Source organism: Sorangiineae bacterium MSr11954, assembly GCA_037157815.1.
GTDB classification, from domain to species: Bacteria; Myxococcota_A; Polyangia; order Polyangiales; family Polyangiaceae; genus Pendulispora; species Pendulispora albinea.
In genome coordinates, this window is the sequence record CP089984.1 from 7,714,043 (window position 1) to 7,771,713 (window position 57,671).

Annotated in this window: 46 protein-coding genes (2 of these 46 running past the window's edge); 20 read left to right on the forward strand and 26 right to left on the reverse strand. The window is 67.2% G+C overall.

Going from position 1 to position 57,671, the window contains the following annotated elements; translation table 11 throughout:
* The 12 genes from LZC94_29785 to LZC94_29840 all read right to left on the reverse strand — a co-directional run.
* A protein-coding gene (locus LZC94_29785; protein WXB12033.1) for a hypothetical protein crosses the window boundary here: on the reverse strand, positions 1-88 show its beginning. 1,232 nt of this gene lie to the left of the window's left edge; the window shows 88 of its 1,320 coding nt (coding positions 1-88); it begins with the start codon at positions 86-88; the stop codon falls past the left edge of the window.
* A gap of 17 nt (positions 89-105) precedes the next feature.
* Positions 106-2,130: a TonB-dependent receptor gene (locus tag LZC94_29790; protein WXB12034.1), complete on the reverse strand. Its 2,025-nt coding sequence runs from the start codon at positions 2,128-2,130 to the stop codon at positions 106-108.
* A gap of 314 nt (positions 2,131-2,444) precedes the next feature.
* Complete coding sequence (locus LZC94_29795) at positions 2,445-2,612, reverse strand: hypothetical protein (protein ID WXB12035.1); 168 nt, start codon at positions 2,610-2,612, stop codon at positions 2,445-2,447.
* A complete protein-coding gene (locus LZC94_29800) occupies positions 2,609-3,715 on the reverse strand; it encodes a PepSY domain-containing protein (GenBank protein ID WXB12036.1) in 1,107 nt (368 codons plus the stop codon). The genes LZC94_29795 and LZC94_29800 overlap by 4 nt, the downstream gene beginning before the upstream one ends.
* A gap of 104 nt (positions 3,716-3,819) precedes the next feature.
* Positions 3,820-4,653, reverse strand: coding sequence for a hypothetical protein (locus tag LZC94_29805; protein WXB12037.1), 834 nt, complete (start codon positions 4,651-4,653; stop codon positions 3,820-3,822).
* Positions 4,650-5,411, reverse strand: coding sequence for a 2,3-dihydro-2,3-dihydroxybenzoate dehydrogenase (locus LZC94_29810; GenBank protein ID WXB12038.1), 762 nt, complete (start codon positions 5,409-5,411; stop codon positions 4,650-4,652). Before LZC94_29810 ends, LZC94_29805 begins: the two co-directional genes overlap by 4 nt.
* Positions 5,408-9,358 carry an amino acid adenylation domain-containing protein gene (locus LZC94_29815; GenBank protein ID WXB12039.1) on the reverse strand — a complete coding sequence of 1,317 codons (3,951 nt, stop codon included), beginning with the start codon at positions 9,356-9,358 and terminating at the stop codon, positions 5,408-5,410. The genes LZC94_29810 and LZC94_29815 overlap by 4 nt, the downstream gene beginning before the upstream one ends.
* Positions 9,355-9,603 (reverse strand): phosphopantetheine-binding protein, encoded by a 249-nt coding sequence (locus tag LZC94_29820; protein WXB12040.1) that lies wholly within the window; start codon positions 9,601-9,603, stop codon positions 9,355-9,357. The genes LZC94_29815 and LZC94_29820 overlap by 4 nt, the downstream gene beginning before the upstream one ends.
* Positions 9,600-10,265 (reverse strand): isochorismatase family protein, encoded by a 666-nt coding sequence (locus LZC94_29825; protein WXB12041.1) that lies wholly within the window; start codon positions 10,263-10,265, stop codon positions 9,600-9,602. Before LZC94_29825 ends, LZC94_29820 begins: the two co-directional genes overlap by 4 nt.
* Positions 10,262-11,911, reverse strand: a complete 1,650-nt coding sequence (locus tag LZC94_29830) for an AMP-binding protein (GenBank protein WXB12042.1) — start codon at positions 11,909-11,911, stop codon at positions 10,262-10,264. The genes LZC94_29825 and LZC94_29830 overlap by 4 nt, the downstream gene beginning before the upstream one ends.
* On the reverse strand, positions 11,908-13,125 hold the full coding sequence (locus LZC94_29835) for an isochorismate synthase (GenBank protein ID WXB12043.1): 1,218 nt from the start codon (positions 13,123-13,125) through the stop codon (positions 11,908-11,910). The genes LZC94_29830 and LZC94_29835 overlap by 4 nt, the downstream gene beginning before the upstream one ends.
* A 48-nt stretch (positions 13,126-13,173) precedes the next feature.
* Positions 13,174-14,268 (reverse strand): YncE family protein, encoded by a 1,095-nt coding sequence (locus LZC94_29840; protein ID WXB12044.1) that lies wholly within the window; start codon positions 14,266-14,268, stop codon positions 13,174-13,176.
* 563 nt (positions 14,269-14,831) lie between these two features.
* Here LZC94_29840 and LZC94_29845 point away from each other — a divergent pair.
* On the forward strand, positions 14,832-15,398 hold the full coding sequence (locus LZC94_29845) for a GNAT family N-acetyltransferase (protein WXB12045.1): 567 nt from the start codon (positions 14,832-14,834) through the stop codon (positions 15,396-15,398).
* Here LZC94_29845 and LZC94_29850 read toward each other — a convergent pair.
* Entirely contained in the window at positions 15,328-15,687 is a 360-nt protein-coding gene (locus LZC94_29850; GenBank protein ID WXB12046.1) for a hypothetical protein, read from the reverse strand. The two genes, LZC94_29845 and LZC94_29850, sit on opposite strands and share 71 nt — an antisense overlap.
* A gap of 137 nt (positions 15,688-15,824) precedes the next feature.
* Positions 15,825-16,136 carry a hypothetical protein gene (locus tag LZC94_29855; protein WXB12047.1) on the reverse strand — a complete coding sequence of 104 codons (312 nt, stop codon included), beginning with the start codon at positions 16,134-16,136 and terminating at the stop codon, positions 15,825-15,827.
* 83 nt (positions 16,137-16,219) lie between these two features.
* Here LZC94_29855 and LZC94_29860 point away from each other — a divergent pair, with 83 nt between their 5' ends.
* Positions 16,220-16,978, forward strand: a complete 759-nt coding sequence (locus LZC94_29860) for a glutathione S-transferase N-terminal domain-containing protein (GenBank protein ID WXB12048.1) — start codon at positions 16,220-16,222, stop codon at positions 16,976-16,978.
* 24 nt (positions 16,979-17,002) lie between these two features.
* On the opposite strand, the gene LZC94_29865 is transcribed toward LZC94_29860, so the two are convergent.
* Together LZC94_29865 and LZC94_29870 are read right to left on the reverse strand one after the other, a co-directional pair.
* Positions 17,003-18,226, reverse strand: a complete 1,224-nt coding sequence (locus LZC94_29865; GenBank protein WXB12049.1) for an acetate/propionate family kinase — start codon at positions 18,224-18,226, stop codon at positions 17,003-17,005.
* Positions 18,223-20,586 (reverse strand): phosphoketolase family protein, encoded by a 2,364-nt coding sequence (locus LZC94_29870; protein WXB12050.1) that lies wholly within the window; start codon positions 20,584-20,586, stop codon positions 18,223-18,225. The genes LZC94_29865 and LZC94_29870 overlap by 4 nt, the downstream gene beginning before the upstream one ends.
* A 209-nt stretch (positions 20,587-20,795) precedes the next feature.
* On the opposite strand from LZC94_29870, the gene LZC94_29875 reads away from it, so the two are divergent.
* Positions 20,796-20,960 (forward strand): DUF1328 domain-containing protein, encoded by a 165-nt coding sequence (locus tag LZC94_29875; protein WXB12051.1) that lies wholly within the window; start codon positions 20,796-20,798, stop codon positions 20,958-20,960.
* Between the two features lie 167 nt (positions 20,961-21,127).
* Here the strand turns inward: LZC94_29875 and LZC94_29880 are convergent, their stop codons facing one another.
* Together LZC94_29880 and LZC94_29885 are read right to left on the reverse strand one after the other, a co-directional pair.
* Positions 21,128-21,472 (reverse strand): hypothetical protein, encoded by a 345-nt coding sequence (locus tag LZC94_29880; protein WXB12052.1) that lies wholly within the window; start codon positions 21,470-21,472, stop codon positions 21,128-21,130.
* Positions 21,473-21,525: 53 nt separating this feature from the next.
* Complete coding sequence (locus LZC94_29885) at positions 21,526-21,714, reverse strand: hypothetical protein (GenBank protein WXB12053.1); 189 nt, start codon at positions 21,712-21,714, stop codon at positions 21,526-21,528.
* A 253-nt stretch (positions 21,715-21,967) separates the two neighbouring features.
* Here LZC94_29885 and glgX point away from each other — a divergent pair, with 253 nt between their 5' ends.
* The 6 genes from glgX to LZC94_29915 all read left to right on the forward strand — a co-directional run bounded on the left by glgX (position 21,968) and on the right by LZC94_29915 (position 32,452).
* Positions 21,968-26,929: a glycogen debranching protein GlgX gene (gene glgX, locus LZC94_29890; protein WXB12054.1), complete on the forward strand. Its 4,962-nt coding sequence runs from the start codon at positions 21,968-21,970 to the stop codon at positions 26,927-26,929.
* Positions 26,926-28,755, forward strand: coding sequence for a malto-oligosyltrehalose trehalohydrolase (gene treZ, locus LZC94_29895; protein ID WXB12055.1), 1,830 nt, complete (start codon positions 26,926-26,928; stop codon positions 28,753-28,755). Before glgX ends, treZ begins: the two co-directional genes overlap by 4 nt.
* A 77-nt stretch (positions 28,756-28,832) precedes the next feature.
* The gene (locus LZC94_29900; protein WXB12056.1) at positions 28,833-29,642 is read left to right on the forward strand and encodes a DUF72 domain-containing protein; all 810 of its coding nucleotides are present in this window, start codon (positions 28,833-28,835) and stop codon (positions 29,640-29,642) included.
* Positions 29,643-29,746: 104 nt separating this feature from the next.
* The gene (locus LZC94_29905; GenBank protein ID WXB12057.1) at positions 29,747-31,192 is read left to right on the forward strand and encodes an MmgE/PrpD family protein; all 1,446 of its coding nucleotides are present in this window, start codon (positions 29,747-29,749) and stop codon (positions 31,190-31,192) included.
* Positions 31,158-31,652: a hemerythrin domain-containing protein gene (locus tag LZC94_29910; protein WXB12058.1), complete on the forward strand. Its 495-nt coding sequence runs from the start codon at positions 31,158-31,160 to the stop codon at positions 31,650-31,652. The genes LZC94_29905 and LZC94_29910 overlap by 35 nt, the downstream gene beginning before the upstream one ends.
* A 38-nt stretch (positions 31,653-31,690) precedes the next feature.
* Complete coding sequence (locus tag LZC94_29915) at positions 31,691-32,452, forward strand: DUF4142 domain-containing protein (protein WXB12059.1); 762 nt, start codon at positions 31,691-31,693, stop codon at positions 32,450-32,452.
* Positions 32,453-32,476: 24 nt separating this feature from the next.
* On the opposite strand, the gene LZC94_29920 is transcribed toward LZC94_29915, so the two are convergent.
* On the reverse strand, positions 32,477-32,677 hold the full coding sequence (locus LZC94_29920) for a hypothetical protein (GenBank protein ID WXB12060.1): 201 nt from the start codon (positions 32,675-32,677) through the stop codon (positions 32,477-32,479).
* Between LZC94_29920 and LZC94_29925 the strand changes: the two genes are divergently transcribed.
* Together LZC94_29925 and LZC94_29930 are read left to right on the forward strand one after the other, a co-directional pair.
* Complete coding sequence (locus LZC94_29925; protein WXB12061.1) at positions 32,667-34,190, forward strand: FAD-dependent oxidoreductase; 1,524 nt, start codon at positions 32,667-32,669, stop codon at positions 34,188-34,190. The two genes, LZC94_29920 and LZC94_29925, sit on opposite strands and share 11 nt — an antisense overlap.
* A gap of 87 nt (positions 34,191-34,277) precedes the next feature.
* Entirely contained in the window at positions 34,278-35,483 is a 1,206-nt protein-coding gene (locus tag LZC94_29930; protein ID WXB12062.1) for a glutathione-dependent formaldehyde dehydrogenase, read from the forward strand.
* Here LZC94_29930 and LZC94_29935 read toward each other — a convergent pair.
* Positions 35,420-36,181 carry a UdgX family uracil-DNA binding protein gene (locus tag LZC94_29935; GenBank protein ID WXB12063.1) on the reverse strand — a complete coding sequence of 254 codons (762 nt, stop codon included), beginning with the start codon at positions 36,179-36,181 and terminating at the stop codon, positions 35,420-35,422. The two genes, LZC94_29930 and LZC94_29935, sit on opposite strands and share 64 nt — an antisense overlap.
* A gap of 351 nt (positions 36,182-36,532) precedes the next feature.
* On the opposite strand from LZC94_29935, the gene LZC94_29940 reads away from it, so the two are divergent.
* Together LZC94_29940 and LZC94_29945 are read left to right on the forward strand one after the other, a co-directional pair.
* Entirely contained in the window at positions 36,533-38,182 is a 1,650-nt protein-coding gene (locus LZC94_29940; protein ID WXB12064.1) for a hybrid sensor histidine kinase/response regulator, read from the forward strand.
* 12 nt (positions 38,183-38,194) lie between these two features.
* Entirely contained in the window at positions 38,195-42,448 is a 4,254-nt protein-coding gene (locus LZC94_29945) for a HAMP domain-containing protein (GenBank protein WXB12065.1), read from the forward strand.
* A gap of 129 nt (positions 42,449-42,577) precedes the next feature.
* On the opposite strand, the gene LZC94_29950 is transcribed toward LZC94_29945, so the two are convergent.
* The 3 genes from LZC94_29950 to LZC94_29960 are packed head-to-tail and all read right to left on the reverse strand — an operon-like array spanning position 42,578 to position 48,338.
* Positions 42,578-44,911 carry an ATP-binding protein gene (locus tag LZC94_29950; GenBank protein ID WXB12066.1) on the reverse strand — a complete coding sequence of 778 codons (2,334 nt, stop codon included), beginning with the start codon at positions 44,909-44,911 and terminating at the stop codon, positions 42,578-42,580.
* Positions 44,912-44,942: 31 nt separating this feature from the next.
* The gene (locus tag LZC94_29955) at positions 44,943-46,109 is read right to left on the reverse strand and encodes an FIST C-terminal domain-containing protein (protein ID WXB12067.1); all 1,167 of its coding nucleotides are present in this window, start codon (positions 46,107-46,109) and stop codon (positions 44,943-44,945) included.
* A complete protein-coding gene (locus tag LZC94_29960) occupies positions 46,110-48,338 on the reverse strand; it encodes an ATP-binding protein (GenBank protein ID WXB12068.1) in 2,229 nt (742 codons plus the stop codon). It abuts the gene before it with no gap.
* Positions 48,339-48,787: 449 nt separating this feature from the next.
* On the opposite strand from LZC94_29960, the gene LZC94_29965 reads away from it, so the two are divergent.
* The 4 genes from LZC94_29965 (at position 48,788) to LZC94_29980 (ending at position 51,980) form a co-directional block, all read left to right on the forward strand.
* Positions 48,788-49,090 carry a hypothetical protein gene (locus tag LZC94_29965; GenBank protein WXB12069.1) on the forward strand — a complete coding sequence of 101 codons (303 nt, stop codon included), beginning with the start codon at positions 48,788-48,790 and terminating at the stop codon, positions 49,088-49,090.
* Between the two features lie 112 nt (positions 49,091-49,202).
* Complete coding sequence (locus tag LZC94_29970) at positions 49,203-50,075, forward strand: HAMP domain-containing histidine kinase (protein ID WXB20268.1); 873 nt, start codon at positions 49,203-49,205, stop codon at positions 50,073-50,075.
* A 7-nt stretch (positions 50,076-50,082) separates the two neighbouring features.
* Entirely contained in the window at positions 50,083-51,597 is a 1,515-nt protein-coding gene (locus tag LZC94_29975) for a recombinase RecA (GenBank protein ID WXB12070.1), read from the forward strand.
* Positions 51,594-51,980, forward strand: a complete 387-nt coding sequence (locus tag LZC94_29980; protein ID WXB12071.1) for a response regulator — start codon at positions 51,594-51,596, stop codon at positions 51,978-51,980. The genes LZC94_29975 and LZC94_29980 overlap by 4 nt, the downstream gene beginning before the upstream one ends.
* Before the next feature lie 43 nt (positions 51,981-52,023).
* Here LZC94_29980 and LZC94_29985 read toward each other — a convergent pair whose 3' ends face one another.
* The gene (locus LZC94_29985; protein WXB12072.1) at positions 52,024-53,196 is read right to left on the reverse strand and encodes a glutathione-dependent formaldehyde dehydrogenase; all 1,173 of its coding nucleotides are present in this window, start codon (positions 53,194-53,196) and stop codon (positions 52,024-52,026) included.
* Positions 53,197-53,461: 265 nt separating this feature from the next.
* Between LZC94_29985 and LZC94_29990 the strand changes: the two genes are divergently transcribed.
* The 3 genes from LZC94_29990 to LZC94_30000 all read left to right on the forward strand — a co-directional run bounded on the left by LZC94_29990 (position 53,462) and on the right by LZC94_30000 (position 56,982).
* Positions 53,462-55,000: a serine/threonine protein kinase gene (locus LZC94_29990; GenBank protein WXB12073.1), complete on the forward strand. Its 1,539-nt coding sequence runs from the start codon at positions 53,462-53,464 to the stop codon at positions 54,998-55,000.
* Positions 55,001-55,004: 4 nt separating this feature from the next.
* On the forward strand, positions 55,005-56,021 hold the full coding sequence (locus tag LZC94_29995) for a hypothetical protein (protein WXB12074.1): 1,017 nt from the start codon (positions 55,005-55,007) through the stop codon (positions 56,019-56,021).
* A 97-nt stretch (positions 56,022-56,118) separates the two neighbouring features.
* On the forward strand, positions 56,119-56,982 hold the full coding sequence (locus LZC94_30000; protein ID WXB12075.1) for an isocitrate lyase/phosphoenolpyruvate mutase family protein: 864 nt from the start codon (positions 56,119-56,121) through the stop codon (positions 56,980-56,982).
* On the opposite strand, the gene LZC94_30005 is transcribed toward LZC94_30000, so the two are convergent.
* Entirely contained in the window at positions 56,972-57,322 is a 351-nt protein-coding gene (locus tag LZC94_30005) for a hypothetical protein (protein ID WXB12076.1), read from the reverse strand. The genes LZC94_30000 and LZC94_30005 overlap by 11 nt on opposite strands.
* Before the next feature lie 67 nt (positions 57,323-57,389).
* Positions 57,390-57,671, reverse strand: the end of a protein-coding gene (locus LZC94_30010; GenBank protein ID WXB12077.1) for a glutathione S-transferase family protein. The gene runs 417 nt beyond the window's last position; 282 of the gene's 699 nt are visible here — the last part of the coding sequence; its start codon lies off the right edge, out of view — the gene reads right to left on this strand; it ends in the stop codon at positions 57,390-57,392.

Consider the following 57,671-nt stretch of genomic DNA (forward strand, 5'->3'; position numbering starts at 1 on the left):
CGCAGGCCACGGCAAACGCGGACAACGAGACAGCGGCGGCGGCGAGGCCGGCCGTGAAGAGCGACACCTTGTTGAACGACACGCGCATGATGGCTTCCTTTCGAGCTAGTAATCCAAGGTCCACTTGGTGAAGAACGCCCGTCCCGGGCGCTGCACGCCGTAGAAGTCGAACAGCTTGGCGTCGGTGAGGTTCTGCACCTCGAAGGTCATCCCCAGTCCGAAGTCCAGGGTTCGAAGCGCGTAGGTGAGCGCGGCGCCCTGGGCGACTTGGGTGTCGATCTCGCGCTTATCGGCCTTCGCCGCGCGGCTCTCCCAGTCCCGGTAGAACGAGTGCACGTAGCGCAGGTTCCACGAGAGCTCGACCACGTCCGAGGCGACGAAGAAGCGCCGGCCGCGCAGACGCACGGACGCGCTGGAGAGCAAATAGGGAATGCTCGGGATGCGATCGCCCTTCTCCGCCGCGAGCGGGCCATCGGACGAGCGGTTGCGCAGATCCTGATAGGTCAAATGGCCATCGATGGTGAGCCAATCGCCCCCAGGCACCGTCCAGCCGAGGGCCGACTCGACGCCGAGCGCCCGCGCCTTCGCGACGTTCTCGTTGTGCAGATATTCCGTTTGCACGATCTGCGCGATCAGATCGTCCGTCCAGCGCGCGAAGCCATTCGCGGACGCGCGGACCGTCCCCGCCGGGGTCTTCCAATCCTCGACGAAGACGCCGAGGTTCGCGTTGTGGCTCGTCTCGGGACGGAGGCCGAGGCTCTCGGCGACGAGTATTCCGTCGCCAAAGAGCTCGTCGGTGCTCGGCTGGCGCATGGCGTGCTCGTAGGAGGCCTTCATCGAGAGCTGGCGCGTCAAGCTCACGCGCACGCTGTCGCCGCCTCCACCGCGGAAGATGTCGCGGGACATGTCGCTCCACTGGCCGGTGGAGAGGAGCTGGTGGCTCTCGCTCGCGAGGCCGTAGCCTTTGACGAACGCGCTGTTCTTCACGCGGCCATCGAAGAAGCTCGATTCGAGCTCCATGCCGACCACGCCCGTGACGAGCCGCCGCGGCTGCGCGAGGGGATCGTAGCCCGAGCCGCGGAGCCAATCGTTGCCCGCTCGATCCGCGAACGTGGGCGCGAGCGCGAAGCGGAGCAGGTGATCGTCCGAGAGGTGATGCGCGAGCTCGGAGCGGAGAAAGAAGGTGCTCGTCCCGATGTCGCGGTCGATGGGGATGTTGGAGCTCTCCCCGCGCGCGACCGGAGGATCGGGCGGTGTGCAGTGGCCGTACCAGTCGTACGTGCAGTTCGAGCGATCGCGGAAGCGCGTCGTCACGCGAGTAAAACCCGCGATCGCCTCGAGGTGCGTCCTCGGTCCGAGGCCCACCGCGTACTTGACGTTCGCGCCCATGCTGCGCCTCTGCGACGTGACCTCCCCGTAAGGGTGATCCATGGTGGCGCCGTTCTGCACGTCGTTGTCGAAGGCCGAGACGAAGCCTTGCAGCACCAGGCGATCGGCCCACGGCTTGTCGACGATGCCGACGCTCGCATGGGTGCCCACGCCGCGGTAGCCATCGTGAAAGCGCGGCACGGTCACCGGGCGTTCGCGGCCCTTGTCGTCATAGGCCGTGACGTCGACGTCGTAATCGTTGTTCGTCACGTCGAAGAAGGTCGCGCTGCGGGCGAAGACGCCGCTGGGGGCGTGGAAGTAGCGCGCGCTCAAGGTCGCGCGATGGGTCCCGAAGGAGCCCACCTGGTACGAGGCCGCCAGCCGATTCTTGCGGACGTCCTGATCGGTCACCAGGTGCACCGCGCCGCCGAGCGCGTCGGCGCCGAAGCGCACGGGCACCACGCCTTGATAGACCTCGATGCGGTCGACCAAGTTGACGGGCACGTTGGCGAGGCCCGCCGAGTAGCCCATGAGCTCGAGGGGCACGCCGTCGAGGAAGAAGCGCAGTCGCTCGCCGCCCAATCCCCCGAGCGCAAAGCTGGTGCGCGAACCGAGCCCGCCGACGCGCTGGACCGTCACCGGGGTCTCGCGCGCGAGGACCTCGCCGAGATCGATCGTTTGGCGCTTCGCCTGCTCCGTGTCGACCACCGTCACGGCGTACGCCGACCGTCGCAGCGCGTTCGCCCGGGAGGATCCGCGCACGCGCACCTCGTCGGTTCCTTTCGCGGGGGGCGGTGCTTCGGGCGCGGCTGTCGGTTCCGGCGCGGGCGGAGGTTCCGGCGCGGGCGTCGGCGCGGGCGGAGGTTCCGGCGCGGGCGTCGGCGCGGGCGGAGGTTCCGGCGCGGGCGTCGGCGCAGCCGTCGGTTCCGGCGCGGGCGTCGGCGCGGGCGGAGGTTCCGGCGCGGGCGTCGGCGCAGCCGTCGGTTCCGGCGCGGGGGTTTGCGCTTGCGCGGACCATGCCACGAGGCACAAGCTGCCCGCCAGCAGCCGCACGCTTCTCGCCAACCGCGGAGGGTTCATGCTCGTCGCCAAGCTCGAACGACGGCGACGAGCGGCACGCCCAGCGCCACCAGCGCGACGGCATCGCCGAGGCCTTCCGACACGAGGGCGCCGACGAGGCCCCCCACCGAGACCACGGTCAGGACCATGGGAATGGCGTACGTGCGAACCATGGGGGAGCTCACGCGCGCGCCCTCCGCCGGAAGCGGCCGAGGAAGAAGGTCCAGACGCCGGTCACCGAGAGCGCGAGCGAGAGGAGCGTGAACGCCGTCCAGAGGAGCTTGAGCGGCAGGCCCCCGTAGTCGCCGAAGTGCAGCGGCTCGCTGACGAAGAAGGCCTTCAGGTAGAGCGGAAGATCCCTCTCCTTCGCGTTCGCGGGATCCTGCGCATCGACCACCGTCAAGGCGAACATGTGCTTCTCGATGCCTTCCCCGCCCTCGAGGAAGACCGTGAAGTGACGCGGGGTCGAGAGCTCCGCGCCCGGGAAAATCACGCGGGTCCACCTTCGCCCGGGGGCCGTAGCCTCGGCGCTGGCGATGGCCCGATCGATGGTCGAGAGATCGGTGACCGCGGGCTGCCCCGCGTACTGGGCGGCGAACGAGCTCACCTCGGTCCGCGAGTAGTGCTGGAGAAGCAAGCTCCCAAAGCAGAGGAGCACCCCCGTCGCGGCGATGACGACGTTCCACCCGAAGGTCGCGACCCCGAGCAGCTTGTGGATGTCCGCCAGGTAGGTCCGCGGGCTTTTGTCCCGCCGAAGGAGCCCGAAGACGAAGCGCTTCATGGTGGGCCCGTACACGACGAACCCCGTCACCAGCGAGGTGAGGATGGCGCCGCCCACGATGCCGAGCCCGATCCGGCCCGGCGTTCGCAAGAGCAGCTCCGCGTGGAGCCGAACGATGAACCGCGTGACCGTGTTGAGGATGTCGAGCTTCGGAAGAATTCGGCCCCCGCCATGGCGGTCGACCGCGACCACCTTCGCGGACCGAAACCGCTCGCTGCCGGCGGCGAAGGCGAGGAGCGCCACCCCGGGGAGCTCCTCGGGCTGCACGGCGAAGATGGGCGTGAGCTTGGGGTTGGCCTCATGGGCCATCGTGAGCGCCCGATCCATCGAGATCATCTCGCCCGACGCGTCGGCGAGATCTTTGGGGATCACCCCGAGCGCCTCGTCGATCTCGGCGTGGTAGATCAGGACCAGCCCCGTCAGCGCGAAGAAGACGTAGTTCACGCTGACGATGACGCTGCACCATCTGTGGATTGAGAGGAGCTTGCGGCTAAGCGAAGGACTCATGCTGCAAATGTCGGCTTTTACCGCATTTGATTATCATTTTCAACAGATGTCGCACATCGGACGCCGCATCCTCGGCATGTGCGGCGCTCTTCGAGGCGAAGACGTCAAGGCAAGGAGGCGAGCCTTAGCATACGAGGGATGGCGACCGAAACGATCGACGCATGATCCTCCTCGGGTAAGAGCAACCATCGCACGCCATCCTCGCCCAGGGCCGCCTGCAGCCGCATGCTCAGCTCGCGCGCGTTGGCGACCATCGCGCGCGCCTTGCGGCGTGCGATCACCTCGGCGCGGTCCGACGACGTGGCCTGCCAAGGCGGCAGCTCGTCTTCCCACTCGCCGAGCGCGATGAGGACGCGCCGATCCCCCAGGGCCACGCGGAACGCGGCGTCCAGCAGCCCGTTTCGGTCCCACCAGATCGACGGGCTGATCGCCGCGTAGCTCCGAAAGGCCCGAGGGCGGTGGGTCAGCACCCACAAGGCGAAATACCCGGCCAACGAGTGACCGAAGAGGGTCTGCCGGCCCTCGTCGAGCGGGAGCCTCTCTGCCACGAGCGGCTTGACGCCCTCCTGGAGGAACGCGAGAAAGGCGTGCGCGCCGCCCGCCTCCTTGGAGGCCATGCCGTGCCGGGCCGTCGTAAAGTCATATTGCCGCCGGGCCAACGCAGCATCGCCATCGGGCCAGGAAATGCCGACCACGACGGCAGGAGAGACCCCCGTCGCGTTGGGCCTCCGGCTCATACGCCGCAAGGCCTCGACGCACGTACCAAAGCAATCCGAGGCATCGAGCAGGTAGACCGAAGGCCAGCCGGCGGGCGGCGCCGGGCCTTCGGGGATGGCCACGTCGATGCAATAGGCGCTGCGCGCGATGCGACCGTCGCCGCCGGAGACGCGGCGCTCGAGGAGCAGACGTTCGGTGCGCGCCAAGGTGAACGGGGTCATCCGCGTAAGGTCGCGCCTCCATCGACATAGAGATCGGCCATGGTGATATGGCCCGCGCGGTCCGAGAGCAGAAAGAGCACCGCGTCCGCCACGTCGTCGGGGGTCGCCAGCTTGCCGAGCGGGATGCCGCTCTTGAACCTCTCCGGCTGGCCCGCGATCACCCGCGCCGCGCCGTGCTCGTCGGCCCACATGCCGGTCTGCATCGGGGTGAGGGTCGAGCCGGGGGCCACGATGTTGCAGCGGATGCCGAGCGGCGCGAGCTCGAGCCCGAGGCAACGGGTGAACATGGTCGCCGCCGCCTTCGACGCGGCGTAGGCGGCCATCGCGTGCCGCGGGATGCCGGCCGCGTTCGAGCCCACGGTGACCAGGCTCCCCCGCCGCCGCCGCACCATGTGGCGGGCGAGCGCGCGGCTGACGTGAAAGACCCCGTCGGTGTTGACGGCAAACACGCGCCGCCACGTGGTGTCGGTGGTCTCCACCACGGTGTCGGTGGACAGAATGCCGGCGACGTTCACGCCGCAATCGATGGCGCCCCACTCCTGCTCCACGCGATCGATCAGCGCGTCGACCGCCGCGCTGTCGGTCACATCGAGGGCGGCCGGCCAGACGTCCTTTCCCTCGAGCCGAGGTGCGCCGAGATCGGTGGCGACGACCGACGCGCCCTCCTCCCGCAGCAGCCGCACGACCGCCTCGCCGATGCCTCCCGCGGCGCCAGTGACGAGGGCGATGCGGCCTCGTAGACCGCTCGCGCGACTCATGCGACCTCCGAGGCCATGCGCGCCGAGAGGGCGGGCGCGATCAGCGCCGTCGCCTCCCGCCCGGTGAGTTGCGGATGGAGAAAGGGCACGGCGATGCGATCCAGCACGCCGACGTACGGGGTCCAGAGCTCGGGGGTCAAATGGGGCCGCGCCTTGTGGTCGTTGTCCGCCCGCACGTGCGTCAGCACGCTCTCGTAGCGGCGGTGATGATGCGCGCGCACCAGCTTGTTGGTGCCCATCACGGCGCGGATCACGCCGTCGAGCGCGCGCGGGGGGAGGTTGCCGAGCGTGCTCTCCCCGGCGCGCAGAAACCCGACGATCTGGTCGGGGGTCTGCAGATGGGGATACGTCTCCGGATCGTAGCCGGCGATGGCCAGCAGCGAGCGCAGGGCCGCGCTCTCCGTGGGCTCGGGTTCGGCGCGCCAGCACTCGGCCGGGTAGGAGTCGAGCATGGCCACCAGACCGACCTCGTAGCCCGCCTTCCTCAGCTCGATGGCCACCGCTTGGGCGATGATGCCGCCGACGGACCAGCCCGCGATATGGTACGCGCCGCCCGGCGCGGTCTCCACCATGCGCTGGGCATAGTCGGCCGCGAGCGCGTCGATGCTATCGGGCACGGCGACGTCGGGGTCGAGCGCCGGCGACTGCAAACCGTACACCGTGCGGCGCGGCGAGAGCGCGGTGGCGAGGGCGCGGTAGCCCCAGCAAATGCCGCCCGCGGGGTGCACGACGAACAGCGGCGGCAAGGCGGGATCACCCCGGGTCAGCATCAAGACGGGCGCGAGCCCTTCATCGCGCGCGCGCGTCTGCGCCGTCTTCCCCGCCCCACCCGTCTCGCCCGCCGCCGTCTCCGCCATCGCGCGCGCACCGGCATCGATCCGCGCCGCGAGGCCGGCGACGTCCGGCTGCTTGAACAGCTCCGAGAGGCCCGGATCGTAGCCCAGCTTCTCGCGAACGAGTCGCAAGAGCCGCACGGCCGACAGCGAGTCGCCGCCCAGCGCGAAGAAGTCGTCGCGCGCCATGACCGCCTCTTGCCTTCCCAGCACCTCCGCATAGAGGGCGGCCAAGGTGCGCTCGGTGGCCGTGGAGGGCGCCGCGCCCCCCGAGCTCTCGAACGCGGGCGGGGGCAGCGCGCGGCGATCGAGTTTGCCGTTTGCCGTCACCGGCAGCGACGGGATCTCGACGATGGCCGCGGGCACCATGTAGTCGGGGAGCCTCGCCACCAGCGCCGCGCGCAAGGTCGCAGGCGCATAGCCATCGCCCGGTACGACATACGCGATCAGACGGCCGTCGCGCTCCACGACGGCGGCGGCGCGGGTCAGGTTCGAGCCCGCCACCGCCGCCTCGATCTCGCCGAGCTCGATGCGCAGTCCCCTTATTTTGACCTGCCGATCCGCGCGGCCCATGTACACGATGGCGCCATTTTCCCGCCGCCGCGCGAGATCGCCGGTCATGTAGAGCCGCTCGCCCGGGTGGAACGGGTCGTCGATGAAGCGCTCGGCGGTGAGGTCCGGCCGCCGGAGATAGCCGCGCGCGAGCTGGACGCCGCCGAGGTAAAGATGGCCGACCATGCCCGCGGGCACCGGCCTTCGCCGCTCGTCGAGCACCACCAGGCGCGTGTTCCAGACCGGGTAGCCGATGGGCACCGGCCGCGAGGCGTCCTCGGGCCCCGCCGGCCAATAGCTGACATCCACGGCGGCCTCGGTCGGACCGTAAAGGTTGTGCAGCTCCGCCTGCATCACACGATGAAAGCGGTCGCGAAGATCGGAGGGCAGCTCCTCCCCGCTGCAGAAGACGCGCGCCACGGACAGCCCCGCCGCCTCGGGTGCGTCCAGAAAGGCGGAGAGCATCGAGGGCACGAAGTGCAAGGTGCTAATGGCCTCCTCGCGGATGAGCGCCGCGATGGCCGCCGGTTCGCGGTGCGCCCCGGGCGGAGCCACCACCAAGGTCCCCCCCGCGAGCAGCGGAAGAAAGAACTCCCACACCGACACATCGAAGGTCGCAGGCGTCTTTTGGAGGACGCGGTCGTGCGCGCCGATGCCGTAATGCTCCTGCATCCACAGCAAACGATTGACGATGGCGCGGTGGGTGACGATCACCCCCTTGGGATCGCCGGTCGACCCCGACGTATAAATCACGTACGCCGCGTCATCCGGCGCCGGCGACACCGCCAAGGCGTCGGCTGGCGCCTCGTGCCACCGCGCCGGAGGCACGAGGCGCGCGCCGTAGAGGCCGTGCGGATCGCTCTCGGCCAACACCGCCGCGGGCTGCGCATTCTCGAGGATGGTGGCGATCCGCCCCGCCGGGTGATCGAGATCCAACGGCAGATAAGCCGCGCCCGCGCGCAGCACCGCGACCAACGCCACCACCAGCTCGATCGAGCGAGGCAGCGCCACGGCCACCACCTCGCCCGGCCCCGCGCCGCGCGCGGCCAGGGCGCGAGCCAGCGCGGCGCTCCGTCGATCGAGCGCCGCATAGTCGAGGGTCTCGCCCTCGAAGCACAGCGCCGGAGCATCGGATCGCGCGCGCATGGTCCGCTCGATCAGCGCGACCAGCGTGGTCTCCGGCACGTCGCGCGCGACCGCGTTGAACGCTTCGAGCTCGCGCTCCGCCTCCTCGGGGGTCGCGGTGGGAACGGCGCCCAACGTCGCGGCATCGACCATGGCCGCCAGGAAGGCCGCGAGCCTCTCGCCGTGCGCGGCCACCTCGGACGCGCGATAGAGATCGGGGTTGGCGTCGACCTCCAACGTCAGCTCCTGGATGGCATCGCCGCGGAGCGTGACATGGAGGTCCTCGATCGGCCCGGTGCCGGTGACGTGCAAGGAGACGTCGAGCCCGTGCAGCCGGGGAGGCTGATCGAACGGCAGCACATTGACGAGCGGACCGTAGAGCCGGCGATCGCCGCCCAAGAGCCCCAGATCGCGGCGAAGCTGCTCGCTGCGAAAGCGGCCGCGCCGGCGCGCGTGCACCAAGGCCTTGGACATCGCCACCAGATAGTCCACCAGCGGCGCGTCCTCGTCGGGCGCGATGCGCAAGGGCAGCACGTTCATCACCATGGCCGCTACGCGCGCCGACGCGCTCCCGAGGCGGCCCATGTGCGGCACGCCCACGACGATCGACTCGGTGCCGGCGAAGCGGCGGCAGTACGCGGCGACCAGCGCGGTGACGGCATCGGGCCAGCTCACCTTCGCCCGCTCCGCGAGCGCCCGCAGGCCATCGCGGACCGGGGCCGAGAGCCGCCGCTCATGGCGATGGGAACGGTGGGCTCCGACCGGATCCATGGACCGCGCACCGTGGAGCGAGGCCACCGAGGACGCCGCGCCACCATCGCTCGCGCCGGACATGGTCGCGCGCCACCAGGCCGCATCGTCCGCGCGGCGCGGCGAAGCGCGGTAGGCGCCGTCCTCGGCCCATACGCCCGCGAGGGGCGCCAGCGCCGGACCTTCCTTCGCGCGCCCGCCGACGGCCACGTCGTAGAGCTCCGCGATGCGGTTCGTCAGGAGCACCATCCCGTAGCCGTCGGTCGCCAGATGGTGGACCCGCTGCAACCAGAGATGGCGCTCCGGTCCCAACCGGTACAGGATCTGCGTGGCCATCGGCCCGCGCTCGAGATCGATGGGCGTCTCCATCTCGCGACGGATCGCGCCGAGCGCCGCCGCTTCCGGATCGGCCTCGCCCGACACGTCGCACGTCGTGAGACGCGGCCGCGAGGCCGGATCGACGTACTGGCTCGGCCCCTCCGCCCCATCCACGAAGCGCAGGGCGAGCGCCTCCGCCTCATCGCCCACGCGATCGACCGCGGCGCGAAAGGCCGCGACATCGAGCGGCCCGCGCATGTCCAGGTACTGCCCCGTGTTGAAGCTGGGATTGGTCGGATCCAGCCGCTGCGCATACCAGAGCCCGGACTGCGCCTCCGTGAGCGGAACCGTGTTGCTTCGCGCGCTCACGATCCCTCCTGCCGCCCGCGCACCACCGCCCACCAACCGGCGAGGGTCACGTGCTCGGCGAGATCCGTGAACTCCAGCGGCACGCCCATCGCATCCCGCCACCGCACGACCAGGTTCATGGCCCGCATCGAGTCGAGGCCGAGATCCATCAAGTTGTCCTCGTCGCCGATGGCCGACGGATCCTCGTGCACCATGGCCGCGATGTCCGCGCGCATGCGCTCCAACGTCAATCGCTCCGCGCTCATCGCAGGGCCTCCAAGGTGCGGCGGGTGGACAGAACGACGCCGCAGCAATCGGCGACCTGGGCGAGGGCCGCATCGTGCCAGCTGCGCGAAAAATCGGCGACGGCGTCCGCGACGAAGAAGGGCTGGATATCGCGTTGAAACGCCTCGCCCGCCGTGAAGAGGCAGCCGATGTGCGCGTAGATACCGCAGATGATCAGCTGGTCGCGCCCGCGCGCGCGCAAGAGCGCTTCCAGGTTGGAGCGTTGAAAGGCGCTGTAGCGATGCTTGACCAGCACGATGTCTTGCGCGGCGGGAGCCAGCGGCGCGGCGATGGGTTGATGCTCGGACACATGGCGCATGCCCGGCCCCCACAGCGCGGCTTGCAGCCCGCGATCGCGCACGTCCTGGTCGCCGTTTTGGGCCGTGTAAAAAACCGGAACCCCGAGCGCCCGGCACCCTTGGACGAGCCGTCCGACGTTGTCGATGACGGGCGCGATGGGCGCGACCCCGGGCGTGAACGCGTCGATGAAATAGCGCTGCATATCGTGCACGAGCAACGCCGCGCGCTCGATCCGAAGGGTCCAAGGGCTGCGGGAGGCCGGCAGCTCGTCCTCCTTCGGGAGGGGGTAGCTCGGGATCGACGGCAGGCGGCCCTGGCTGGTGATCGGGCGAACGCTGTTCATCGGGAGGACTCCTGCGCCAGCAGCTCGGCACGTAGCACGGCACGAAGCTCCTTTCGGCTGATCTTGCCGACGGCCGTGGTGGGGAATTCGGAGACGAAGACGACTTGGTCGGGGGTCTTGAAGGAGGCGATGTCGCGCGCCCGCATCCACCCCTTCAGCGCCGCCGCCTTGGGCGCGTCGCCGCTCGGGATCACGAAGGCGCAGCTTCGCTCGCCCAAAAACGCGTCGGGCACCGATACCACCACCGCGTCGAACACCTGCGGGTGCGCGAGGAGGTGGCCTTCGATCTCCTCCGCCGAGATCTTCTCCCCGGCGCGGTTGATATGATCGGTGGCCCGCCCCTCGACGACGAGGTAGCCGCCCGGCAGCCGCTTGACCATGTCCCCGGTGCGGTAGAAGCCGTCCTCGGTGAAGGCGCGCAGGTTGGCGGCGGCGGCGGCGTGGTAAGCGCGGATCGTATAAGGCCCGCGGGTCAACAGGTTGCCCACCTCGCCGTCGGGGACGGCGCGGCCCTGGTCGTCGACGATGAGCACCTCGTCATCGGGCGCGATCGGACGGCCCTGGGTCTCCGTGATGATGTCCTCGGGATCGTCCAGCCGCGTGTAGTTGACCAACCCCTCGGCCATGCCGAACACCTGTTGCAGGGTGCATCCGAGCACGGGCCGCACGGTGCGCGCGGCCTCGGGGAGGAGCTTGGCGCCGCCGACCTGGAGCACCTTCAAGCTGGTGAGATCGTGCTTCGTCTTCGGCGCCGCCTGCAGCCAGAGGAGCGCCAGCGGCGGCACGAGGCCGGTGATCGTCACCTTCTCGCGCTCGATCAGCGGGAAGGCCGTTTCGGGGCCGGGGGCCACGCTCATGACGATCCGCCCGCCCGCGTAGAGCGCGCCAAACACGCCGGGCGAGCTCATTGGAAAGTTGTGCGCGACCGGCAGCGCGGCCAGGTAGACCGTGTCCGGTCCGAGCCCGCAAATCTCGGCGCTCGCGCGGATGCTGTAGAGATAATCGTCGTGGGTGCGCGGAATGAGCTTGGCGAGGCCCGTGCTGCCGCCGGAAATCTGGACCAGCGCAACATCATCGGGGGATGCGGTGTACGCCGGCAACGACCCCGCGCCCGCTGCGGCGCCTGCCAAGCGGGTGAAGCCGGCAAAGGACACATGCTCCCCAGCATCGCCCACCACCACCACGTGCTTCACCGTGGAGACATCGTGGCGCACGGCGCTCGCGAGCGGGCGGTAATCGAAGCCATCGTGCCGATCGGCGATCACGTACGCCGACGCCTCCGCGGTGCGCGCAAAATGCGCGATCTCGGTCAGCCGGTGGGCAGGCAAGGCAAAGACCGGGATCAAACCGGCGCGGAACAAACCAAACACCACCGCAAAGAACTCGGGGATGTTGGGCAGCTGCACCACCACGCGATCCCCAGGCTCTAGCCCGAGCGCGAGAAAGCCCGCGGCCGCCTCGTCGGCGCGCGCGCGAAGCTCGGCGTAGGTCCAGCGCTGCTCGCCGCCGACGATCGCGATGGCGTCGCCATGGGCGTCCGCCCGCGCGGCGAGAACGGTAGCGAAGGTCTCGCCGCGCCAGTAGCCGCGCTCCCGATAACGCTGCGCAAACTCCGGCGGCCACACCTGCGTGAGGGGTGCCGTCATAGCGCGCCGTCCTCGTGGATGCCGAGCGCGTGCAGCATCGCGCGGAACTTGGCCGACGTTTCGGCCACCTCGCGATCGGGGGTCGAGCCGGCGACGATGCCCGCGCCCGCGTGCAAGGTGAGCCGCGAGCCTCGAATCTCGGCGCAGCGCAGCGCCACGTACCAATGTCCGTCGCCCTTCGTGTCCGTCCAGCCGACCGCGCCCGCATAGAAGCCGCGATCGTGCGGCTCGAGCGCGCGAATCGCCTCGAGGGCCGCCTCGCGCGGATGGCCGCCCACCGCGGGCGTGGGATGAAGCATGGCGGCGAGGCCCGCGGCCGACGGCCCGTGCTCCTCGCTCTTGAGGACGCCCTCGATGCGGGTCCCCAGGTGCCACATCGTCGAGGTCGACTGCAGCCCGATGCCCTCCGGCGCGGACAGCTCCGCGCACACCGGAGAGAGCGTATCGAACACCGCCTCGACGACCAGGGCGTGCTCGCGCCGATCCTTCTCGGACCGCAGCAGGTCCTCGGCTGCCCGCCGATCGACTTCGGGATCGGCCGAGCGCGCCGCCGAGCCTGCGAGCGGATGCGACGCGATCCGAAGCCCCTTTCGCGATACGAGCAGCTCGGGTGTCGCGCCGACCAACCGATGGCCGTGGGCTCCCGATGCGACCGAGAGATCGACCAAAAAGGTCGTCACCTTGGGATCGCACGCGAGGCGCTCCACGATGGCCATCGGATCGACCGGCGCCGAGGCGTGGATGCGCAAGCGGCGCGAGAGCACGATCTTCCTCAGATCGTCGCCCGCGCCGATGCGCGCCAGCGCCTGCTCCACCATCGCCGCGTAGGCCGCGGCATCGGGCTCGCCCACGATCTGGAGCGACGAAGAACGGAGTGGCACGTTGCTCCGTGCCACCCCCGTCATACGATTTTCGACCCCCTCCCAGATGACCCGTTCCGGCTGAAAGAACAGGGTGTCGCGGTTCGTATCGAACGGCAGTGCACCCACCAGCACGTTGGGTCCACCCGTCTCGTCCGCGAAGAACGCGCGCACGCGATCTTCCAAGGTGCTCGCATATCCCAGCGCGAGGCGGCGACGGACGCCGAAGGTCTGAATGGAAGCATCGGACCCCCTCAATGAAAACACCTGGTGCTCGCGGTGTTCGTGGTGCTCGCGCCGCTCGTCGAGCGCGCGTTGGGAGGTCGTACCTGCGATCGGCTCGCCAATATCCATTCGTTAAGCTCCTCTCGAGGGATCACGCACCGGAAACGGGATGGACGGTCAGTGGCAGAAGGTGGCGGTGTAGAGCGTGTCCTTGCGGTCGGCGCCGGCGGCGGACTTGTCGACGATGAAGGCCGTGCCCCCGCCGAACGTGACGTGGTTCGGGTTGGCGTTGGTGGTGATCGTCTCGCGCACGACGCCCTCGTCCACGTCCACGACGGAGACGGTGGCCGAGCCGCGGTTGACGACGAGGACGTCGCCCGTGCGCGGGTTGGTGGCGAGCGACAGCGCGCCGGTGCCGGTCGGGATGGTCTTGGTCACCTTGCCCTGACGCAGATCGACCACCGAGAGGGTGCCTGCGGTCTGGTCGGCCGTGTAGGCCGTACGACCGTCGCGCGACAGATCGATCGAGATCGGGCCGGCGCCGGTGGGGATGAGACGCGGGGTCTCGCTTCGCGGCGACACCTCGATGATCTGCGCGTTCTTGAGGTCCGTCGCGTAGACGGTGCCCGTCCACTTGTTGACGGCCAAGCCGGCCGGGTTCGCGCCCTGCACCGTCACGCGCCGCTTCTCCGCGAAGGTTCGGGTGTCGAAACCGACGATGGTCCCGTCGGTCACGCCGGTCGCCCAGGCGACGTTGTGGAGCTCGTCGACCACGACCTCGCGGGCGTGCGCCACGCCGGGGAGCGACGCGAGGTGCTCACCCGTCTTTTGGTTGTAAACGGCGACGGAATTGTTGCGGGTGTTGGTCACCCAAACGTTGTTGTGCTCATCGTCGACGGCCACGCCGTACACGGCTTCGAGCGCGCCGGTCGCCGTGTCCGTCACCGGGGGAACGTACGTGGCCACGATCTCGCGCGTGCGCGGATTGACCTTGTAGAGCGCCGAGGTCTTGACCGGCGGACGCCCCACCGCCGACGTCACCCACAGCACGCGGTTGCGCGCCGAGTAGGCCGATTGATAAAGGCCGGCGGCGAGAGGCGAAGAGCCCACCTCCGGCGCCGCATCGGCCGCCGTCACCGCGACGTCGGCAGACGTCGTGACCGCGGCCGACGAGCTGCCGCTCGGATCCGTCGAGTCCCCCGACTCCGCCGCGCATCCGGCGACGAGCGGGATCAAACCAACGGCGAGAACAGGCAGCATACCCTTGATCATGATTATGATTTTCATTTTCATAACGGCGCTAAGTATCATGACGGGACACGCCCAGCAAGAGATTCTCGGCTGCCCGATTTCGCCCTCTCACACGTGCCGCGCGAACATCATTTTCGCACTCGAACGCTCCGCACTTTGCCATCACCGATGTCGATCCGCATACGCGTTTCGTCACCACGTCGCCCGCATCGCGACTCCCGCATCGCGGCGCCGGATTGCATCGCTCGCATCGCGGCGCCCGCATCGCGGCGCCGGATCGCATCGCTCGCATCACGGCGCCACATCGCGGCTCCCGAATCGCGACGCCGAATTGCATCGCCCGGATCGCATCGCGGCGCACGCATCGTGTCGCTCGCATCACGGCGCCCGGATCGCATCGCGCCGCACGCATCGTGTCGCTCGCATCACGGCGCCCGGATCGCATCGCGCCGCACGCATCGCGCCGCACGCATCGTGTCGATCGCATCGCGCAACCCGCACCACGTCGGCCGACGCCCTCGCCCGATGCGCCCCGCACGCACCCGACGTATGCTCCCAGCATCGTGCACCCCACCCGACTCCGCATGGAACCCCTGGCACCGGCCCATGCACCGCGCCTCTTCGCCGGGTTGGGCGACGTTCGGCTCTACACGTACATCCCGGAGGATCCGCCCGCGTCGCTGGCCGCGCTCACCGCGCGCTACGAACACCTGGCCGCAGGCTCCCGCAAACAAGACGAGATCTGGCGCAACTGGGTGATGTTCGCAGCATCCAACGGCGAGCCCCTCGGCACCCTGCAAGCCACGGTGTTCGCGGACGGACGCGCGCTGATCGCATATATGCTGCTAGCGCCCTATTGGGGTCACGGCTACGCGACGGAGGGCGTGCAGTGGATGCTCCACCGGATCGCCCGCGAGGACCATGTTGTACGGGCGGAGGCGTACATCGACACCCGCAACCAACCGTCCCTGCGCTTGGTGAAACGACTCGGCTTCCAGCACCGCACCACCATCGCGGGCGCCGACACGTTCAAGGGCGCATCGAGCGATGAGCACGTCTACGAAATGTCGCTGCGCGCGCTCACTCCGGGAGCCCCGCCTTCATCATCGCCTCCAGGTGCCGCACGGCCTCCAGGCACTCATCGCACTTGACGCGCAAGCGTCGCCAACGCGAGACCCGCTCGGCGGTTTTCCGGCGGATCCCGCGCCGCGCCGGGGGCGCTACCGCCACGAAGACGACCTCGTTCGTACGATGGCGCAGAGCGGCCCCTGTCCCCTCGACGGGAGCGGCCGTGGCTTCTTGCATGAGCAGCTGGATCGTACGAAGTGCCTGCGCGCGGGAAGGCGCCTCGCAGTGGCAATTCAGCGACGGGCAGCGGGCGATGGTGGTGCCGTCTTCGGCGTACCGAAGGTAGACGGGAACTTGTTTGCGAGGGTTCATGACGTAGGGGCTCCTTCCGTCCCGGACAACCTCGAGCTCCTCGGATTGCCCATTTTCGAGTTTGCGCAATTCATGCCGCGAGGATGACGTGCCCGGTGCCGAGCGTGCTCGGCATCCGTCGCCCGCGGGCGGCTTCATCAAAACATCGCCGAACGCAGCTTCGAAAGCCGAAGGATCATGTCGTCCAGGTTTGCCTGCACGTCCTTCGTGGCCTCGTGCAATCGTTGCTCGATCTCGAGCCCGCGCTCCTCGAGCTTTTGCCACTCGACCATCTCCTCCATGCCCGCGAGGTGCAGATTCTCGCGCACGTCGTCGCGAAGCGATTGCATCCGCGACAGGCTCTTTTGGATTCGGGCCTTCACCCCGCCCGCGCGAAGACCTCCCATTTTCACCTCCCCGCGCTCAACCCACTGCGCGAGGACCGACCAGCCGTTCTCGATTTGACTCATCCACATACGGCTGTCTCAATGCATCGAACGGGCCACCCTCCGTCTGGGCCTATTTCGGCCATGATCTTGCACGGCACGCTCGCATGAAAATCGGCGGCACTTCCCTCGACCCCTTGTTCATTTGGAAGAAAAACTACCCCCTTACGGAGGCGATCGACTTTGCGACGTCCGTCGCGGCCACACTCGCCCGGCTGGGGAGCGGGGCCTACGTCGCGCACGTGGGAAAACGCCCCACCAAGCTCCTCGAATTGTACGAGCGCGAAGGGTGTCCCTTCTCCCGCAAAGTGCGCGAAGCCCTATCAATCCTGGATCTCGACGCCCTCGTACACCCGTGCGCAGAGCCCCCGAAGCGATCCCGACACATCGTGGAAGAACGCCTCGGTCGCTTCGAGATCCCGCTGCTCATCGACGCGAACACCGACTTCAGCTCGTCCGACTCGGACGCGATCGTCCGCTATCTCTTCAACGAGTACGGCGACGGCACGGTCCCCCTGCCGCTGCGCCTGGGCGCCCTGACGAATGCCACGTCACGCGTCGCGTCACTGCTTCGCAAGCCTCAAACGTCGAAGACCATGCCCTCCAAGGAGCCGGAAGACCTGCTGGAGCTCTATAGCTACGAGGCTTCGCCCTACTGCCGCTTGGTGCGAGAGGTTCTCACCAAGCTGGAGATCTCCTACATCCTGCACAACGTGGCGCGGGGCAGCGCCAAGCGTCCCGCGTTCATCGAGCGCACCGGCAAGATGCAGGTCCCCTACTTGGTCGACCGCCCGCGCAGCATCGAGATCGTCGAGTCGCGCGCCATCATTCGTTATCTCGAAGGCCACTTCGCCGCGCAAGCTTAGTCGGACCGCGCGGGGGGCGCGGGCTTAGCCGGCCCGCGCCAAAAGCGCGTACGTGTGCCGCGCGATGACGCGCTCCTCGTCCGTTGCCATGACACGAATCGCGCATGGACTGCCCGCTTGGTGAACGAGGTGCTCGCCGCGCTCGTTCTTCGCGCGATCGAGGGCCACGCCAAAGGCCTCGAGGCCGCCGCAGGCGAGCGCGCGCACCTCGGGCACGTGCTCGCCGATGCCGCCCGTGAACACCAAAAGATCGAGGCCGCCCAGTGCAAACGACAGCGCGCCAATGGCTTTTCGTATCGCATAACCAAACATTTCGATGGCCAATCGGGCCCCCGGATCGCGCGCCGAGCGATCGATCAGCGTTTCCATATCCGAGCTGCCGCCCACGGCAAGGAGCCCCGACTCGCGGTCCACGATGCGCTCGATGGCGTCGGGTCCAAGCTGCTTTGCGCGGGCGAGGTACACCAACACGCCCGGGTCGAGATCGCCGGTGCGCGTGCCCATCGGCACGCCGCCCGCGGGCGTAAAGCCCATGGTGGTATCGATGGCTTTGCCGTCCTTCACCGCCACCAGGCTCGCGCCGCTTCCAAGGTGCGCGATCACGATGCGCGCGGGCAACGGCTCGCCGGCACGCGACGAGAGCGACGAGAGGACGAACTCGTACGAAAGGCCGTGAAAGCCATAGCGGCGGACGCCTTCGTCGTGCAGCGCGGACGGTATCGGCAGCCGCCGGGCGATCTCGGGCATCGTGGTGTGAAAGGCGGTATCGAAGCAGGCGACCTGCGGAACCTCGGGAAACCGCGCGCGAGCGGCCTCGATGGCCGCCATGGCGGCCGGGAGATGCAGCGGCGCAAAGGCGACGGCGGCGCGAAGCCTGGTGAGCAGCTCCGCGTCGATGCGCGCGGGCGCGGTGACGTGCGGCCCGCCGTGCACCAACCGGTGGCCCACCGCCGGAGGCCGCACCGCGACGAGCTCGTCGAGCCACTTGAGCACGACATTCAGAGCCCCGGCATGGTGGGCCCAGCTGCCGCCTTGCTCGCGCCGCACGTTGCCCGCGCGAAGCCATGCGCGCGCCTCCGCCGACCCCATGCGCGTAACGGCCCCTTCCGCCACGCGCCGCTCACCCCCATCGCGCTCCGCCAGGCCCGGCTCGCCGCCCGGGCGAACGCCCAGCTCGAAGAGGGCGATCTTCAACGACGACGATCCGCTGTTGATGACGAGAACGGCGTTCGAGCCCGCACCGCTCACCGGCTCCTCCATGTCCAGCTTCGAATTTCGGGCATGTCCTGGAAGTGCTCGCGCACATAGCTCGAATGGCGCTTCAAAATGGCGGTGCACTCGTCGATGAGCAACTCCGCGTGCTCGGGCGGGCGCCGGGCGCGGCGGAGGGCCTCCATGGCGAGATGAAAGCGGCTGGTGCGATTGAGGACGACCATATCGAACGGGGTGGTGGTGGTCCCCTCCTCGCGGTAGCCGCGCACGTGAAACCGCGCGGCCTGCGGACGGCCATGAAGGAGCTGGTGCACGGCGCCCGGGTATCCATGAAAGGCGAACACGACATGCTCCCCCTCCGTGAACAGCTCGATGAAGCGATCGTCGGGCATCCCGTGCGGGTGCTCCTCGGGTGAGGCGAGCGCCATCAGATCGACGAGGTTCACCACCCGAACATTCATCCCCGGCGCCTTCTCGCGCAGCCACGCGGCCGCGGCCATCGTCTCCCATGTGGCGATATCGCCCGCGCACGCGAGGACGATATCGGGCTCACCCTCGTCCCCATTGCCGGCCCATTTCCAAATCGAGGCGCCGCGCTCGCAATGTTCGCGGGCCGCGTCCAAATCGAGCCACTGGAGCTGGGGTTGCTTGTCGATGATGATCAGGTTTACGTGGTTTTTGCTGCGCAAGCAGTGGTCGGCCACGGCCAAAAGACAATTGGCGTCGGGCGGGAGGTAGACGCGCGACACCGTCCCCTTCTTCGAAATGACGGTGTCCATGAAGCCGGGCCCTTGATGACTGAACCCGTTATGATCGTTCCTCCAGCAGGTCGATGTCAAAAGAACGTTCAAGGAGGGAACGGGCGCCCTCCACGGCAGATCCTCGCAGGCCTCCAGCCATTTGGCGTGCTGGGTCGCCATCGATGCAACGATGAGGGCAAATGCCTCGTATGTCGCAAAAAGGCCGTGGCGGCCCGTGAGCAGATAACCTTCGAGCCACCCTTGGCAATTGTGCTCGCTGAGCACTTCCATCACCCGACCATTGGGCGATACGCGCTCGTCGTCGGGCGTGGTGCGCTCCACCAAGCAGCGCGTCTCGATGTCGAACACCGCGCCCAGGCGGTTCGAGTTCGTCTCGTCGGGGCAAAAGAGTCGGAAGTTGGTGGGGTTCTTTCGGTAGATGTCGCGCAAGAATTGCCCCAATCGACGCGTCGACTCGTGGAGCTCGGCGCCGGGATGGGGGACGTCGAGCGCATAGGCTCCGATGTCCGGAAGATCGAGCGGAACGGAGAGACGGCCCCCGTTGGCGTGCGGGTTCGCGCCCATGCGCCGCTCGCCCTTGGGCGCGAGCTTGGCGAGATGAGGTGCGAGCCGGCCCCGCTCGTCGAACAGCAGCTCCGGCTGGTAGCTCTTCATCCACGCCTCGAGCATCCTCAAGTGCGCGCGGTTCGTGCGCACCGACGCGAGCGGCACTTGGTGCGCGCGAAAGGTCCCTTCGATCTTCACGCCGTCGACCTCTTTCGGCCCCGTCCACCCTTTGGGCGTACGAAGCACGATGGCGGGCCAGCGGCGCCGCTCGGTGATGTGCCCCTTCGCGCGCGCCGCGCGTTGAATGCGGCCGATGGTGTCGACACACGCCTCGAGCGCGCGCGCAAACGTGGCGTGGACGTGCATGGGGTCGTCGCCGCGCACGAAGTGCGGATCGTAGCCGTGCCCGGCGAGCAAGCTCGCGATGTCCTCGTCGGAGGTGCGGCCGAGCACCGTGGGGCCCCCGATCTTGAACTCGTTCAGGTGCAGAATGGGGAGCACCGCGCCATCGTGCAGCGGGTTCAAAAAGCTCACGCCCTTCCAGGAGCCCTCGAGCGGGGCCGTCTCCGCCTCGCCGTCGCCCACCACGGCCACCACCAGCAGATCGGGGTGATCGAACGCGGCGCCGAAGGCGTGCGCCAGCACGTACCCGAGCTCCCCACCCTCGTGGATGGATCCGGGGGTCGGCGGGCTCACATGGCTCGGCACCCCGCCGGGGGTGGAGAACTGGCGAAAGAGCGCGCGCATGCCCGCGGCGTCCTGGGTGACCTTGGGGTACACCTCGCTGTAGGTGCCCTCGAGGTACACGTTGGCGAGGAGCGCGGGCCCGCCATGGCCCGGGCCCACCAGAAAAATCACATCGGCGTCGCGCTCCAGGATGATGCGATTGACGTGCGCATAAACGAAGTTCAGCCCCGGCGACGTTCCCCAATGACCGAGGAGCCGCGGCTTGATGTGCTCCGGCTGCAAAGGCTCGCGGAGCAACGGATTGTCCTGAAGATAAATTTGCCCCACCGTGAGGTAATTCGCGGCGCGCCAATAGGCGTCCAAGGCAACGATTTCATCGACCGACAAAGTTCGCTCGTACATGACTTTTCCGGGAAGGCGATCGCTTCCCCCTCCAGCTGTTTCGGGTCTTCGGGATCTCGAGGCGTCCGATCTCTCGGCTTCAGCTCTTCGGCGCCTCCCGGGTGGCGCGTCCTTCACCACCATCCGCAACGTTGGAATGCGGCCCGTAGAAGATGGCACGTGGGATGCTCGTAGGGACGGGGAGACTCGGGGGTAGAAAGGTCGAAAACATGCTCTACTGGGCAGCAGTCTTTTTCATCATCGCGCTGGTGGCAGCGGTCTTTGGATTCGGTGGTATCGCGGCAAGCGCGGCCGGGATCGCGAAGATCCTCTTTTTTGCATTCCTGGTGCTCGCCGTCATCTCGGTGCTCCTCGGTCGCAGGAGCCCACTCTAGTTTCGCAGTTTCGCAGTTTCGCCGCGTCGCCGGAGCGCGCGTGCGTCAGTACCGCGACCGATTCACCCTCGGGCGGTCGCGGTACTGATCGTGGCATCACGCTCTTCGACGCATGCCGCCGGCACCGCGCGCTTTTTTTGCCGGGTGCCGTCGGACGTCACGTTTCGTCAGTCGTCTTCCTTAGCGTGGCTTCGCCCTTCTTTCTCCGCCTCGCGTAGCTCTTCGCCTTCCTCACCGTCGACGGCGCGCTTGGCTTCTTGGGCCGCCTTCTCCACCTTGCCCGAGCGAATGTATTTCTCGGTCGCTGCATCGTACGCGCGGGCGCCCGTGCGACTGCCTTCGCCTTCGTTCGGTTGCTCCGCGCCCTCGGGGGCGGCGCCTGCGTCCTTGGACTCGGGTCGGCGAAGCTGGGCTCCGGATTGAGGGCCACCGCTCCTCGACGGGTCACGCGAAGCGCCGTCTTGTTGTCGTTGTTGTTTGTCGCGTTGGTCCGATTGCGATGTGTTCGGCATGGTGATTTCTCCTCGCTGCGCGCTACGCATTGCACGTGCCAGTCGGCACGAACTTACTTGCGAACCAGAGAAACGGCGCCGGCGAGGATCGCCAAAAGGGCCACGATGACGATGACGCCGACCCAAACACCCGCCTTGAAAATACCGGCGACGGCCCTGCACCCCGGCAAGAGTGACGCAGTGGCAAAGAGGCTCACGGTCGTGACGAGCGGGATCGGTGTCGGGATGGTTGATCGATTCATGAGAGAGTCTCCTAGCTCCGCCCCCCATTCCATCGCATGCGAAGGAATCCAACGCAGAGCCCATGCCACCTTGGCTCAAGCTTTGGCTCGACCGCCTCCATCCGCGCCACGAAGCGTCCATTGCGGGCGCGAGAATTGCGTCCGGCGGAGCTCATCGCGTTCACGCCTTCCTTGAAGAAGGTCCTGAAGTTGGTCTTGAGGCAAAACAGCGCATCGCGGCCATCTGCCACGGTTCGAAAACGCACGGAGACACATGAAACTCTTACCGGGAACTCCGTATCCGTTGGGCGCCACATGGGATGGCGCCGGCGTCAACTTCGCCCTCTACTCCGAGAACGCCACCCAGGTGGAGCTCTGCCTCTTCGATGCCGACGGCCGGGAGACCCGTCTGCCCATTCCCGACCGAACGGCGTTCGTCTGGCACGCCTATGCGCCGGGCCTCATGCCCGGCCAGCGTTATGGATACCGCGTGCACGGCCCCTACGAACCCGAGCGCGGGCTTCGCTTCCACCCCAACGTGGTGCTGCTCGATCCTTACGCGCACGCGGTCGACGGCACGGAGAACTGGGATCGCGGCTGCTTCGCCTACCAACTGGGCCACCGCGACGGCGACGCGGCGCCCATCGAGACGGACGCGCTGGGCGTTCCGCGCGCGGTCGTGGTCGACCACGAGTTCGACTGGGAGGGCGACGCCCCGCTGCGCACGCCCCTGCATCGCTCGGTGATCTACGAGGCCCATGTGCGCGGCCTCACCAAGCTGCACCCCGAGATCCCGGAGTCCATCCGCGGCACCTACAGCGCCGTGGCCCACCCCGCCATCGTGCGGCACCTGCGCGAGCTGGGGGTCACGGCCATCGAGCTGATGCCCATTCACGCCTTCGTCGACGACAAGCGCCTGCTCGATCTCGGGCTCCGCAATTATTGGGGATACAACACCATCGGCTTCTTCGCGCCCGACGTGCGCTACCGGTCCGGCGGAGAGCTCGGCAGCGAGGTGCGCGAGTTCAAGACGATGGTCAAGACCCTGCATCGGGCGGGCATCGAGGTGATCCTCGACGTCGTCTACAACCACACGGCCGAGGGCAATCAACTCGGCCCCACCTTCAACTTCAAAGGGATAGACAACCCCACGTATTACCGATTGGTGGGCGAATCCCCGCGCTACTATTTCGATTATACGGGCACGGGAAATACCCTCAACGTGCGCCACCCGCAGGTCCTGGCGCTCATCATGGACTCGCTCCGGTACTGGGCCTCCGAGATGCACGTCGACGGCTTTCGCTTCGACCTCGCCTCCGCCCTCGCCCGCCAGCTCCACGACGTCGATCAGCTCTCGAGCTTCTTCACCTTGATCCACCAGTCGCCGGCCCTGAGCGAGGTCAAATTGATCGCCGAGCCCTGGGACGTGGGCGAAGGCGGCTACCAAGTCGGCAATTTCCCCATTCGTTGGGCCGAGTGGAACGGCCGCTACCGCGACTCGGTGCGCGCGCTCTGGCGCGGCGATGGCCGGGCGGGCGAAGTCGGCTACCGCCTCACCGGCAGCAGCGATCTTTACGAGGCGAGCGGGCGGCGGCCCTCCGCGAGCATCAACCTGATCACGGCGCACGACGGCTTCACCTTGAACGATCTGGTGACCTACGAGGTCAAACACAACGAGGCCAACGGCGAGAACAACCAAGACGGCTCGAACAACGAGCACTCTTGGAACTGCGGGGTCGAGGGCCCCACCGAGGATCCGGGGATCAACGCCCTGCGCGCGCGCCAGCGGCGAAACCTCCTCGCCACCTTGCTCCTCTCCCAGGGAACGCCCATGTTGGTGGCCGGCGACGAGTTCGCCCGAACGCAACACGGCAACAACAACGCCTATTGCCAAGACAACCCCACCAGCTGGGTGGATTGGAATTGGTCCGACGAGGGACGCAAGCTCTTCGAGTTCGTCAAACGCCTGCTCCGGATCCGGCGGGAGCACCCGGCGCTCAACCGCTCCAAGTTCTTCCAAGGCCGCGACATCCACAACACCGACTTGCCCGATCTCGCGTGGTTCCGCTGCGACGGGCGGCCCATGACGGTGGACGACTGGAACGCGCCGCGCCCCGTGTGCGTGGCCATGTTCCTCGCGGGCCGAGGCATCGACGAGGTGGATGAAAACGGGCGCCGCTTGGTGGACGACAACCTGCTCTTGCTCATCAACGCCACCCCCGAGACGCAGACCTTCACCATCCCCGAGCTGGAGACGGTGCGCGAGCCCTGGCACGTCCTGGTCGACACCAACGACGATCAGGCGGTCGAGACCTGCACCCCCGGCGAGACCACGGTCGCCGTCGCGCGATCGCTCAAGTTCTTCTGGGCCCCGTCGCGCGTCGTTCGAACCGGGGGCGCGCTGCACACCTTGCTCTCGACGTATCGATTGCAATTGCACGCGGGTTTCGGATTCAAGGCCGCGCGCGACGCCCTCGACTACGTGGTCGCCCTCGGCGTCTCCGATCTGTACGTCTCGCCGCTGCTGGCGGCGGCGCGCGGGAGCACCCACGGCTACGACGTGGTCGATCACAATCGATTGAACGAGGAGCTGGGGACGGAGGCCGAGTTCTTGGAGCTCTCCGATCGCTTGAAGGAGCGGGGGCTGGGGCTCGTCCTCGACTGGGTCCCCAACCACATGGGCATCGCCGTCGGTCAGAACACGACATGGGACGACGTGCTGGAGAACGGCCAGAGCTCCCTCTGCGCCGAGTACTTCGATATCGATTGGTGCCCGCCCAAGGCCGATCTGGAGAACCGCGTCCTGCTCCCCATCCTCGGCGACCAATATGGAATCGTCCTGGAGCGCGGCGAGCTGCGCGTGGTGTGGGAGAACGGGTTCTTCCGCCTCGCCTATGGCGACGCGCGGGTGCCGCTCGCCCCCGAGACCTTGGTGCCGCTCGGCGAGCGGGCGCTCACCACCATGGAGCTCGACGAGGGCGCCGACGCGCGCATGGAGTTCGAGAGCATCCTCTCGGCCATGCGCCATCTGCCCGACCGGCGCCAGACGTCGCCCGAGTCGCGCAAGGAGCGCGCGCGCGAGAAAGAGATCATCAAGCGCAGGCTGGAGGAGCTGGTGTCCCGCGCGCCCGAGGTCTTGGCCGGCATCGAGCGCGCGCTGCTCGCGATCAACGGCACCTCGGACGACCCTCGGAGCTTCGATGCGCTCGACGATCTCTTGCAGCGTCAGAGCTACCGGCTGGCGTCGTGGCGGGTGGCGGCCGAGGAGATCAACTTCCGGCGCTTCTTCGACGTGAACGATCTGGCGGCCATCCGGATGGAGCTGCCCTCGGTCTTCGAGCGCAGCCACGGCTTGGTGTTCAAGCTGCTCGACGAGCACCGCGTTCAAGCGCTGCGGCTCGATCACACCGACGGCCTCTACGATCCCTTCGTCTACTTCGAGAGCCTCCAGCACCGCTTTCATGCGACCCCCGGGGTGGAGCTCGCGGAGGCGGGCCCCGACGATCTCACCCGCCCCCTTCCCCTCTTGGTCGAGAAGATCCTGGAGCCCAGCGAGCGCCTCCCGGCCACCTGGCCCATCGATGGAACCACCGGCTACGAGTTCTTGGCCGCGGTGCGCGGCCTATGGGTCGACCCCCGCGCCGAGGACGCGCTCACCTCGTTCCACGGGCAATTCACCGGTGATCGGCGCTCGTTCAAAGACCATGTCTACGAGAGCAAATGGCACATCATGCGCTTCACCTTGGCCAGCGAGATGCAGATCCTCGGCCGCGCGCTGGAGCGCATCGCCGCGCGAAATCGCCGCTCGCGGGACTTCACCTTCGTCAGCCTGGCGCGGGCGCTGAGCGAGACGATCTCCGTCTTCTCCGTGTACCGGACCTATGTGCGCGAGCAGGAGCCGCCCAGCGAGGAAGAGGTGCGGCGCATCAAGACCGCCATCGCCACCGCGCAAAAGAACAACCCGTCGATGAGCGCGACCGTGTTCTCCTTCCTCGAGGACGTGCTCCTCTTGCGCGTCGACCCCGGCGACGAGAACCGCGCAGAGCACGTGCGGTTCGCGCTCCGCTTCCAGCAGCTCACGGGCCCAGTGATGGCCAAGGCCGTGGAGGACACCGCCTTCTACCGCTACCACCGGCTCATCTGCCTCAACGAGGTGGGCGGGGCTCCCTCCAAGTTCGGAACGAGCATCGACGAGTTCCACGCGCAGAACACCGATCGCGAGCGCTCCTGGCCGCTGTCGATGATCAGCACGTCGACCCACGACACCAAGCGCGGCGAGGACGCCTCCGCGCGCATCGCCGTCCTGTCGGAGATGCCCGAGGCCTGGCGGCGGGCGGTGCGGCGCTTCAGCGATCTCACGCAAGGCATGCGCTCCGCCCGCGAGGGCGCGCCGAGCCGCGGCTTGGAGTACCTCTTCTATCAAGCGCTGATCGGCGCCTGGCCGCTCGGGTGGAATGGCCGCGACGGCCGGGAGGAGTTCACCCAGCGCATCGAGAGCTTCTTGCTGAAAGCGGCCAAGGAGGCCAAGCAAGAGACCTCGTGGGCCAACCCCAACGCCGCCTACGACGAGGCGCTCATCCAGTTCGTTCGCCGCGTCATGTCCCACGACGCGTTCCTCGAGGACGTGCGGCGCTTCTGCGAGATCATCGCCCCCTACGGCGCCGTGAACGGGCTCGGTCAATGCCTCCTGCGCTATTGCTCGCCGGGTGTGGCGGATACGTACCAGGGCTCCGAGCTCTGGAACCAAAGCTTCGTCGATCCGGACAACCGGCGACCGGTCGACTTCGTGCGCAGGCGGCAGATGCTGTCGCGCATCCAGGAGCGCTCGTCCGACCGGGCCGCGCTCAGCCGCGATCTCTTGGAGACGTTCACCGACGGCGCGGTCAAGCTTTACGTCACCCACGTCGCGCTCTCCTTGCGCAAAGAGAAGCGCGAGCTCTTCTTGCGCGGCGACTACGAGGCCCTCGCCGACGGTGATCACGTGGTCGCGTTCACCCGCGCCTTCGGCGACGATCGCCTCGTCTGCTGCGTGCCGCGCTTGTCGTACAGCCTCACGCGGGGCGAAACGCCTTGGCCGATTGGCCAAGTGTGGGGCGCCGAACGGCTACGCATTCCCCACCCCGGCACCTACCGCAACCTGATGACGGGCGCCTCCCTTCGTATCGATGGCGCGGTGCCCATGGCCGAGCTCCTGGCCACGTTCCCCGTCGCGCTCTTGCTCCGTGAGGCCAAATGAACCGATCCGACCGCGATCGACCGATCTTGGGGGCGCTCCCCGACCCCCAGGGAACACGCTTCGGCGCCTTCGTGACCACCGCCGATTCGTGCGCCGTGCGCATCTATGGGGAGGACGGGCGCGCCCTCGCGACCCACGCGATGAAGCCCCTCGGCGCCGAGCACACGGGGTATTTCGAGGCACGGGTCGAAGGCGTGCGCGCGGGGGCGCTGTATCGGTTCGTGCTCGGCGAACGCGAGCTCCCGGATCCGTACGCGCGCTGGCTTCCACACGGGGTGCACGGTCCGGCGATGGTGGTGGCGGGCGCCTTCGACTGGAAGCACGGCCACGGCGTGGGCCGGCCGCTGGAGGAGCAGATCCTCTACGAGCTGCACGTGGGCACGTTCACCCCCGAGGGCACGTACGATGCGGCGCGCGCGCACCTGCGCGAGCTCGCGGAGCTGGGGGTGACCACCTTGCAGTTGATGCCGATCGCCGCCTTTCCGGGGGCGCGCGGCTGGGGATACGACGGCGTCGCCCTCTACGCGCCGCTCGCGGCCTATGGTCCCCCCGACGCGCTCCGGCGCTTCATCGACGAGGCGCACGGGCTCGGCCTCGGGGTGCTCTTGGACGTGGTGTACAACCACTTCGGGCCCGCCGGGAACTACCTCAGCGCCTACGCCCCGGAGTATTTTTCGCACGACCATCGCACCGCGTGGGGCGACGCGCCCAACTTCGCGCACCCCGCCATGCGCCGGTACGTCCTGGACAACGCGCGCTACTGGCTCGAGGAGCTTCGCTTCGACGGCCTGCGCCTGGACGCGACGCACGCCATCTTCGATCCGAGCCCGCGCCATGTCTTGCTCGAGCTGCGCGAGCTCGCAGACCGAATCGCCTCCCCTGGAGCGCGCAAGGTGCTCATCGCCGAGGACGAGCGGAACGAGCCGGCGGTGGTCGAATCGCTGGCGATGGATGCCATTTGGGCGGATGATTTCCATCATCACGTCCATGTGACCCTCACGGGCGAACGCGATGGCTATTACGCCGCCTACCATCCCGGCGCCGCCGATCTGGCGCGCACCTTGGAGCGCGGGTGGTTCTACGAAGGGCAGCCCTTTGCACCCACGGGCAGCCCCCGCGGCAAGAGCGCGCGCGGATTGCCTGCCCGAGCGTTCGTCTATTGCATTCAGAATCACGATCAGATCGGCAATCGGGCGCTGGGCGAGCGCCTCACGGCGCTCACGTCCCTCGACGCCTACTGCGCCGCATCGGCGTTGCTCTTGCTATTGCCCATGACGCCACTGCTGTTCATGGGCCAAGAATGGGCCGCGACGAGCCCATTCCTCTACTTTACGGACCACGACGAAGAGCTCGGTCACCTCGTCTCCGCCGGCCGCCGCGACGAGTTCAAGTCCTTCGCAGCCTTCGCCAACCCCGATGCGCGCGCCCATATCCCCGATCCGCAAGCGCTCGAGACCTTTCAGCGCTCCCAGCTTCGATGGGAGGAGCGCAACGAGGAGCCGCACCGGCGGGTCCTCCAACTCTACCGCGAGCTCCTGGCCCTTCGACGCACCGACCCAGTGTTTCGCCGCGGCGCGCGGGAGCGTTTGCGCGCCGAGGTCTCGAATGGCTTGCTGGTCGTACGACTGTGGCACGAGGCGGACGTGCGCCTGGTGATGATCAATTTCGATGGCGCCCCGGCCCCGATTCCACCCCGCGCGATCCACCAATTCGAACTCATGTGGACCAGCGGCGCCCGACCGCATGAAGCCCGTGAACCCCATGAAAAAGAGCTTGCACCGTGGACGGCGGCCGTGTGGAGGGGCACATGCGCCACGCCGGGGTAATACGCAACGGCACCGTTCGAATTGGGATCTCCGGCTGGAACTATGCGCGGTGGCGCGGCGTGTTTTACCCTGCGGGGATGGCGCACGCGCGGGAGCTCGCCTTCGCGAGCCGCGCGGTCGACTCCATCGAGGTCAACGGATCGTTCTATTCGCTCTTGCGCCCGGAGAGCGTCGCGCGGTGGCACGCGGAGACCCCGCCCGACTTCGTCTTTGCCGTCAAGGGGAGCCGCTTCATCACGCACATGAAGCGGCTTACGAATGTCGAGACCGCGCTGGCGAACTTCTTCGGCTCGGGCATCCTGGCGCTCGAGGAGAAGCTCGGCCCGATCCTCTGGCAGCTCCCGCCGAGCATGCCCTTCGACCGCGAGCGCTTGAGCCATTTCTTCGAGCTCTTGCCGCGCACCATGAAGGCGGCGGCCGCCCTGGCGCAACACCACGACGAGCGCCTGGAGGGCCGCGCGCACGTCACCCACACCACCAACCACCCGCTGCGTTACGCGCTGGAAATCCGGCACCCGAGCTTTCATCACCCCGACTTCATCGCGCTGCTCCGCCGCCATCGCATCGCCCTGTGCGTCGCCGACACGGCCGGCCGCTTCCCCGACTTCGAGGACGTCACCGCGGGCTTCGTCTACGTCCGCCTCCACGGCGACGAAAAACTCTACGAGAGCGGCTACACCCCACAATCCTTGTCGCGCTGGGCTCACCGCATCGAAGCATGGCGCCGCGGCACCGAGTTGCAGGGCGCGCGCCGCGCCTCGCCCGCCCCGGCGCCTTCGCGCACCACGGGGCGTGACGTCTATGTCTATTTCGACAACGACGCCAAGGTGCACGCCCCCTTCGACGCCCAATCCTTGCGCGACCTTCTGCATCGCGCGGCGGCCTGACGAAGCCTCGCGGGCAGAATGGCCCCTCGTGGCGACATGCCACGAAAAAATGCGGACTACGAAGTTCAACCGTGTTGTGCATCCCAATTGCAACATGCGAGGCCATGCACGAGATTGAACGAATGGCCGCGTTCGTCGAACGCGCCAGTTGGGAGCTCATTTCCGAGGACGCGCGGCGGGCGCTGAAGATTCGATTGCTCGACAGCGTCGGCTGCGCCATTGGGGCGCTCTTGGGTAAACCGGTACGGGCGGTGCGCGCGCAGGTGGACGCATTCGGCGGATCGGGGCACGTCACCTTGGTGGGGGGCGGGAAGACGGCGCCCGACCGTGCTTGTTTCTACAATGGGACGCTCGTTCGTTATCTCGACTTCATGGACTTTTATGCGGCGCCAAAGCAAACGTGCCACCCCAGCGACACCATCGCCGCGGTGCTGGCGGCGGCGGAGGATCAGGGCCGATCGGGTCGCGATTTGTTGGTGGCCATGGCGGTCGCGTATCATATTCAGTCGCGCCTCATCGACGAAGCGCCCGTGCAGGCCAAAGGGTTCGACCACACCGTTCAGCAGGCTTATGCCGTGGCGGGCGGCGTCTCCAAGGCCCTGGGCCTATCGCGGGAGCAGACCGCGCACGCCATGGCCTTGAGCGGCGTCTCCCAACAAGGGATGATCGTCACCCGCGAAGGGCACCTCTCGCAGTGGAAGGGCGTGGCGTCCGCGCACCACGCGGCCGCGGCGCTGCATTGTACTTACCTCGCGTCGCGGGGCATGACGGGCCCGCTGGGCCTCATCGAGGGGCGCCTCGGGCTGCAAGAGGCGCTCTCGGGCCGGTTCGAGATTTCATGGGAGAAAGAGGACTTCGAGCGCGTGCTTCGCTCGTCCGTCAAACGCTTCAACTCCGAGGCGCACACGCAGACCTTGGTCGAAGCCGCCCTGGAGCTGCGGCAGGAGCACCGGCCTCGCCCGTACACCATCGAGCGGGTCGACGTGGACGTGTTCAAGCAGGCCTACAACATCGTGGCCCCCGGGGGCAAAGAGGCGGGCGACAAAGACGACGTGCACACCAAAGAGCAGGCCGATCACAGCATTCCTTATATCGTGGCCGTGGCCCTGCTCGATGGCCAGGTCTCGCCCGCCCAATATCTACCGGACCGGATCGCTCGCGCGGACGTGCAGGAGCTCCTGCACCGCGTTCACACGCAAGACGTGCGGCGCTTCACCCGCGCCTACCCGGACAAGCTCCCCTCGCGCGTCCGAATCAGCCTGGCGGGCGGCAAGGAGCTGGTGCGCGAAAAGGAAGACTACTTGGGCTTTCACACCCGACCCCTTCCGTGGGATGGCGCCGTCATCAAGTTCCTGGCCCTGACCGAAGGCTTGACCGAGCGGCACCACGCGGAGCGCATCGTCGACTGCATCGATCGCATCGAGTCGTACGACGTGGCGTCCCTCACCGCCCTGCTCGCAAACGTAGGCACCGAGCGGCACGCTCCCTGCAATTCCACCAGCGAAGGAGAGCACCATGAAGGCGACCGAATTGCTGAAGAAGCAACATAACGAGGTAAAGAATCTCTTTTCGCAGCTCGAACGAGGGAATGGAAATGCCAAGACCCTCCTCAACGAGCTGGCCAACAATCTCGCGGCTCACATGGTCATCGAGCAGGAGATTTTCTACCCGGCCGTCCTCGAGGCCGACAAAGACCTCGTGCTCGAGTCCTACGAGGAGCACGCGGTCGCGCGATTCGCCTTGAAGCGCCTCATGCGCGCCCAGAAGAACGATGACACGTTCAAAGCCAAGCTGATCACCCTGAAGGAGATCATCGAGCACCACGTCGAGGAAGAAGAAGAGGAGCTCTTTCCCAAGGCCGAGAAGGCGCTCAAGGAGCGCTCCACCGAGCTGGGGGTGGAGATGAAATCGCTCTTCGACGAGACCAAGCGTCTCGGGTACGAGCGCGTGGTTGGAAAGGGGGGCGTCGCCGTCACCTCGGGCCACGCCCCCGCGAGCGCGCGCGCCTGACGCCCGGGGCGCGCCTGATTACAAATTGGGAGGATTCCATGAGCATTCGTCATTCTGCATTTTCGTCCATCGTGGCCCTGGTGCCCATGTTCGCCCTGGCCTGCGGCAGCAGCAGCCCGCCGCCGGCCGAGTCGCCGCAAGGAGCGTCCGACACGACCTCCTCCAGCGCGGGCAACGCGGCCGCACCGCCCAACAGCGACACGGCCACCAAAGGGTCCGACAACACCGGGACCAGCACCGGCGTGACGAGCATGGGCTCGACCACGACGACCACCGGCTCGAACACGGCGATGGGAGGGTCGAGCACCACCATGGGAGGGTCGGGCACCGCCACTGGCAGTCCGAGCACCCTCTCGGACAGCGAGATCCTTCAAGTCACCCACGTGGCCAACATGGGAGAGGTCGAGCAAGCGCGCCTCGCGCAGCAAAAAGCAAAGGACGCGCGGGTCAAGCGATTTGCCGCCATGATGGTGAAGGAGCATAGCGAGGCCGACGCCAAGGGGAATGAGCTCGCCAAGCAGAACGCGCTCTCCCCCTCGGAGAGCAACACCAGCGCCATGCTGAAGAGCGACTCCGAGAGCACGGTGCAACAGCTCAAGTTGAGCAACGCCGATTTCGATCGCACCTATATGGACGCTCAGGTCAAGGCGCATCGAACGGTGCTCGACACCATCGATACCAAGCTTCTCCCCAGCGCGAAGAGCCCCGATCTCCGCACCATGCTCCAATCGGTGCGCGCCAAGGTCGAGGGTCACCTCCGCGAAGCGCAGGATATCCAGCGGTCCCTCACGACCAAATAGCGGCGACCTCGCCGGCCATCGCGCTCACCGTTTATCGCGTTTATCCCATCTACCGCCGCTCAGCGACGCATCGACTTTACGCCTTATCGCGTTCTCTTGCACGATCGTGGCGATGGCGCCGAACGCGTTCGAGATCGCGCCGACTGCGCGCGGACGAACGCGTTCGGCCATCGCGCCAACACCGGCAACGAAAGAAACGAAGGAAAGGTACGAAATGACGTTCATGAACGAATCTTCTTCTCTGTGGCATACCACCACGCCCGTCATTTCGTACCCGCAGCTCGATCGTGGATTGCACGTGGACGTCGCCGTCGTGGGCGGCGGCATCACGGGGCTCACGGCCGCGTTGATCCTGAAGCGCGCGGGCAAAAAGGTCGCCGTCCTCGAGGCGCGTCGGGTTGGTGGCGAGAACAGCATGCACACCACCGCGCATTTGACGGAGGCCATCGACGCGCGCTACGCCACGCTCGAAAAAGACTTCGGCGCCGAGGCTGCGAAGGCGGCCGCCCTCTCCAGCCGGGCGGCCGTGGCCCGCATCGGCGCGTTCGTGCGGGAGCTCGGGATCGCGTGCGATCACCGCATCGTCCCGGGTTTGTTGTACTCGGAGCGCGAGGAGGATCTGCACGCGCTCCACGAGGAGTACGAGGCCGCGGCGCGGGCCGGTATCCCCGTGCGCATGATCCGCGAGGTGCCGCTCCCCTTCCCGTGCGCCGCGGCCATTTGCTTTCCCGATCAGGCCCAGCTGCACGCGGGGCATTATCTCATGGCCCTGGCGCGCGCCATTCCCGGCGATGGCTGCCACGTCTTCGAGGGCGCCCAAGTCCGCGACATCGAGGAGGGCGAGCCATGCCGGCTGGTGGTGGCCAATGGTAAGGACGAGCTGACCCCCGTGCAGCCGCTCACCGCCGATCGGGTGATCGTCGCCGCCAGCGCGCCGCCTACCCGCTTGGCGATGCAAACCAAATTGGCCCACTACCGAACCTACGCCATCGCCATTCGCGATCCTGGAAATATACCCGGGGTCCTCCTTTGGGACACCGACCAACCGTACCACTACATCCGCCTGGCGGAGGCCTCGGGCAGCCGCTACGCGATCATCGGCGGCGAAGACCACAAGACCGGCCAGAACGACGACGCCGAAGCCTGTTGGACCCGGCTCGAGACGTATGCGCGCCAGCGCTTCGGGGCCGCCGAGGTCACGCACCGCTGGTCCGGGCAGATCCTGGAACCGCTCGACGGGCTCCCGTACATCGGGCGCTTGCCGGGGAAAGAGAAGATATCCATCGGCATCGGGTACAGCGGCAATGGCATGACCTTCGGGACCTTGGCCGGCATGCTGCTGGCCGACGAAGCCGCCCCGCACGCGGGCGCGTATTTGGAGCTCTATTCACCGTCGCGCATCAAGCCGCTGGCCAGCGCCAAGCCCTTCTTCAAAGAGAATATCGATTTTCCTGCCCACTTCGTGGGTGACCGCTTGCGCCATGCGCATACCCTCGACGAGGTCGCGGCCGGCGAAGGAAAAATCGTCCTGATGGGCACGGAGAAGGTCGCCGTCTACCGCGACGAGCTGGGCGCCGTGCACGCGCTCTCGCCGGTCTGCTCGCACCTCGGCTGCCACGTGACCTTCAACAACGCCGAGCGCTCGTGGGATTGCCCTTGCCATGGTTCGCGCTTCGACACCTCGGGGAAGGTCTTGCACGGCCCCGCCACCCGTCCGCTCACCCGCCGGCCCATCTGAGGCCTCGAATAGGGCGCTCGAACCGCCTCGAATCGGAAGGCCTCGAACGACGACCAAAAACGGACGAACGAAGAAAAGGAGATCTCCATGAAAGCCGTTGTATTTCACGGTATCGGTGACATTCGCCTCGATGACGTCAAGGAGCCTCGCATCGAGAGCCCCTTCGATGCCATCGTCCGGCTCACCGCCAGCGCCATTTGCGGCACCGATCTGCACATGGTGCGCGGCACCATGGCAGGAATGAAGCCCGGCACCATTTTGGGCCACGAAGGCGTGGGGGTCGTGGAGGAGATCGGCCGCGGGGTGCGCAACCTGTCCGTCGGCGATCGCGTCGTCATCCCGTCGACCATCGCGTGCGGCGTCTGCGTGTATTGCCGGGCGGCGTATTATTCGCAGTGCGATCGCGCCAACCCGCGCGGCACCGGCACCGCGTTCTTCGGTGGCCCCGAGGAGACGGGCCCCTTTCAAGGCCTTCAGGCGGAGTGGGCGCGCGTCCCCTTTGCCAATGTCGGGTTGGTCAAGCTGCCGGCGGGTGTCACCGACGAGCAGGCCATTTTGCTCTCCGACATTTTCCCCACTGGCTACTTCGGCGCCAAGCTGGCCGAAATCCGAGATGGGGATACCGTGGTCGTCTACGGCTGCGGCCCGGTGGGGCAGTTTGCCATTGCGAGCGCCAAGCACCTGGGCGCAGGCCGCATCTTCGCGGTCGACACCATCCCCACCCGCCTCGCCATGGCGCGCTCGCAAGGCGCGGAGATCATCGACTTCAACCACGAGGATCCGGTGGCGGTCCTCCGCGAGCTCACCGGCGGCAGCGGCGTGGATCGTACGGTCGACGCGGTGGGCATCGACGCCGAGTGCGCGGAGTCGGGGCCCGCGAAGACCTCGTCGGACGAGCACGAGACCTTCGAAAAGGAGGTGGCGACCGTCGCGCCCGAGACCAACCCCCAAGGCCACAATTGGCACCCCGGGCACGCGCCCTCGCAGGTGCTTCGCTGGGCCGTGCAGGCCGCGGCCAAGGGCGGCTCCTTGGGGATCGTCGGGGTCTATCCGCAGGCGGCGACCACCTTCCCCATTGGAATCGCCATGAACAAAAACCTCACCGTCAAAATGGGCAATTGCAATCACCGCAAGTACATTCCCAAGCTCCTGGAGCTGGTGGAGAGCGGGGTCATCGATCCCACCGAGGTGCTCACGCAAACGGGCCCGCTGGTGTCGGCGATCGAGGCCTACAAAGCCTTCGATCGCCGCGAGCCCGGTTGGACCAAGGTCGAGCTCCGCCCGGCGGCTTGAGATGATTTTCGCCCGGCGGGGCGAGGTGGCGCAGATGCCGGAGACGGCGCGGGCTCCGCGGGCGCTGCGGCATAGGCGCGCGCTTTCTTCAAATCATCGACGAAGCGCTCCATCTCCCGGCGGCGCGTCTCCTCGTCGGGCGATCGGAGGAGGGAGGACGGATGAACGGTGGCCATCACGTAGGGGGCGAGCGGCGAGGGTATCGCCTTGCCCCGATCCCGGGTGACGCGGAGCTCTTTGCCGAGCAGCGCCTGGGCCGCGGTCGCCCCCAAGCACACGATGACCCTCGGCCGGACGGCGCGAATTTCGGCGTCCAGCCAAGGGCGGCAGGCCTCGATCTCGCCGCGATTGGGCTTGCTATGCAGGCGCCGCTTGCCGCGCGGCTCCCACTTGAAGTGCTTCACCGCGTTGGTCACGTAGATCGCTTCGCGATCGAAGCCGGCCCTCTTCAGCGCCTGGTCGAGGAGCCGCCCGGCGGGGCCAACGAAGGGTTCACCGAAGCGATCCTCGGAGTCGCCCGGCTGCTCGCCCACCAGCATGACGCGCGAGCCCGTCGGTCCTCGGCCAAATACCGTTTGCGTCGCCCTCTCCCAAAGGGGGCACGCGCGACAGCCTTTGGCCGCGTCCGTCAGATTGTCGAGGGTGCCATCTTCCGGCACCGGCGCGGCGGGTTGCTCCGATTTCGAGGCTTGCACCATGCGGCCCCCTCAATGCGAAATCGGCAATCCAACCACGAAGTAGATGACCATTGCCACCGCGAAAAGACCGGCAACGAAAAGGACGAATGGCTTGGGTACGGGCATTCCTCGTCTCATGGGCAACCTCCTGGTGTGTGTGCAAAGCTCAGACATCCGTCGGAGTCGCGATCGACAGGTGCCTATGCGGAGCATTTTCGAGAGCAATCGCCGCGCCATCTTCCGTGGTATCGTGGCCCCGTCCGAATGGCGCAAAAACCGCTCGAATCCCCCGCCCGGTCGGCACGAGAACTGGAGCATGAGCTCGAGCTCGAACGCCGCTTCGCCCATGCGCTCGATGGCCTGGCGAACGCCATGGCAACGAGCAACGACCTCGAGAGCCTCCTCCCGAGGTTGCTCGCCCTCTTCGTCGACGCGGTGCACCCGCACACCGCCATTCTTTGCCTGCGCGAAGGCGATCGGCTGCGCACGCGCGCGACCCATAGCATCCACGCCGCCGTGGGCTCGAGCCAGGCTGACGAGGACGCTGCATCGGACTTTTCCCTGCCGTTCGATCCCCAAGACGAAACCCTGAGCCGGCCAACCGACGGCACCCCGCGGCTCGTGTCACCCACGTCCCATGGGGCGCCCGCGTCAGCCGGGCCGCCGGCGTCGCCGGGTGCACCGGGTGCGGCGGCGGGCATCGCCACGCTCCCCCTGCGCAACCAGGCCGTCTATCTTTTGCCGCTCCACGACGCGGGAAAGCTCGTGGCGACCATTTGGCTCGGCACCTCCCAGCCTCGGGAGTTCTCGCACGGCGACAAGCGCATCCTCGAGCGCCTCGCGCGCGGGGCGGCCGCGGCCATCGTTCACCTCGCGGCGAGCCCGGTGGGGCGCTCCCGCAACGATGTGCTCTCCGTGGTTGCACACGATTTGCAAAACCCGATTACCGTCATATCCATTGCCGCCAATACCCTCTTGCAGCGCCTGAGCGAGTCGTCGGTTCGCAGGCCCATCGAGCGCATCATCCGCAGCGCGCAGCGGGCCGCCCGGCTCATTCAAGATTTGCAGGAGATCGACGCGGTGGAGACTGGTCGCTTTTCCATCGAGCTGCACCCCATCGAGCCCGCGGAGGTCATCCTCGCCGCCGTGGAGTCGCAGCAGAATCTGGCCGCCGACGTTTCGGTCATCCTGGCCACCGATCTCTCGCCCGAGCTGCCGGCCTTCGACGCGGACGAAGAGCGGCTCTTCGAGGTGCTGGAGAACCTCATCGGCAACGCGCTCAAGTTCACCGCGCCCGGGGGATCGATCACCGTCGGCGCCACGCACCGCGCCCGCGAGGTCCTGCTCTGGGTCAAGGACACCGGCGCCGGCATTTCGCCCGAGCAGATGCCCCATATCTTCGACCGTTTTTGGCAAGCAAAGAAGGCCGATCGGCGCGGCACGGGCCTGGGCCTCACCATTTGCAAAGCCATCGTCGAAGCGCACGGCGGGCGCATTTGGGCCGAGAGCACGCCCCACGTCGGGACGACCATGTACTTCACCATTCCGGCCGTGCAGCGCATGAACGAGACCGCGCGCGCCGGTGCACGCGAGGAGAGCGAGCCGGACGTCGCCAACATTCTCCTGGTCGACGACCGGCCCGAGAACCTCTTGGCGCTGGAGGCCATCCTCGCGCAACCGGGCTACCGTTTGGTGACCGCCGCCTCGGGCGAAGACGCGTTGCGCCTGGCCCTGCGGGAGACCTTCAGCGTCGCGCTGCTCGATATCTCGATGCCGGGGATGAACGGCCTCGAGGTGGCCGTGCATCTAAAGGCTCTCGAGCGCAGTCGCGATATCCCCATCATCTTCGTCACCGCGTTTGGCGACGATCCGCAGGAGATCCATCGGGCCTATTCTGCGGGCGGCGCCGATTATCTCGTCAAACCCCTCGATGCCGAGATCGTTCGCAAGAAAGTCGCCGTCTTCGTCGATTTGAGCCGGAGACGGCGGGACCATCCGGCGACCAAGCACCGAACCACCTGAGGAGCTACAAGGATGTCGAGTACGCGCACACCCGAATCGGGCGAAGGCGAGGATCCGCGCGTTTCCGGGCCCGCGGGCGCGCACGAAGAGCTTCGGGAGCTGCTCGACGTGCTGGTCGCGGTCCGCGAGGGCGACTTCACCGTGCGCCTGCCGAGCCATTGGACGGGGCTGATCGGAAAAATCGGGGATGCGGTCAACGATCTGGTGGTGGCCAATCAAACCATGGCCGAGCAGCTCGCGCGGGTCGGTCAGCTGGTGGGCAAAGAGGGACGAACGAAGCACCGCGTACGGTTTCCGCGCCTCACCGGCGCATGGGTCGACATGGAGGGCTCCGTCAATACGCTCATCGACGATCTGCTCTGGCCCACCACCGAGGTGACCCGCGCCCTCGCCGCCGTCGCCCAGGGCGATCTCTCGCAGACCCTGCGGCTCGACGTCGACGGCCGCCCCCTGCAAGGCGAATTTTTGCGCTCGGCGTCCCTGGTGAACGCCATGATCAAGCAGCTGGGCGTCTTTACGTCGGAGGTCACGCGCGTGGCCCGCGAGGTGGGCACCGATGGAAAGCTCGGCGGGCAGGCGGTGGTGCCGGGGGTCGCGGGCACCTGGAAAGATCTGACCGACAGCGTGAACTCCATGGCCGGCAACCTCACGGCGCAGGTGCGCAACATCGCCGAGGTGGCGACGGCCATCGCCGGCGGCGATCTGTCGCGCAAGATCACGGTCGACGTGCGCGGGGAGATTTTGCAGCTCAAAGAGACCGTCAACACCATGGTCGATCAGCTCAACGCCTTCGCGCGCGAGGTGACCCGGGTGGCCCGCGAGGTCGGCACCGAGGGGCGCTTGGGCGGCCAAGCGCAGGTGCCCGGCGTCGCCGGGACGTGGAAGGCGCTCACCGACAGCGTCAACTTCATGGCCAGCAACCTCACGGCGCAAGTGCGCAACATCGCCGAGGTCACCACCGCGGTCGCGCGCGGCGACCTATCGCGCAAGATCACGGTCGACGTGAAGGGCGAGATCCTCGAGCTCAAAGAGACCATCAACACCATGGTCGATCAGCTGAGCGCCTTTGCGTCCGAGGTGACCCGCGTCGCGGGCGAGGTCGGCACCGAGGGCAAGCTGGGCGGCCAAGCGGAGGTCCCCGGGCTCGCCGGCATCTGGACGGAGCTCACCGGCAACGTCAACTCCATGGCCAAGAACCTCACCGCGCAGGTCCGCAACATCGCCGAGGTCGCGACCTCGATCGCGGCCGGGGATCTCTCCAAGAAGATCACGGTCGACGTGCGTGGGGAGCTCCTGGTCCTCAAGGAGACGCTCAACACCATGGTCGAGCAGCTCCGCTCGTTCGCGGGCGAGGTCACGCGCGTCGCGCGCGAGGTGGGCACCGAGGGCCGCCTCGGCGGGCAGGCCAACGTTCCGGGCGCGGCCGGCACCTGGAAAGATCTGACCGACAACGTGAACCTGCTCGCCGGCAACTTGACCACCCAAGTGCGCAACATCGCCGAGGTGACCACGGCGGTGGCGCGCGGCGATCTGTCGCGCAAGATCACGGTCGACGCCAAGGGCGAGGTGCTCGAGCTCAAAAATACGGTCAACACCATGGTCGATCAGCTGAGCGCCTTGGCGGCCGAGGTCACGCGCGTGGCCCGCGAGGTGGGCACCGATGGAAAGCTCGGCGGCCAGGCCGAGGTGCCCGACGTGGGCGGCACCTGGAAGGATCTCACGGACACCGTCAACGTGATGGCGGCCAACTTGACCGAGCAGGTGCGCGGCATCGCCAAGGTCGTCACCGCGGTCGCCAGCGGCGATCTCAAACAGAACTTCACGGTGCAGTCCAAGGGCGAGGTCGCCGCGCTGGCCGACACCATCAACAGCATGACCCGCACCCTCGCCACCTTCGCCGAGCAGGTCACCTCGGTGGCCCGCGAGGTGGGGGTCGAAGGGCGGCTGGGCGGCCAAGCCAATGTCCCGGGCGCCGCCGGCACCTGGAAGGATCTCACCGGCAACGTCAACCTGCTCGCCGCCAACCTGACCACCCAGGTGCGCGCCATCGCCGAGGTGGCGACCGCCGTCACCCAGGGCGATCTCACCCGCTCGATTCAAGTGGAGGCCCGCGGAGAGGTCGCCGAGCTGAAAGACAACGTCAACACCATGATCGACAACCTCCGGCTGACGACCGATCGCAACACGGAGCAAGACTGGCTCAAGACGAACCTGGGGCGCTTCACCAGCATGCTGCAGGGCCAGCGCGATCTCGTGCGCGTGGGGACGATGCTCCTCTCGGAGCTCGCGCCCTTGGTGTCCGCGCACCAAGCCGTGCTCTATCGGGCCGCGGCCGACGCGCACCCGGCGAACGGCGACGGCGAGGCGAACGAAAAAAACGAAAGAGGGGGCCTGATCTTGAAGCTCCTGGCGTCGTACGCGGACGACGGAACGTACGGCCACCCGATGACCTTGCGGTTCGGGGAGGGCCTGGTGGGGCAGTGCGCCGTCGAGAAGCGGCGCATCCTGATCGCCTCCCTGCCGGCGGACACCGTGCGCATCGCCTCCGGGCTCTTTCGCGCGCTCCCGCGCACCATCGTCGTGCTGCCCGTCCTCTTCGAGGGGCAAATCAAGGCGGTGATCGAGCTGGCGTCGCTCGGTGCTTACACCGCGTCGCACCTGGCGTTCCTCGATCAATTGACGAGCAGCATCGGCATCGTCCTCAATAGCATCGAGGCGACCATGCAGACCGAGGCCCTGCTCGCGCAGTCGCAGAAGCTCGCCGCCGAGCTGCAAGGCCGGCAAAAGGAGCTGCAGCAGACCAACGAGCAGCTCGGACAGAAGGCGCAGCAGCTCGCCGATCAAAACGCGGAGGTCGAGCGCAAGAACCAAGAGATCGAGCAGGCGCGCCGGGCGCTGGAGGACAAGGCCGAGGAGCTGGCGCTCACCTCCAAGTACAAATCCGAGTTCCTCGCGAACATGTCGCACGAGCTTCGCACCCCGCTGAACAGCATCCTCATCCTCGGCCAGCAGCTGAGCGAAAACCCCGAGCAGAACCTGTCTCCGAAGCAGGTGGAGTTCGCCCGCACCATCCATGGCGCAGGGACCGATCTGCTCAACTTGATCAGCGACATCCTGGATCTCTCGAAGATCGAATCGGGCACGGTCACCGTGGAGCCGGCGGAGGTCTTCTTCCCGATGCTCCTCGACACGGTGGCGCGCCCCTTCCGCCACGACGCCGAGACGCGCGGCCTCGCGTTCGACGTGCGGCTCGACCCGAAGCTCGGACGGAGCCTGGTGACCGATCCCAAGCGGCTGCAGCAGGTCCTGAAAAATTTGCTCTCCAACGCCTTCAAATTCACGGAGCGAGGCGGCGTTCGATTGAGCATCTCCGAGGCCCCCGCCGGCTGGTCGCCCGAGCACCCCATCCTCCGCCGGGCGGAGACGGTGGTGGCGTTCGAGGTCGCCGACACCGGGATCGGCATCGCGCCCGAGAAGCAAAAGATCATCTTCGAGGCGTTCCAGCAGGCGGACGCCGGCACCAGCCGCCGATACGGTGGAACGGGCCTGGGGCTCGCGATCAGCCGCGAGCTCTCGAACTTGCTCGGCGGCGAAATGCAAATCCGCAGCACCCCGTCCATCGGGAGCACGTTCACCCTTTACTTGCCCCGCGAGTACATCGGGCCCTCGGTGCCCTCGCGCGAGACCGCGCGGCGCGGGTATCTCCCTTCGGACGCGGCGATCTTTCGAACCGCCCACGCCGATCCGCAGGACGCGCCCGCGCTGCTGGACGCGGGGGGCGAACCGCCCCCTGCGGAGCCAACGAGGCAGGGCGCATGGCAGAGCGCCGATCCCGCGGAGCCGCTCGGGGAAGCGGCGCAGCTCGAGCAGGCGAAGCTGCTCGAAGAGGAGCTGCGCGGCCGCCACGTTCTGGTGGTGGACGACGACGTGCGAAACATCTTCGCGCTGGGGAGCGTGCTCGAACGATACGGAATGAGCGTGGTCACCGCCCAGACGGGGCGCGAGGCCATATCCATCCTGGTGAATACGCCGGGCATCGATATCGCCCTGATGGATATCATGATGCCCGAAATGGACGGCTACCAGACGATCCGCCTCATTCGCGAGGCGCCCGATCTTCGAAGGTTGCCCATCGTAGCCCTGACGGCCAAGGCCATGAAAGGCGACCGCGAAAAGTGCCTGGACGCCGGCGCCTCCGATTACCTCGCCAAACCCGTCGACACCGCCCAGCTCCTGGCCACCCTTCGGCTATGGCTACGCCGTTGATCGGCATCTGCGCCGCGGGGCCGAGGTCTGCGCCATCCGGCGCGGGCTATGCCGTTCACGTTGGATTCTCTCGTTCCCGTACCGCGCTCCCCTCTCGAAATCGGACGAGTGACGGCATCGCGATGAGCGCTACGCCGTTGATCCAGGCTGCGCGCAGCGGCGCGCGATGGTGCCGAGCAGCTGCGGGAGGTGAAAGGGCTTGTAGACCACCGAGTCGGGATCGGTCGGCAAATTCTTGAGATCGCGGTTCGAGGTCATCACCAGCAAGGGGATCTGCGCGAGCGCGACGTCGCGCCGCTGGAGCTCGCGGAACTGCCAGCCATCCATTCCTTGCATCAGCAGATCGAACAGGATCAGATCGGGCTTGTCCGGCTGGTGCAGCCGCTCCAGCGCGTCGAACCCGCTCTTGGCGCCCGTGGCCGCGTAGCCCGCTTCCTCCAGGAACTCGCAGAGGGACTCGCGAAGCTCCTTGTCGTCATCCACCACCAAAATGCGGTATTTGCGCGCCGGCTCCGGGGTGGGGGCGGGCGCGACCATCGAGGGCTGGGCGGAGCGGAGGGTGAAGAAGAACGTGGTGCCTTTGCCGACCCGGCTCTCGACCCAGATGCGGCCGCCGTGCGCTTGCACCAGGCCCTTGGCGATGGCCAAGCCGAGCCCCGTTCCCGTGCGCCGCTCGCGGTGAAGACGCCAGTAGCGATCGAAGACGTGCTCCAGGTGCTCTTCGGCGATGCCGGGCCCGGTGTCCTCGATGGCAAAGCGCGTCTCGAGCCCGATGGTCTCCACGTCGATGCGCACCTTGCCGCCTCTGGGCGTGAACTTGATTCCATTTCCAATCAGGTTCGAGAGGATCTGCCCCACCCGGTGCGCGTCGCAGTGCACCCAGACCCGCGAGCCGTCCGCCGCGCACTCGAGCTCCACGCCTTTGGCGGCGGCGGACGCGCCGAGGAGCTCCAGGCTCTCGCGCAAAATGGGTAACACCTCGTGCGGCGCGCAGGAGACGGCAAAGTTGCCGGACTCCATGCTCGCCAGATCGAGCAAATCGCCGATGAGCCGGTTCATGTTCCCGGCCGCCCGCGCGATCATGTCCACGTAAACGGGCGCGCGCTCCGGGGACTCGCCGGAGTCGTTCATGCCGCGAAGCAGGGCGGTCGCCATGACGATCGAGCTCAAAGGGTTCTTCAGATCGTGGGATACGACGGCGATCACGTCCTCGCGCAGGTGCATCGCCGCCTCTGCGCTGGCGCGCGCCTGCCGCTCGGCCTCGTACAAGTGGGCGTTCTCCATGGCCACCGCCGCGGATTGCGCGAGCTGCTTGGCCAGCGCAAAGTCCTTGTCTGCGAGGGCGCGGCGCGAGGCCGACGTCACCAAGGTGATGAGCCCCAGGGTCCGCTCCACCGTGCGGATGGGCACGGAGAGCGCGTGCTCCGAGAGGCTCCCCGAGGGATGGGCCCCGGGCAAATCAGGCACCACCTCGGCCCCCGGATCGACGTGGGCGAACGCGATGCGGCGGAGCGACTCGTCGGGGCCGCCCACGTAAACGGCGCAGCCGTCGGCGATGCGCGGCACCGCCAATCGGGCGACGGTCTCCAACGTCTTTTCGTAGTCCAGACTGGACGAGAGCTCCGCCGTCGCCTCGGCCAAGAACGAACGGCGCGCCTCCTCGAGGCGGCCTTCGCTCACGTCGCGGAAGACCCGCACCTCGCCGGCGGGCTGGCCATCCGCGCCCAGCACCGGCGAGACGCCGACGTCGATGGCCAGCTCGCGGCCATCGCGGCGCACGAGCAGCGGCTCGCGATCCCCCCGCACGGGGAAGACCTCCGCCAGCGCCTTTCCGCGCGCCTGCGCGGCGGACCAGCCGCAGAGCGACTCCGCCGCGGCGTTCAGGAACACCACCTTGCCCTCGCCGTCGGTGGCCAAAACGCCATCGCCCATGCTGTGCAGGGTCATCGAGAGCCACTGCTCGCTCGCGTGGAGCGCGTGCATCACCCGGTGCAGCTCGGCTTGGGACGCGGCCAAGGACGACGCCAACGCCTCCGCGCGCTCCATGGCCGAGCGCGCGACCAGCACCCGCCCCAGGCCCGCGGCGGCCCGCCGTTCGGCCGCGAACAAAGTGGCGAGCAGCGGCATCGCCGTTCGGGCCTCCTCCACCCGCGCGGGCACGGGCGCGCCGCCGAGGAGCACCAGCACGCAATCGATTTTGCACGACCAGCCCCGCGCGCGCTGCACGGTGTCCTTGTCGGGATAGGGAAGATCGGCCTCCTGCATCTCGCGGATCGCCACGCATCGCTCGATGAACTCGCGCCACGCGCGGCCGTTGGGGAGCGTCTTGGGGAAGCCCATGGCGGGCAGAAAGACGCCGACCTCGAGATCCCGGGTGAAGACCACGAGGTCCTCGGCGCCGAGAAAACGAGCGAGCTCCCGGGCGGCCTCCAACCGGTGGGGGGAGCTCGCAACGGCAGCCATCGAGGAGATGGTGGATCCTGGCACGGAATCGCTACTCCGGAATCAAGCAAGTCACCGCGGTGCAGTTGTGAAAGCCGGAGAACTGCCCCTCCGCGCTCACGATTTGACCAATCGTATTGCACCCTAAAAGCTTTGCTTCGCCAAGCTCGTTTCGAATCGAGTCGAGCTCGATGCCGAAGTCGTGCCCCATCCGAAGCCGGGTGGCCACGCAATCGAAGAAGATGGCCAGGGCCGGCTTGTGGCCTTCCAGCTGGCGCATCGCCTCCTTGGTGCTCTGGACGGCGGCCTCCGCCGCGGTGGCCGTCGTGCAACCCATGATGCGAACGGTCGCGCCCTCGGGGATCTCCGCCGCGCAGCTCACCGCGCCATCGTCTTGCACGCGGAGCGGCACACGCAGCTTCTTGGGGCCGGGGCCGGTGTCGACCCCCAGGATGTTGTGCAGGAAGAACGGAAAGGCATCCTGACGGTCCATCTTCTGCCCGGTGCGCTCGGCGTGATCCTCGAACACGTCGGCGGCGGCGATGGCGTTCAAGCTCGCGAGCCGCAAGCCCTCCGCCTCGGTGACGCGAAAGGCCCCGCTGCGCGGCGACCAGCCGTGCGTGACCCCCACGCCAATGGGCTTGTTCGAGAGGATCTCGAGCGCCACCGCCGCGTCGGCCACCACCTCGGTGCCATGGAAGACGACCCGATCCTCGAAGCGCTCGTCGCCCGCGCCGCCGCCCACGAAGCGGTAGCTGCCGCCCGTCAAGGTGCTGAGGTGCAAGGCGAATCGATCGCTCTGCCCCGCCATGGCGTCGGCGAAGACGAGCGCCGTTCGGTACGCGAACGAAGGATTGCCGATGCCGTGAAAGGTCGCGATCATCTCCGAGGCCGCCTTGCGCGGATCGCGGCTCAGCGCGCGCCCCAGGCTCGCATGAAACCGCATCTCGGGGGCGCGAATGGCCATGGCGCACGCGAGCCCCACGCCTTGCGCCTGCCCCGTGAACTCGCCGGCCGACGAGGTGCCCACCAGGGTGCGCGGACGGCACTCCATGTCGATGGCCAAGAGCAGCTTCGAAAAATCGTAGCGCGGTGACGCAAACAGGATCAGCGCGTCCGGGCGCTCACCGCCGAACGCCTGGTGGATCCGGCTCCCGAGCGAAGCGCCGGCTTCTTCGCTCGATGCAACGCCCGTGTGCACGACCGTGGCGGTAGTCATTTAGCGCACGAGGGTTCGAGCCCAGGGGGTGGCGCCTACATTGGCCAAGTTGTGCACCGTGTCGAGGAGCTCTTCGTGATCCACCGGCTTGGCCAGATGGTTCGTGTACCCGGCCAAGAGCGCGCGCCGGCGATCCTCGGGGTACGCATACGCGGAGAGCGCGATGGCCGGCGTCCCGCCCCCCATTTCGCGCGACATGGCGCGGATGCTCCGGAGGAACTGATAGCCGTCTTCGTCCGGCATCCCCACGTCGCTCACGATCACGTGCGGGCGGAACCACTCGACGGCGTGACGGCCCTCGGGCGCGGAGCCCGCGAGGCGCACCACCGCGCCCCGCTTCTGCAGGAGCGCCCGGAGCAGCTCGCGCGCGTCCGGCTCGTCGTCGACCACCAACACGCGCACGCCATCGAGGCGCAGCGATCCTTGGGGCGAGGCTTCGCCCGGGACGGCGGGGATGGCGCCCATCGGAACGACGGCGCGAACGGGGAACATCGCGGTGAACGTGGTGCCTTGGCCCGCCCCCGCGCTGGTCGCCGCCACCTGTCCGCCGTGAAGCTCGACGATCTGCTTGGCGATGGCCAGCCCCAGGCCCAAGCCGCCCACCCGGCGGGTCGCCGAGCTGTCGGCCTGCCGGAACGGCTCGAAGATGTAAGGAAGAAACTCCGGCTCCACGCCGCGCCCGGTGTCGCTCACCGTGAGCTCGATGATCGCGCCCTCCCGGCGCAGCCGGATGGAGACGGTGCCACCTTGGCCCGTGAACTTCACGGCGTTCGAGATGAAATTCCACGCCACTTGCTGCAGGCGCACGGGATCGCCCACCAGCGCCATGGGGTGCTCCGGGCAATCGAGCACGAGCTCGATGTTCTTCGCGTGCGCGCCAGGGCGCACCCCCTCGAGCGCGTCGCGCACGATGGCGACCATATCGGCCACCTTGGCCTCGATGCGCATCTTGCCCGCGATGATGCGCGACATATCGAGCAGATCGTCGACGAGCTTGATCTGCGCCTCCGCGTTGCGCCGGATCGTCTCCAGGCCCTTGGAGAGCACGCTTCCATTGCGCTCCTCTTGCAGGATGCACGACCAGCCATGAATGGCGTTCAGCGGGGTGCGCAGCTCGTGCGAGATGGTCGCGAGGAACGCGTCCTTGACCCGCATCGACTCTTCGACTTGGGCGAGCCGGATCCGCTCCTGCTCGGCGTTGCGGCGCTCGGTTAGATCGCGGGTCACCATGGCGACCCCCACGAGCTCCCCATTGCTCTGGGAGCGAAGGGCGCTGAGGATGACGCTGGCCCAAAAGCGGGAGCCGTCCTTGCGAATGCGCCACCCCTCCTCTTCGAAGCGGCCTTCGCGGCGCGCGATCTCGAGCGCCTTCTCGATCTTCCCCGTCTCGCGCGTCTCGGGCGGATAGAACGTGGAGACGTGCTGCCCGATGATCTCGTGCGCCGCGTATCCTTTGATGCGCTCGGCGCCGCCATTCCAGCTCGACACGATCCCGGTGGGATCGAGCATGAAGATGGCATAGTCCGTCAAGCTCTCGACGAGCAGTCGGAAGACGTCGGAGTGTTTGCTTCGCTCGACTTCGGCTTCGAGTACACGCGCGCGCTGCCTTAGACCGGCGATCGTGCGCAACCGCATATGGGTCTCGCTTTCTCCCCGGACCGGATGGGCGTGAGTATGAGCCTCGCACACACTCTCGTAAAGGCTCGACTTTGCCCCGGAGAACGTATCCATCACGTATGCGCAGAAGAGGGAGAACGAGTGGCGAACGGCCAGCTCGTTCCAGAGCTTCTCGAGCTGAATGGCCGCTTCCGGCCGGCCGTCGCGGCAAAGCAGGTCGACCATCTCGCCGTAGACGTGCATGCGCGCCCCCGGACGCGCTCGAAGGATGGGCTCGACGACCGCGGCGAAGCGCGCCGCATCGGGCATGCCATTCACCATGAAGAGGCTCAACGTCTCGCGCGCATCGGCCATCGTCAGGAGGCCCGATTGAAGCGCGCTCTGGAGGTCCGGAGTGCTCGACTCGAGCCGCTCGCGAATGATTCTCCGATGCTCGGGGGTCGCCACCACGTGGATCGGATCGCCGGCCGAGAGACCCGCGCCAATGAAGTTGGACACCGACTCGCTCAGGAGCGCCTCGTCCTCGTAGAAGAAGACGGAGTGATTCTGCGCTTCGTGCGCCACACGGGGGTTTCGAAACTCTCGACCTATTTCAGCGATCGTGGAGCTCATAGGACACCCATGGCGTGGAATATGCGCGAGGGCCTCCGAGGCGTCAACCAAGTGGGCGGCGTCCTCGCAAACACGTCACAACCTAGCATTTGAAGCTGAGCGGATGCCATGCAAGCGTTGCGGAGGCGCCAACGAGGTGGGCCATCCTGGTGAGTGCGCGCGCACACACTGAGGCAGTTTTGCTGTGCTTCACGTTCGGGCGAAAGGATGTGCTGACCCCGATACGCCGCTTCTGACCGCGGTTCCGCGCGCGCTCCGCTCTGGCATCGAATGGCCCGGAATGTGCTCTGGCCGTCTCTAGCGAACGCGCCGCAGAGAATCACGGCGTTCATTCGAGGGGGGCGAAGTTCTTCTCATTAAGGAGGCTCGCCAGTGATCGATCGAACCGGAATTTTCTTCTCGTGCGCAGGCCCCATCGCCATCGCGATGGCGAGCACGCGGAGGCATCCATGAACTCGCTCCGCAACCTGCCCATCGTCCTTCGTTATGAAGAGGATGGCACCATCCTCGCGCAGTGCCCTCTCCTCCCCGACTGCCAGTGCAAGTCCACGTCGCGCACCCAAGTGCTTCGTACGATGCAGATGCTCATCAAGCACGCACTGGCCGCATCGGCCGCATCGACGAGTTTGAAAGCGCAAAAATACGAGGTCGTCCATTTGGCCGTTGCCCCAGCGTCGGACTCGGGCAATCGATTCGGAACGCGCTCGCCGCGGCGAAAGAAGCCCGAGAGCCCTCTGCTCGAAGTCATTTGATATCGAGGGCGCTGCCGTGCAAAAGACCTTCTCGAATGATCGTCATGGCATTCGCCCGCGGGACGGAAAGCCCGCCGTCGAGTCCACAACGGACATCGCGGCCTTGAGCCGAGTGCTCTTGTCCGTGCTCACCTCGCACGCGGCGCTCGAGACCGAGAACTCGGAGCTGCGCCACAAATTACGAAGGGCGGAGGAGGCGCGGGACCACCTCGCCCGAGAGCTCGCCGACCGCACGCAGACGAGCGAGCGGCTCGCGGGTGTGCTCGCCCACGATCTGCGAAACCCGCTGGGGGCGATCCTCGCGGGGGTCGATCTCTTGAAACGGCGGGGCGGGCTCGGTGAGCTACAGGCCAATATCCTGGGCCGCATTCATTCGTCGGGGCAGCACGCAGCGCACCTGATCGAGGAGTTGCTCGACTTCACCCAAGCGCGCCTGGGCGGGGGGTTGAAGATCCATCGCGCCCCCACCGACATGACCGCGATCGCGCGTCAGGTCATCGATGAAACGGAGCCCGCCTATCCGGGGCGGTGTATCCGGCTCGAGACGGAAGGTGACGTGGACGGCGATTGGGACGAGGAGCGGCTCGCCCAAATCTTCTCCAACCTGCTCGCCAACGCGCTCGCGCACAGCCCCGAGGACGCCGCGATCACCGTGAGGACGTGGACCCGGGATGGCGAGGCGTTCACCAGCGTGCACAACGGGGGTCCCGCCATCGACGAAGAGGCCATGGGCCAGCTCTTCGAGCCATTCCGGCGCGGCGAAAAGAGGACCGCGCGCTCGGGCAAGCACCTCGGGCTGGGCTTGTACATCGTCCAGCAGATCGTCCGAGCCCATGGCGGACGGGTCGAGGTGCGCTCCACCGAAAACGAGGGGACGACGTTCCTCGTCTCCTTACCACGCGCGGATGAGTTAGTCTCCGCTCCGAAGCCGCACATGGAGTCTTCGATGGGAGGCACCGAAGAGGCGGCAACGGAAAGGTACTGATCCGGCGATGAGCGATGAACTGAAGGCGTTCGAGCGTCTGGCGACGGGTGTTCATGGGCTCGATGAGATTCTGAACGGGGGCTTGATCGTAGGCGGCACCTACCTCGTCATGGGCCGGCCCGGTTCGGGGAAGACGATCTTGGCAAACCAGATCGCCTACTCGCACGTGGCCGGCGGAGGACGCGCCCTCTATGTGACCTTGCTGGCGGAGTCCCATGCTTGGCTCATCTCCACCTTGCAGGAGATGTCCTTCTTCCGCGAGGAGGCCCTGGGCGGCGCCCTTCAGTACATCAGCGGCTACCAAGCCTTGGAGAAAGAGAAGCTCGATGGTCTCACGCGACTCCTGCGCAAAATCGTGCGCGACCATCGGGCGAGCTTGCTGGTCATCGACGGGCTGGTGACCGCGGGGGCCATGGCCGACACGGAGCTGGAGCTCAAGAAGTTCATCCACGAGCTCCAGAGCCTGATCGAGCTCGTGGGCTGCACGACCTTGCTCCTCACGGGGGCCAAGGGAAGTGACGCGAACTACCCGGAGCGGACCATGGTCGACGGTCTCTTCCAGCTCACGACGAAGCGAATTGGAATGCGCACGGTGCGGGAGCTGGAGATCGAGAAGCACCGCGGCTCGAGCCATGTGCTGGGGGCGAGCTTCTTCGAGATCTCCAGCGACGGAATTCGAATCTTCGGCCGGACCGAGGCCATGGTGGGCGCCGCGCTCGTCCAGCAGGCGACGGACACGAGCAAGCTGGCGACCGGCATTTCGAGCTTGGATTCCATGCTGTCCGGCGGGCTCCCCTCGGGCTCCACCGCCATGCTCCTCGGCTCCTCCGGCAGCGGCAAGACCTTGCTCGGCCTCCACTTCTTGAACGCGGGGGCCCACCTGGGCGAGCGCGCGCTCTATTTTGGTTTCTTCGAGGCGCCTTCGCGCCTCGTCGCGAAGGCCAAGAGCGTCGATTTGGATCTCGCGGCGGCCATCGATGACGGCCGCATCGAAATGCAATGGCGGGCGCCCCAGGAGCTCTTGGCCGATCGGGCCGCCGAGGAGCTGCTCACGACGGTCCGCCGGCGGTCGATCAAGCGGGTCTTCATCGACGGGCTCGATGGCTTCCGCAGCTGCGTCATTTACCCCGAGCGCACCGGGCCCTTCTTCACGGCCTTGAGCAACGAGCTGCGTTCGATCGGGGCGACGACCTTGGCGTCGGAAGAGACATTGGGCCTCTACGGCTGCCCCGAAAAAGACATTTCGTTGAACGGCGTATCGTCGATGATGGATACGATCATCCTGCTTCGCTACGTCGAGCTGCGCACGCAGCTGCATCGCTTCATCTCCATCATGAAAATGCGCGAAGGTCGATATGACACTTCGCTCCGCGAATTCCAAATCGACGAGAGCGGCTTCCACATCGCCGAATCCTCCGAGAGCGCGCGCGCCATCTTGGCGGACGATCATCGCACCCGAGACTCCGAGCTCGGCCCGACGATGCAAGGGACGGCCCCCGCACATCGTCGGGGATCGCGATGAAGAGGATTCTCCTCGTCGATGACGAGTACGCGCTGGTCGATACCTTACGGGATTTCCTCGAGGACGAGGGATATCTCGTGGAATCGGCCAACGACGGCCAAAAGGCGCTGGATCTCATGGCCATGCACCCGCCCGATCTGCTGATTTCGGACGTGATGATGCCCATCATGGATGGCAAAGCCCTCTTGCGATTCATGCGAAACGAAGAGGCGTTGCGCGCCGTCCCGGTGGTCCTGGTGAGCGCGGTCCGGCGGCAAATATCGCTCCCCGCGACCGAGGACATCCCGCCCTTCGCGGCCTTTCTGCGTAAGCCGTTTCAGCTGGAGAAGCTCTTGACCATCGTGGCCTCGCTCATCGGTCCGGGCGAGAAGAAGTCGCGCTGATCCCGCGGAGCGCGCGAACCGCGAATCCTGCGAAAAGCGCGGATCAAGGGATGAGCACGACCTTGATGCAGCCCTCCTTCTTGTCGCGGAACGTTCGATAGGCGTCGGGGCCCTCGTCGAGCTTCAAGCGGTGGGTGATGATGGGGGTCGGGTGGATTTGCCCTGCCTCGATCTTTTCGAGGAGCGGCCGCATGTATTTCTGGGCGTGCGTCTGGCCCATCTTCAAGGTGAGGCCTTTGTTCATGGCGGCGCCGAATGGAATCTTGTCCAGGAATCCCACGTAGACGCCGGGGATGGAGACGGTGCCGCCTTTGCGGCAGCAGTAGAGCACCTCGCGGAGCACGTGCGCGCGATCGGTGCCGAGCTTCATCATCTTCTTGGCGTTGTCGAGGATGGCGTCGATGCTCCCGAACGAGTGCGCTTCGCAACCGACGGCGTCGATGCACCGATCGGGTCCGCGGCCATCGGTCATCTCTTGCAGCCGCTCGTAGACGTGCTCCTTCGAAAAGTCGATGACCTCGGCCCGGCCCACGCGCTCCGCCAACGTGAGGCGCTCCGGTACGCGGTCGATGGCGATCACGCGGCCCGCGCCCAGCATCCACGCGCACTGAATCGAAAATTGTCCGACCGGACCTGCGCCCCACACGGCCACCGTGTCGCCGGGCTCGATCTGCGCGTTCTCCGCGGCCATGTAGCCCGTCGGCAGAATGTCGGAGAGGAAGAGCACCTGCTCGTCCGTGAGGGTGGACTCGATGACGAGCGGCCCCACGTCGGCGTACGGCACGCGCAGGTACTCGGCTTGGCCTCCGGCGAAGCCCCCGAGGAGATGCGAATAGCCCAAGGCGCCGCACGGTGAGTGCCCCATGGCCTTCTCCGCCAGCTTGGCGTTGGGGTTCGAGCGATCGCAGGCCGCGAACAACTTCTTTCGGCAGAAGAAGCAATCACCGCAGGCGATGACGAAGGGCACCACCACCCGATCGCCCTTCTTCAACTTGGTGACCTCCCGCCCGACCTCGACGACCACGCCCATCGGCTCGTGCCCCAGGATGTCCCCACTCTGCATCCCGGGCATGAATCCGTCGTAGAGGTGAAGATCGGAGCCGCAGATGGCTGTAGCCGTTATTTTGACGATCACGTCGGTGGGATCGACCAGCTTCGGATCGGCCACAGTGTCGATGCGAACATCTTCCTTTCCGTGCCAAACGAGAGCCTTCATGGATACTCCTGCGCAAGGTGTCGAACGTTTGCCGATGTTGGCGGGCATGTGGGGCAACATCCGGACCTCTCCGTCGTGGCTCTTTTTGCGTAACGTTCATGCGCCGTGGCCGCGCGCATCGAGCTCGGGTGTGCATCGATCGCAGCTGCTACACCGAGGCAGAACGCACCTGGATAGACGCGATGGTACGAACGCGTGTAGCGGGGGCGACGTCATTATAACATCTTCGGCCTATGATTTCATGCTCATGCGGCCATGAGAAAATGTGTCTCCAGATCCCGGGGCCCCGTCCTACCTGGAGCCGGGGTGCTACCTCGATCGCTACGAGCTCCTGCGGCCCATCGCTCACGGCGGAATGGCGTCGGTGTGGCTCGCCTGCCTTCACGGTGCATGCAATTTCGAGAAGCTCGTAGCCGTCAAAACCATTCTTCCGCAATACGCGTCCGACGTGCGTTTTCGAGAGATGTTCCTCGACGAGGCCCGGCTGGCCGCGTGCATCAAGCACCCGAACGTGGTCCAAATCCTCGACCTGGCCGAGTTCGGCGGGGTGCTCTACCAAGCGATGGAGTGGGTCGACGGCGAGTCGCTCTCGAAGATCATGCGCGTGCTGCAGGCGCAACGAACGCGGCAAAACGCCCTGCCGCTGGGGATCGCGCTGCGGATCATGGCGGATATTTCCGCTGGCCTGCACGTCGCGCACGATCTCTCCAACGCCGAGGGGAAGCACCTCGGCGTCGTCCACCGGGATATCTCTCCGCAGAACATTCTCGTGAGCATCAATGGGATTCCCAAACTCATCGATTTCGGAATCGCCAAAGCGCGCGATCGGGTGGCGTGCGAGACCACCGCCGGCGTGGTCAAAGGAAAGCTTCGTTTCATGGCGCCCGAGCAGGCCATGGGCAAAAAGGTCGATCGCCGCTCCGACGTGTGGGCGCTGGGCGCCGTTACGTATTATCTGCTCACCGGCAATTCGCCTTACGAGGGCGACAACCAACTTGCCACCTTGCGCATGCTGACGAGCGGCGAGCCTCCCCCACCCTTGCCCCCCACGTACCCGCGCCGCATCGATGCCATTTGCCAAAAGGCGATGGCGTTCGATCCCGAGGCGCGCATGGCGACCGCCGTGGAGCTCCGGAGGGCGCTCGAGATGGCGATGCTCGAGGTGGGCTGCCAGACCAGCTCGGGCGACGTGGCGGCGTTCATGAAAGCGAACGTCCCGGAGGGTGCGCGCCGTACGACCATCACGCGCGAGGTGTCCGTGCGCCGCCGGTTTGCGTCGCTCCATCCCTCGCCGGGCTTCGGCTCCGATCGCGCGACGGTGCCCGACGTGACGCCCGTGGACTTTTTGGGCGCGCACACGGCGGAGACCGTGCTCGCGGCGAACACCGCGCCCGATGGCCCGCCGGACATGGAGCCCGATCTCGATCCGTTCGCGTCGACGGAGGCGGGCGTCTCGTCGCCGAGCGGAGGGAGCACCGGGCCCGCGCTGCGCCGGAGAAAGGCGGGCGCGGCCGCGCTGGGGGGCGTCAGCGCGCTGCTGGTGCTGGCGGCCTGCGCGCTCGTGTGGCTTCCCACGACGCGGGGAGGATCGGTGGCGCTCGGTGGCCCCGGCGCATCGGAGACCTTCGAATCGCGCGAGCCGTTCGCGTCGCGGGAGCCGCTCGAGACGCGCGAGCCGGTGGCGCGGCCCGACGACTCCGGCGCGCCACGGGAGGACGCGACCGCGCCGGGCGACTCGGTTTCGCCGACGCCGGCCGGCTCCACGGGGCCGAGACGGCCGCACAAGAGGGACTATGGATTTTGATGGGATGCGCAAAGCCTGTACGGTCACCACGCTCGGCCCGGTGCTCGGCCTGACGATCGGCGTGGCGATCGTCCTGGTGTCTTCCGCGGCGCGCGCGGAGCCCTCCTCGACGGACAAGGAGACCGCGCGCACGCTCATGGATCAGGGGATCGATCGGCGCGAGCACGGGGATCTCGAGGGCGCGCTCAAGAGCTTCCGCACCGCGGACGCGCTGATGGGCGTGCCCACCACCGGCTTCGAGGTCGCCAAGACGGAGGCCCTGCTGGGCAGGCTGGTGACGGCGCACGAGATCGCGCTCAAGATCGTTCGCAGCCCCGCCAATCGCGACGAGCCGCGCCCCTTCATCGAGGCGCGCGAGCGGGCGCGGCTCCTCGGCGGTGAGCTGGAGGCGCGCATCCCCACCATCGTCATTCGATTGGAGGATCTGCCGGCCCAAGGCACCAAGGTCACCCTCGACGGCGCCGCGATCCCGAGCGCGTCCTTGGGGACGCCGCACAGGGTGAACCCCGGGCACCACATCGTCATCGCCGAAGCCGGCGCCGTCTCCCACCGCGCCGAGATCGACGTGAGGGAGCGCGAGCCGAAGCCCTTCGTGGTGAAGCTCGGCCCCGCGGCGGGCGGCGCAGGCAGCGGATCCGACGCACCCGCCGGCGAGAACCGCACGCTCAAGCACGTGGCCTACGCGGGCTTCGGCGTGGCGGCCGTGGGGGTCGTGGTCGGGGCCATCACCGGGGTGATCGCGCTCAACCAAGACAGCGGCTCCACCTCGAAGACGTGCACGAAGTCGGGCGGCATCCGCATCGTCACCGGCGATCAGACGTGCACCGTCGACACCACGGACACGTCGGACAAGACCATGCCGCTCGTCTCGGTCACCGCCCTGGCCGTGGCGGGCGCGGGCCTGGGGGTCGGCATCGTGAGCCTCTTATTGAGCCGCCCGCACGACTCGCCGCCGCCCCAGGCCGCGCGGGTGGAGCCGTGGATCGGCCCGGCCAGCGTGGGGCTCAAAGGACGATTCTGAGGGGACCGCAAGATCTTCCAAGTCGGCGCCCGGCCCCGTCCCTACGATGCTCCTCGAGCCTCGAGCCTCGAGCCTCGAGCCTCCGAGGAGGAGAGTCATGTCCGATCGCATTCACCCGTCCATCGAAGAAAAAGCCGCTCAGTTCTCCCGCCTGCACGACGCGGGGTGTTTCGTTCTGCCGAACGCGTGGGACGTGCCCAGCGCGCTGCTCGCCCGGGAAGCGGGCTTCGCCGCCGTGGCCACCACCTCCGCGGGCGTCGCGCTGGCCCGAGGCTTCGCCGACGGCGAGCGTATCAGCCGCGGTGAGATGCTGGCCTTTGCGAGCGAGCTCGCGCAGCGCTTGCCCGTCCCCGTCACCGCCGATCTCGAAGCCGGTTATGGCCCCTCGCCCGAGGATGTCGCGACCTCGGTTCGCGGCGCCATCCGCGGCGGCATCGTGGGGTGCAACATCGAAGATACCGATCCGCTCACGGGCAAGCTCTTCGATCTGGACCTGGCCGCGGCGCGCATCCGCGCCGGGGTGGAAGCCGCGCACAGCGCGAAGCTCCCGGACTTCGTGCTGAACGCGCGCATCGATACCTTCTTGACCCGCTTCGGCACCCGCGAGCAATCCGTGGCCGAATCCATCCGCCGCGCCCATGCCTACTTGAAGGCGGGCGCGCGCTCGGTCTTCGTGCCGGGTCCCACCGACGCGGAGACCATCCGCGCGCTGGTCGCCGGCATCGATGGCCCCCTCAACGTCTGGGGCGGCGTGGGCGACCGCATGGTGCCGCTCGAGGAGCTGCGCGCCCTGGGCGTGCGCCGCGTCAGCCTCGGACCGGGGCCGATGCTCGCCGCGTATACGGTGGCCAAGCGCTTGTTCGCGGAGGCTGCCTCGGGCCAGAGCTTCGCCTTCGAAGGCGCCATGAGCATGTTCATGGAGCTCTCGGGCCTGGTGCGCCAATACCCGTTCAAAACTTGATGATCGGTAAGGTAAAAATCGTCTCCCCCGGCGCCGACGGTACGGGCGGCGCCACCGAGGGCGGTATTTCGTGCAGCGGCGGGGTCAGCGCCTCGAAGGTCTGCCCCTTCGCCAGCTTCAACGCTGCAACCGCGGCCGTGCGAATGACGCTCTTGGCGCCGTCGTCGATGGTCAACACGTCGATGGCCTGATCGAGGAGCGTTTCATCGAGGGTCCGCAGCGCATCCCGCACCGGCTCTTGGAGAAAGGGCGGCAGCGCCCTTAGCACCGGCTCGCTCTCGAGCGCGCGATCGACGGCGTCGGACACGGTTTCCGGGCGGAGATCGAAGGGATCTTTCATGAACGGCGCCCGATTCTACGCGATGCGGGCGCCGGCGGGCCGTCAGACTGGCAGGCTGGCAGGAATCTCAGGATCCAAAGTATTCGCTGCGGAACCGCTGGCAGTATGCCTCGAGGTTTGCATGCGTTTTGGCGGCTTCCTTGAGAGGCGTTTCGACACCCGTCCACAGGATGGTCGCGAGGAAGCCATAGGCGGTGGCGTCCAGCAGAACGGGGCGCGCGCCGCCGAAGTAGGCCTTGTCCCCCAGGAAGTCGGAGATGGCGCGAAGGTCCTTGCGGCCGATGGTGTAGACCTCGTCGCGCGAGTGAAGCGCCATTCCATGGCCCTTGGCCTGGCGGTGAAGGGTCTG

Bases quoted from the DNA above. Each gene is read 5' to 3' on its own strand.
- LZC94_29800 (WXB12036.1), bottom strand. From the start codon at position 3,715: ATGAGTCCTTCGCTTAGCCGCAAGCTCCTCTCAATCCACAGATGGTGC.
- LZC94_29805 (WXB12037.1), bottom strand. From the start codon at position 4,653: ATGACCCCGTTCACCTTGGCGCGCACCGAACGTCTGCTCCTCGAGCGC.
- LZC94_29810 (WXB12038.1), bottom strand. From the start codon at position 5,411: ATGAGTCGCGCGAGCGGTCTACGAGGCCGCATCGCCCTCGTCACTGGC.
- LZC94_29820 (WXB12040.1), bottom strand. From the start codon at position 9,603: ATGAGCGCGGAGCGATTGACGTTGGAGCGCATGCGCGCGGACATCGCG.
- LZC94_29825 (WXB12041.1), bottom strand. From the start codon at position 10,265: ATGAACAGCGTTCGCCCGATCACCAGCCAGGGCCGCCTGCCGTCGATC.
- LZC94_29830 (WXB12042.1), bottom strand. From the start codon at position 11,911: ATGACGGCACCCCTCACGCAGGTGTGGCCGCCGGAGTTTGCGCAGCGT.
- LZC94_29835 (WXB12043.1), bottom strand. From the start codon at position 13,125: ATGGATATTGGCGAGCCGATCGCAGGTACGACCTCCCAACGCGCGCTC.
- LZC94_29840 (WXB12044.1), bottom strand. From the start codon at position 14,268: ATGATCAAGGGTATGCTGCCTGTTCTCGCCGTTGGTTTGATCCCGCTC.
- LZC94_29845 (WXB12045.1), top strand. From the start codon at position 14,832: ATGGAACCCCTGGCACCGGCCCATGCACCGCGCCTCTTCGCCGGGTTG.
- LZC94_29850 (WXB12046.1), bottom strand. From the start codon at position 15,687: ATGAACCCTCGCAAACAAGTTCCCGTCTACCTTCGGTACGCCGAAGAC.
- LZC94_29855 (WXB12047.1), bottom strand. From the start codon at position 16,136: ATGAGTCAAATCGAGAACGGCTGGTCGGTCCTCGCGCAGTGGGTTGAG.
- LZC94_29860 (WXB12048.1), top strand. From the start codon at position 16,220: ATGAAAATCGGCGGCACTTCCCTCGACCCCTTGTTCATTTGGAAGAAA.
- LZC94_29870 (WXB12050.1), bottom strand. From the start codon at position 20,586: ATGTACGAGCGAACTTTGTCGGTCGATGAAATCGTTGCCTTGGACGCC.
- LZC94_29875 (WXB12051.1), top strand. From the start codon at position 20,796: ATGCTCTACTGGGCAGCAGTCTTTTTCATCATCGCGCTGGTGGCAGCG.
- LZC94_29880 (WXB12052.1), bottom strand. From the start codon at position 21,472: ATGCCGAACACATCGCAATCGGACCAACGCGACAAACAACAACGACAA.
- LZC94_29885 (WXB12053.1), bottom strand. From the start codon at position 21,714: ATGAATCGATCAACCATCCCGACACCGATCCCGCTCGTCACGACCGTG.
- glgX (WXB12054.1), top strand. From the start codon at position 21,968: ATGAAACTCTTACCGGGAACTCCGTATCCGTTGGGCGCCACATGGGAT.
- treZ (WXB12055.1), top strand. From the start codon at position 26,926: ATGAACCGATCCGACCGCGATCGACCGATCTTGGGGGCGCTCCCCGAC.
- LZC94_29900 (WXB12056.1), top strand. From the start codon at position 28,833: ATGGCGCACGCGCGGGAGCTCGCCTTCGCGAGCCGCGCGGTCGACTCC.
- LZC94_29905 (WXB12057.1), top strand. From the start codon at position 29,747: ATGCACGAGATTGAACGAATGGCCGCGTTCGTCGAACGCGCCAGTTGG.
- LZC94_29910 (WXB12058.1), top strand. From the start codon at position 31,158: ATGAAGGCGACCGAATTGCTGAAGAAGCAACATAACGAGGTAAAGAAT.
- LZC94_29915 (WXB12059.1), top strand. From the start codon at position 31,691: ATGAGCATTCGTCATTCTGCATTTTCGTCCATCGTGGCCCTGGTGCCC.
- LZC94_29925 (WXB12061.1), top strand. From the start codon at position 32,667: ATGACGTTCATGAACGAATCTTCTTCTCTGTGGCATACCACCACGCCC.
- LZC94_29920 (WXB12060.1), bottom strand. From the start codon at position 32,677: ATGAACGTCATTTCGTACCTTTCCTTCGTTTCTTTCGTTGCCGGTGTT.
- LZC94_29930 (WXB12062.1), top strand. From the start codon at position 34,278: ATGAAAGCCGTTGTATTTCACGGTATCGGTGACATTCGCCTCGATGAC.
- LZC94_29935 (WXB12063.1), bottom strand. From the start codon at position 36,181: ATGGTGCAAGCCTCGAAATCGGAGCAACCCGCCGCGCCGGTGCCGGAA.
- LZC94_29940 (WXB12064.1), top strand. From the start codon at position 36,533: ATGGCAACGAGCAACGACCTCGAGAGCCTCCTCCCGAGGTTGCTCGCC.
- LZC94_29945 (WXB12065.1), top strand. From the start codon at position 38,195: ATGTCGAGTACGCGCACACCCGAATCGGGCGAAGGCGAGGATCCGCGC.
- LZC94_29950 (WXB12066.1), bottom strand. From the start codon at position 44,911: ATGGCTGCCGTTGCGAGCTCCCCCCACCGGTTGGAGGCCGCCCGGGAG.
- LZC94_29955 (WXB12067.1), bottom strand. From the start codon at position 46,109: ATGACTACCGCCACGGTCGTGCACACGGGCGTTGCATCGAGCGAAGAA.
- LZC94_29960 (WXB12068.1), bottom strand. From the start codon at position 48,338: ATGAGCTCCACGATCGCTGAAATAGGTCGAGAGTTTCGAAACCCCCGT.
- LZC94_29965 (WXB12069.1), top strand. From the start codon at position 48,788: ATGAACTCGCTCCGCAACCTGCCCATCGTCCTTCGTTATGAAGAGGAT.
- LZC94_29975 (WXB12070.1), top strand. From the start codon at position 50,083: ATGAGCGATGAACTGAAGGCGTTCGAGCGTCTGGCGACGGGTGTTCAT.
- LZC94_29980 (WXB12071.1), top strand. From the start codon at position 51,594: ATGAAGAGGATTCTCCTCGTCGATGACGAGTACGCGCTGGTCGATACC.
- LZC94_29985 (WXB12072.1), bottom strand. From the start codon at position 53,196: ATGAAGGCTCTCGTTTGGCACGGAAAGGAAGATGTTCGCATCGACACT.
- LZC94_29995 (WXB12074.1), top strand. From the start codon at position 55,005: ATGCGCAAAGCCTGTACGGTCACCACGCTCGGCCCGGTGCTCGGCCTG.
- LZC94_30000 (WXB12075.1), top strand. From the start codon at position 56,119: ATGTCCGATCGCATTCACCCGTCCATCGAAGAAAAAGCCGCTCAGTTC.
- LZC94_30005 (WXB12076.1), bottom strand. From the start codon at position 57,322: ATGAAAGATCCCTTCGATCTCCGCCCGGAAACCGTGTCCGACGCCGTC.